The following is a 56,478-nucleotide window of genomic DNA, read 5'->3' on the forward strand; positions in this document are numbered from 1 at the left end:
CGGCAGCGTCCACCGGTCCAAACGCTCGGCGCGCAACCGCGTCAGTTCGGCAAGGGCCGTCCCATAGACGTCGTCGGCAGCGGCGGGCACGCCGTCCCGCCCCGTCCCCTCGCCTGCCCGGGCAAGCGACGCGGCAAGACGGTCCGCGATGCACTCCACCCGGTCCAGCGACGGTGCCAAGCTATCAAACCGCGGCTGCGCTTCGGGCGGCGCATACGAATCGGTGATGGCCGCCGCATCCTTTGCGGCCAGCCGTGCGCGCAGCACCGCTTCCCGCAGGTCGTGCAGGCCGTCCACCACGGTACGGCTGGCCAGCAACTGCCGGTCGACCTCGGCCAGGGAGGCGACGAGCGTGGTGTTGGCGGCGTGCTGCCGCTGGCGCGCCTGTTCGGCCAGGGCGAGCAGCCGAGCTTCCTGTTCCGCCATGCCGCGGGCGCGGGCGTCGCCGAAGGCGATGGCGTCCACCAACTCCTCCAACCGGGCGGCGTGGCGGTCCGAGGCGCGGCGGGCGGTGTCGACCGCGTCGGCCTGGGCACCCCGGTCCGCCAGCCCGCCCAGAGCCTCCAGCGCTTCCCGGGCGCCGTGAGTGGCGCGGCGGAAGGTGACCTCATGGGGCAGGCGGCCTTCGGGAGTGGAGTGGATGAAGTCGTTGCGGGCCGCGGTGGCGGCGATCATCTCACGATAGACGGTGCCGGCCAGGACCGCGGCTTCGCGCGAGCGGCCGGAGCGCTCCAGCAAAATCCAGGCGGACACCGCGATCAGCGCCGCGATGACCACTGGGATTCCACCCACCGTCGCTATGCGATACGAGATCCTCATCACGCTCCGCCGGCTGCCGTTCCTCCGAGCGGCTGCGAAGCAGGCCGGTGGCGGAACACCGCAAAGCTAGCGATAGCACTCTGGAGTTGTCGAGTTCTTTCAATTTTGGCGAAAATTAAAACTAATTTGTGGCATGGCCGGCTATCAGCGGCTGTGGTGATTCCAGGTCGTCAGCGGCCAGCCCCGCTGGGCGCGGGGCTGGTCGAGGTTGGGGCCGCCGTGTCGAGAGCCGGCGCCGCGGCGGGATCCGCCTCAACACGGCGCTTCAGGATCATCAGGCCGAGCGTCGTGACAATGGTCCCGGCGACGATGGCCAGGACATAGGGGCCAAGCGGCGCCACCGCGTTGGGAATAGCCAGCACGAAGACGCCGCCGTGCGGCGCCCGCAGGCCGCAGCCGAACCACATCGACAGGGCGCCGGCCACCGCCGACCCGGCCATGGCCGCGGGGATGACGCGCAGCGGGTCCTTGGCGGCGAAGGGAATCGCCCCTTCCGTGATGAAGGCGAGGCCGAGCACGCCGGCGGCCTTCCCCGCCTCGCGCTCCTGCATTGTGAAGCGGCTGGGCACGACCATGGTGGCGAGCGCCAGCCCGAGCGGCGGCGTCATGCCCGCGGCCATCACCGCGGCCATCGGCGTGTAGGTGTTGGAGGCCAGAAGCCCGACGGCGAAGGTGTAGGCCGCCTTGTTGACCGGCCCGCCCATGTCCAGCGCCATCATGGCGCCGAGCAGCGCACCCAGCGCCACCGCGTTGGCGCCGGTCATGCCCTGCAGGAAGGCGGTCAGCCCGTTCATGATCGCGGCGACCGGCGTGCCGATGACGTAGACCATCAGCAGACCGACCGCCAGCGTGCCCAGAAGCGGGATGATCAGCACCGGCTTCAGCCCCTCCAGGTTCTGCGGCAGCCGGATGGTGTCGCGCAGCCAGCGGGCGATGTAGCCGGCCAGGAAACCCGCCACGATGCCGCCCAGAAAACCGGCACCGATCTTGGCCGCCAGCATCCCGCCGATAAAGCCGGGGGCGAGGCCGGGCCGGTCGGCGATGGAATAGGCGATGTAGCCGGCCAGCACCGGCACCATCAACCCGAAGGCCGCCTCTCCGCCGATCTGCATCAGCGCTGCCGGCAGGGTTCCCGGCTCCTTGAAGGCCTCGATGCCGAAGACGAAGGACAGGGCGATGATCAGGCCACCGGCCACCACGAGGGGCAGCATGAAGGACACGCCGGTCAGCAGATGCTTGTAGGGGCCGGACTGCGCCTCCTTCTGCCGCGCCTTGGCCCCCGACACCGCGTCGGCGTAGGCGGGCGCGGCGGCGCTTCCCGCCGCGGTCGGGGCCGGCAGGGCGAGCGCCTCGTCGATCACGCGGGCGGGCTGTTTCAGCGCCTCCCCCACCGAGGTCTTCAGCAGGCGCTTGCCGGCGAAACGGTCGGTGGCGACGTGGGTGTCGGCGCCGATGATGACGGCCTCGGCCTCGGCGATCTCCTCCTCCGTCAGCGCGTTCTTCGCACCGACCGAGCCCTGGGTTTCGACCTTGATGCGGTAACCCTTGGCCTGGGCGGCCTGTTTCAGCGCCTCCGCCGCCATGAAGGTGTGGGCGATCCCCGTCGGGCAGGCGGTGATGGCGACCAGCAGGCCGGGACTGCGCACCACGGTGGGAGCCGTTTTCGGGGCTGTCTGCGGAGGGGCGGATGTGGGCTGCTGCGGCCCGGGGACATCGGCCAAGGCGTTGCCGATCACCGATTTGGTGTCGCGGATGGCGGCGGCGGTGGAGGTGCGCAGGATCGGCTTGCCGGCGAAGCGGGAATCGTCCACGGCGATGTCGGTGGCCAGGATCACCGCGTCGGCCGCCGCGATGTCGGCGGCGGAAAGCGGCGTCTGCACGCCGTTCGACCCCTGGGTCTCCACCGCGATGGCGTGGCCCATCAGCGCGGCGGTGCGGCGCAGCGCCTCGGCTGCCATGACGGTGTGGGCGATCCCCGTCGGGCAGGCGGTCACAGCCACGAGCTTTGCCATCGCGATCCCTCCGGCGCTGAATGCCTTACAATTCCTCCACCCGAACGGCCCGCATCAGCTCGGCGAGGCGCTCCGGCGGCGGCAGTTCGGGGCCGAGGCGGGACAGCGTGCCGGCGGCGAAAGCGGTGCCGCGCCGCGCGCAGTCCTCAAGCCCCACACCGGCCAGCCGGGCGGCGACGACCCCGGCGACCATGGCGTCCCCGGCGCCGACCGTGCTGGCGACCTCGACGGGCGGCGGCACGGCGAGCAGCGCGCGGCCGCCCTCCACGAAGACGGCGCCCTCGGCGCCCAGCGACACGACGACGAGCGCGATGCCGGACTCCGACAGCTCGCGCGCCGCGCACACCACCTCGGCCCGATCCTTCAGCGGGCGGCCCAGCAGTTCAGCCAGCTCCGCAGCGTTCGGCTTCACCATGTCGGGGTGGGCGGCCACGGCGTGGCGCAACGGCGGGCCGCTGGTGTCCACCACCACGAAGGCGCCACGCCGGTGCAGGGCGGTGACCATCTCGGCGTAAGCGGTGTCCGGCACGCCCGCCGGCACGCTGCCCGACAGAACGAAGATTGGATTGGCGGCGGCGAGATCATCCACCACGGTCAGCAGCCCCTGCCAGCTTTCCGCCGGGACATGCAGACCCGGCAGGTTGATGTCGGTGACGGAGCGGCCCTCGCGGTCCACCAGCTTGATGTTCACCCGGCTGCGGCCGGCCAAGCGCAGGCAGCGGTCGCGGATACCGCGGCGGCGGAACAGCGCGTCGAAGACGGCTGTGTTCTCCTCACCGAGGAAGCCGGTGGCGGTGACGGGTGTGGCGCCGCCGGCCAGGGACGCGCCGGCCAGGAAGGCGGCGACGTTGATGCCCTTGCCGCCCGCGGTCCGCGTCTCGGCGACCGCCCGGTTGACCGCACCGGCGGCGAAGCCCGGCACGTCCAGCGTCTGGTCGATGGCGGCGTTCAGTGTCACGGTAACGACACCGGCACGTAAGTTGGATGGTGGGGTCATGACACGCCTCCGGCGTCGGCGAAACGTTGACGGACCAGAGCCCTCACCTCCGCCGCGTCGGCGCAGTCCAGCGCCTCGCGGGCGGTGCGCTCGGCATCGGCCATGGCGATGGCGCGCAGCCGCGCCTTGACCGAGGGAACGGCGGGAATGGCCACGCTCAACTCCGTGACGCCCAGGCCGGACAGCAGCACCGCTCCCGCCGGGTCGCCGGCCACCCCGCCGCAGGCGCCGACCCAGATTCCGGCGCGGCGGGCGGCGTCCACTGTGCGCTCCACCATGCGCAGGACGGCGGGGTGCAGCCCGTCGGCCTGCGGGGCCAGCACCGGGTGCAGCCGGTCCATCGCCAGTACATACTGCGTCAGGTCGTTGGTGCCGATGGAGAAGAAGGACACCTCCCGGGCCAGCCGGTCGGCCATCATCACGGCGGACGGTACCTCGATCATGATGCCAAGCTCGACCCGCGGCACGTCCAGCTCGCGCCGCACCGCCTCGGTGATCGCCTTGGCGCGCTCCAGCTCCGCCGGGGTGGCGATCATCGGGTACATGATGCGCACCGGCCCCTCCACGGAGGCGCGCAGCATGGCGCGGAGCTGGGTGCGGAACAGGTCCTCCCGCTCGAAGCACAGGCGGATGCCGCGCACGCCCAGGAAGGGGTTGCCCTCCGCCGGCATGCGCAGGTAGGGGACGTTCTTGTCGCCGCCGATGTCCAGCGTGCGCAGGATGATCGGCAGCCCGTTCATCGCCCGCACCATGGTCCGGTAGGCGGCGAACTGCTCCTCCTCGTCCGGCGGCAGGTCGCGCTGGAGGAACAGGAACTCGGTGCGCATCAGCCCGACGCCCTCGCCGCCCGCCTCCACGGCCTGCACCGCCTCCGCCGGGTCGGAGATGTTGGCGGCGACCTCGACGCGCCGTCCGTCCGTGGTGATGGCCGGCTTGTAACGGTCGAGCCGCTCGGCCTCCCGCCGCTCGCCCACCTTGATCCGGGCCTCGGCGGCGCGACCGCGGTCGCGCTCGCTGGGGTCGGCGACCAGAACCCCGCCATCGCCGTCGAGGATCGCCGCGCGCCCGTTCTCCAGGTCCAGCACCGACGGCCCGGCGGCGACGACCGCGGGGATGTCCAGCGAGCGCGCGATGATCGCCGTGTGGGAGGTTGCGCCGCCCCCCGCCGTGCACAGCCCCAGCACCTTGGCCGGGTCGAGCTTCGCCGTGTCGGACGGCTCCAGATCCTCGGCCAGCAGGATGACGGGGTGGTCCGGCAGAGCCGCCATGGTCTCCGTCACCACGGCGAGCAGGCGCAGCACCCGACGCCCGACGTCGCTGAGGTCGGCGGCCCGCCCGGCCAGCAGCGGGTCGGCGAGCTGGGCCAGCGTGCCGGCGCGCTCCTCATAGACCGCACGCCACGCCCAGCCGGCGCTCTTGCCCCGGTCGATCAGGGCGTGGGCTTCGGCAACCATCTCCGGGTCATCGAGAAGCTCCTGATGCGCCTTGAAGATGGCCGCCTTGGCGGCGCCGGCCTTCTTCCAGAACGCCTCGTGCAGGTTGCGCAGATCGGCGGCGGCGGCGGCGAGCGCTTGGTCCAACCGCCGGTGCTGCGCCTCGGGATCGGGGGCGGCCTCGGCGACCGTCAGTTCCTCCCGCTGGAACTTCCAGACCGGGCCGGTGGAGATGCCTGGGGAGGCGGAGATGCCGGCGATCACCCGCCCGTCATAGTCGAGGTCGGCCGGGACCGCCCGTGGGATTGCCTCCTCCGCAGGTGCCGCCGCAGTGACAGGTTCGTCCAACCCCGCGCCGAAGGCGGCGCGGATGGCCTGGAGCGCCGCCCCGGCGTCCTCGCCCGACGCGGTGATGGTCAGCGGTTGGCCGCCCGACGCACCGAGCCGCAGCAAGGAAATCAGGCTCTTGGCGTTGGCCGTGGTGCCGTCGTGCCGGACGGCGATCTCCGCGCGGAAGCGCTTGGCGACCTCGACCAGCGCCGTCGCCGGGCGGGCGTGCAGGCCATGGGGCGATGGGGCGGTGACCGCTATGCTGTCCCCATCGATGGGAACCGCGACCGGCTCACTCACGGGTGCGGCGGGCGCCTCGCCGTTCAGCACGGCCATGATGGCGCGCGGGTCACGGGTGGTGCCCAGCCGCGCGGCCTCCGTGGGGTCGCCCAGCACGCCGGTCAGCCGTTGCAGGACGGCGATGTGCTCGTCCGACTTGGCGGCGATGCCGACGACCAGCCGTGCCGGTTCCCCGCCTCCCCAATCGACGCCCTGGGGGAACTGGACGACCACCACGCCGGTCCGCCGCACCAGATCGCGCGCTTCGGGAAGCCCGTGGGGGATGGCGATGCCGCTGCCGAGATAGGTGCCGGACACCGCCTCGCGGCCCAGCATGCTGTCGATGTAGCCAGGGTCGATCAGGCCGCAGTCAACCATCGCCCGCCCGGCGATGCGGATGGCCTCCGTCTTGTCCGGCGCCGAGAGCCCAAGGTGCACCTGCGATTCGGAGACCTGAAGCATCGCTCGTCCTCCCCCAGCGCAGAAAAGTCCGGGCGCGGGGCCGGACTCATCCTTAGAGGAGGATAACGCGTCAGTCGCAGCGCCGTTCCGGGACAGATTCGCGCAGGGTGCCGCCGTCGCCGCGCGTGTGGGCCAGCATCCCGGTGACGCGGGCGACCAGTGCGGTGGTCTCGAAAGGCTTCTGAAGCACCTCGCAGCCCGGTTCCAGGATGCCGGTGCCGAGCGTGGCGTCGTAAGCGTAGCCGGTCATGAACAGCACCCCCAGCTCGGGCCGCCGCTCATGCACCGCCTCGGCCAGCTGCCGCCCGTTCATGCCGGGAAGCCCCACGTCGGTCACCACCAGATCGGCGCGCAGGCCGCCGTCCAGCAGCTCCAAAGCCTCCGCCCCGTCCGATGCCTCGACCACGTCCAGACCGGCGTCCTCCAGCGCCTGCACCGCGACCATGCGGACCAGCGCCTCGTCCTCCACCAGCAGCACGGTTCCGGCGGTGCCGTCCACCGCGCCGTTTGCGATGGGCGCCGCGGCGGTCCCCGGCGGCAGACCGGCGCCATCCTCCCCGTCGCAGCGCGGCAGGTAGAGGCGCACGGCGGTGCCCCGCCCGGCCTCGCTGTCGATGCGCACCAGCCCGTGGGACTGGCTGACGAAGCCGTAGACCTGCGACAGACCCAGCCCGGTCCCCTGCCCGATCGGCTTGGTGGTGAAGAACGGGTCGAAGGCACGCTTGATGATGTCGGGCGGCATGCCCATGCCGGTGTCGGCGACGGTCAGGACCACATAATCGCCGGGGGCAGCGCCGGAGACGTCGCCCGCCACGTCGGTCGCCGTCAGCTGGGCGTTGGCGGCGGTGATGGTGATGCGCCCGCCGTCCGGCATGGCGTCGCGGGCGTTCACCACCAGATTCAGCAGCGCGATCTCCAGTTGGTTGGAATCGCACCAGGCCGCCCATACGTCCGGCGGGCAGTCGGTCGCGATGGACACCTGCTCGCCCACCGTGCGGCGCAGCAGGTCCTCCATACCCTCGACCAGCACGCAGGGCTCCGTCGCGTCGGGGCGCAGCGGCTGCCGCCGGGCGAAGGCGAGAAGGCGCTGCGTCAGCCCGGCGGCGCGGGTCGCCCCGACCTTGGCATGGGTGGCGTAGTCGCGCAGGTCCGCCCGCTCCGCCGTGTCCAGCCGGGACAGCAGCAGGTCGAGATTGCCGGAGATCGCCGTCAGCAGGTTGTTGAAGTCGTGGGCGATGCCGCCGGTGAGCTGGCCCAGCGCGTCCATCTTCTGGGAATGGCGCAGCGCCTCCTCGGCCCGCTCGCGCTCCGCCTCGGCGCGCAGGCGGGCGGAGACGTCGACCACCGCGGCCATGGTGCGCAGAAAAGCGCCCCACCCGTCCCGCTCGATCCGGGCGGACACCAGCACGTCGGCGACCTCCCCCGACCGCTTGACCAGCCGGTAGGGCATGTCCTGGAAGGCGCCGAGCCGCAGCAGCTCCGGCCAGCGGTTCTCCCGATGCTCCCGCGCGACGTCCGGCGGCATGAACTCCGTGATGTTGCGGCCGAGCACCTGGCCCCGGCTCTCATAGCCCATGAATTCCAGCCAGCGGTCGCTGACGCTCAGCAGCCGTCCCTCGGCGTCCAAGGAGTGCAGCGGCACCGGGGTCTTGGCGTAGAGCGCGCTGAGGTCGGCCTGGGCGCGCTGCCGCTCCGCCACCTCGCCCAGCAGCCGGCGGTTGGCGGCCACCAGCTCCGCCGTGCGCTCGGCCACCTGCCGCTCCAGATCCTCGCGGGCGTCGGCCTGGGCGGCGCGGGCCTTCACCGCGTCGTCGATGTCGGTACAGGTGCCGAACCAGCGGGTGATCCGCCCGTCCCCGTCGCGCAGGGGCACCGCCCGCCCCAGGAACCAGCGGTACCGGCCCCCGGCCTCGCGCAGCCGGTACTCGACCTCGTAGGAGTTGCCCGACCGCACCGCGGCGGTCCACAGGGCGGCGGTCCGCGCCCGGTCGTCCGGATGGACCACATCCATCCAGGCCGCGCCGGTCATCGCCTCCGGCCGGGTGCCGGTGTAGGAGAACCAATGCAGGTTGTAGTAATCGGGGAGTCCGTTCGGTGGGGTTGACCAGACGAGTTGCGGCATGCTTTCCGCGATGGCGCGGAACTTGGCCTCGCTGTCGCGCAGCGCGATTTCCGAGGCGCGGCGGTCGGTGATGTCGCGCACCACCACCGAATAGGCGGCCGGCGCACCCGTGGCATCGCGCGCCACGGTCAGCACGGTGGAACCGAAGAAGCGCCGCCCGTCGCGCGCCGCATGGATCCATTCGCCCTCGCAGCGCTCCTTTTCCGCCACCCCCGCCAGCAGGCCGCGGATGTTCTCCGCGCAGCGCTCCTCCGGTGCGAAGAGCAGGGACAGCGGACGGCCCAGCGCCTCCTCCTCGGTGTGGCCGAACAGGCGGCGGCTGCCCTCGTTCCACGAGGTGATGCGGCCCTCCAGGTCCAACGTGACAATGGCGTAGTCGCGGATGTCGTCGATGGCCTGCCGCAGCCGGTGCAGATTTTCCTCGGCCAGCCGCCGCTCGGCCAGGGTGCGCGCCTCGACGATCGCTCGCTCCACCGCGGCGGGCAGATGGGCCAGCCGCTGCTTCAGCACATAGTCGCGGGCGCCCATCTTCAGGGCCGACACCGCCGTCTCTTCCCCCATCCGCCCGGACAGGAACAGAAAGGGGATTTCCGGAGTGCGGGCCTTGGCGATCTCCAGCGCCTCCAGCCCGTCGAAGTCCGGAAGGAAGAAGTCGGCCAGGATCAGGTCGAAGCGCTGCCCGCCGAGCGCCGCCTCGAAGGTCGCGCGGGTGTCCACGCGGGTCACGTCGCAGGAGATTCCCGCCTTCCTCAGGCGCGCGCAAGCCAGCTCGCAGTCCAGCGGGCTGTCTTCCAGATGCAGGATGGTCACGGCAGCGGGCATTCCGGCGGGCATTCCTTCAGGCGCCTTTTCCCGCGGGCGGGGTTCCCGCCGGGCGGCGGGCGCAGCCGACCGGGGGTTCGTTCAGGATCGCCCAGAAGGCGCCCAGGTCGCGGATCGCCTGGAAGAAGGCCTTGAAGTCCACCGGCTTCACCACGAAGGCGTTCACCCCCAGCTTGTAGCTGCGCACGAGGTCGCTTTCCTCGCGCGACGCGGTGAGCATCACGATGGGGACGTGCCGGGTTTCCGGATCGTTCTTCACCCGCTCCAGCACCTCCAGCCCGTCGATCTTCGGCAGCTTGAGGTCGAGCAGGACGACGGCGGGAAGCTGGGTCGGCTGCCCCGTCTCCGGATCGCGGCGGGTCAGCATCCGCAGCGCCTCCTCGCCGTCGCGGGCGACGATCACGTCGTTGGCGAGCTGGCATTTCTCCAGAGCCGCCAGGGTCAGTTCCAGGTCCCGCGGGTTGTCTTCGACCAGCAGGATGGGTTTCAGGTCACTCATGTTTCAGGTCACTCATCGAGATCGCGCGGATCCGGTTTCGCCATCCCGGCCTTCGGCAGCGTGAAGTAGAAGATGGCTCCCTTGTCGAGCCGCCCGTCGGCCCAGGTCCGTCCACCATGGCGCTCCACGGCGCGGCGCACGTTGGCCAAGCCGATGCCGATGCCTTCGAACTCCTCGTTGCGGTGCAGCCGCTGGAAAACTCCGAACAGCTTCTTCTCGTAAGCCTGATTGAAGCCGACCCCGTTGTCCCTGACGAAGAAGAGGGTTTCGGTGGGCCGGTCTTCGCAACCCACGGCGATGCGCGCCGGTTCCCGGCCGCGGGAGTATTTGATGGCATTTGACAAAAGATTTTGCAGAACCAGCCGCATCATCACGGGATCGCCGCGCACCGTGGGCAACGGGGCGATGTCCCACTCGATGGCCCGCCCGGCGGTGTCGGGGGCCAGCGTCTCCCGCACCTCCGCCACCAGGGCTTTCATATCCACCGAGACGGGGGTCAGCTCGCTGCGCCCCATCTGGGAGAAGTGCAGCAGATTGTCCACCAATGTGCCGGCGCTGTTGGCCGCGTCCACGATGACGTCCAGATAGCGCTTTCCAGTGGCGCTCAACTGGTCCGACTCCAACTCCTGCAACAGCTCGGCGTAGCCGACGATGTGGCGGAACGGCGCGCGCAGGTCGTGGGAGACGGAGTAGGAGAAGGACTCCAGCTCCTTGTTGGAGCGCGCCAGCTCCCGCGACAGGGCGGCCAGTTCCTCCGCCTTGCGCAGGACGATGCCGATGACGGCATGGCGCAGCGCCGCGGCGGTGTCGCGCTCCGCCGCGGTCCAGGGCAGCGCGCGGTGGCGCACCGTCTCCTTCCAGGTTTCGAAGGAGGCGCGCGGGCTCAACCCCCGCCCGTCGCGGTCGAGCGGCTTGCGCGGGTCACCGCCCCAGCGGACGGTGCGCACCACCTCGGGCCGGAACCACAGCACGTAGCTGGCGTGCAGCTTCGACACGGCGACGGCCAGCAGCCCCGCCGCCTTGCCCTCGAAGTCCGCCGCCGCTGGGTAGAGAGCGGGCAGGCTGTCCGTCTCGAACTGCTCCGGCTCGCCCTGGGCGGCCAGCCAGTCCACAAGGCCGCGCACCTGCTCTTCCGTCGGGGTGTCGCCGACCAGCGTGCAGCGCCGTTCGAAGACGACGGCGGCCCCGCTGGCGTTGGCGAAGCGCAGCAGGTCGTCAGGGTGTTCGGTCAGGCCGGCGATGAAGGGATCGGCCTGGGCCATGGCGGCCAGCAGCCGCGCCTGGATGGACTGCAGGGCGATACGGTGTTCGGCGTCGCGCCGGTCCTCCACCGCGGCGATGCGCACCGACAGGATCTGGGCGATCAGGTCGCAGGCCGAGCGCACGGCGTAGGACACCGCCCTCGGCTCCTGATGGTGGCAGGAGACAAGCCCCCACAAGGCCCCGTGCAGCAGGATCGACACCGACATGGACGAGGCGGTTTCCATGTTCCGCATGTACTGCACATGCACCGGCGACACGCTGCGCAGGACGGAGAAGCTGAGGTCCAACGGCGGCGCCCCTTCGGGGACCAGCGACACCGGGGCGTAGCCGGCGTCGGGGATCAGCCGCTGGCGGTTCAGCCGGTACAGCTCGCGCGCCTGGGTGGGGATGTCGGAGGCGGGAAAGCGCAGGTCCATATAGGAGGGCAACCGCCCGTTCCCGTCCTCCGCCACCACCGTGCCGTGCCAGTCGGCGTCGAAGCGGTAGATCAGCACGCGGTCGAAGCCGGTCAGCGCGCGGACCTCCTGCGCGGCGCAGTTCAGGAGGTCCGCCGGCGCGTTCAACGCGTCCAGCCGCTCCAGCGCCTCGCGCATGCGCGGGTAGACGTGGTCGAGGAGGTCGGTTTCCAGCCCGTCCAGCCGCTCCAGCTCCAGGATCACCACGCTGTTGCCCGCCGCGTCATCGACGGCGTGAGCAAGAAGCTGATGACGGCCGGCACCGGGCAGTTCGGTCATGGCGACCGGCACCGGGCGGGAGGGAACCGGACCAGTGGCGAGGAAGGAGCGGACTGCGGCGGCGATCTGCGGGTGCAGCGCCCGTTCCAGCGGCTGACCCAACGCCTGCGCCAGCGGCAGGGACAGCGCCGGCGCGGCATTCGCGCTGGCTTGGATCAGGATGCCATCGGCGTCGCTTCCAGAGAAGGCCAACAGCATGCCGTGGGGTTGGATGCTGCCGGGGCGATGGATCGGTTCCCGGCTGCAGGCGTCGAGGTCCAAGTCACCAACGGTCATGGCGCTGATCCTCGCGGCAGCGTTCACTCCAAAAACAAAGACAATCCAATAGGTCGCTCCTTAATGCCCTGCTCACCGTCCGGTCTATTCGATGATTTCAGATAATGTCGAATGTTTCGACGTGGCAGGCATCTCTTTGGTTATCAACGGCGGAGGACTGAGGCAATACCACTTCAGAACAAGGGCATAAGAGATTGGTCATATAAAATACCTTTCGTTCCGCGCAACATGGGAAAGGGGGTAGGACAGGATACGGGAGATCGCCCGGAGCGGATCCACGCGGTTGGAACTTTTCGACCGGATCGCGTAAAATTCGCCCCAGGGCTTCGGACGGAACCGGAACGGGTCCGGCGGACGGAAGGCGGGCAGGAGTGCATCGGAACGGAATCGACGCCGCGCGGCTGGGCACCGCGCGCTGCAGCAGCTGCGCCATACGGGACCTCGTCCTGTTCGGCGACTTGCGCGACCAGGATTTCGACCTGATCCACATTCCCATCGACGAGCTGCGCTTCCAGCCCGGCGCCACGCTCTACAGCGCGGGGGACGAGGGCGGCTCCCTGTACACGATCCGCAGCGGGCTGGTGAAGCTGGTTCAGTTCCTTCCCGACGGCACGCAGCGCATCGTCCGGCTGCTCCGCCGGGGCGCCGTGGCCGGGCTGGAGGTGCTGGTCGGCAAGCCCTACGAGCATACCGCCGTCGTGCTTCAGGAGGCCGAGACCTGCCGCCTGCCGCGGGCGGTGGTCGAGCGGCTGAGCAAGGAGACGCCGCGCCTGCATGCCCGCCTGATGGAGCGCTGGTACCAATCCCTGCACCAAGCCGACGAGTGGCTGACCGAGCTGTCCACCGGCAGCGCCCGCCGACGGCTGGCCCGGCTGTTCCTGAAGCTCGCTGCCGATGCTCCAAGCGAGCCGGTCCTGCTGTCGGGCCGCGAGGATCTGGGCGCCATGCTCGGAATCGGCATGGAGACGGCCAGCCGCACCATCGCCGAGTTCAAGCGCGCGGGCTTGGTGGTCGAGCAGGCGCCGAACGTCTTCGTCTGCGACCTGTCCGCGCTGGAGACGGTGGTGCTGGACGGGTAGGCGAGGCTCAACCCCTCGGCACCCCCACCCCCCTTCCGACAAATATCGCCACCCAGCCCCCGTCCGTTTGCGGATTCGCAAAGGCGGCGCCGCGCCGTCTCCCTAGCCTGTAGGGATGGCCCGCCCCCTGCCCCGCCCCTGCCCATTTGTCCGCGGGCCGAACCACGGACGAGCATGATGAGCGTTTCCACCACCGAACCGCAAACCGCCTCCCACACCGCGGAATCCGCGCGCAAGGGCGGCCTCTACGCCAAGCACAACAAGATCTACCCGAAGTCGGTCGCCGGCACCTTCCGCCGGCTGAAATGGCTGACGCTGATCCTTCTGCTCGGCCTCTACTACGTCACCCCCTGGATTCGCTGGGACCGCGGCCCCAACGCGCCGGATCAGGCGGTGCTGGTGGATATGCCGGGCCGCCGCCTGTACTTCTTCTTCATCGAGCTGTGGCCGCAGCAGGTCTATTACCTGACCGGCGCGCTGATCCTGGGGGCCATTGGTCTGTTCCTGGCGACCGCGCTCGCCGGCCGCGTCTGGTGCGGCTACGCCTGTCCGCAAACGGTGTGGAGCGACCTGTTCCTGTGGGTGGAGCGCCGGATCGAGGGTGACCGCGGCGACCGCATCCGCCTGGACCACGCCCCCTGGTCACCGGCCAAGCTGGGGAAGAAGGCGGCCAAGCACGCCGCGTGGCTGCTGATCGCACTGCTGACCGGCGGGGCCTGGGTCTTCTATTTCAACGACGCCCCGACCCTGGCGCTGGAGATGCTGCGGTTCGAGGCGTCCTCGTCCGTGCTGCTGTTCATCGGGCTGTTCACCGCGACCACCTATCTGCTGGCCGGCCACGCGCGCGAGCAGGTTTGCATCTATATGTGCCCCTGGCCGCGCTTCCAGGCGGCGATGCAGGACGAGGAGAGCCTGACCGTCACCTATGAGGACTGGCGGGGCGAGGGCCGCGGCCACCTGAAGCGCTCGCAAAGCTGGGAGGAGCGCAAGGCGAAGGGGCTGGGCGATTGCATCGATTGCGGGGCTTGCGTCCATGTCTGCCCGACCGGGGTGGACATCCGCAACGGCCCGCAGCTCGCCTGCATCGGCTGCGGCCTGTGCGTGGACGCCTGCAACGACGTGATGGCAAGGATCGGGCGGCCCGGCGATCTGGTCCGCTTCGATTCCCTGAACGCCCAGATCGCGCGGGCCAACGGCGCCAAGCCGACGTTCAAGCCGATCCGCCCGCGCACCATCATCTACACGCTGCTGCTGACCGTCGTCGGCGGGATGATGGCCGCCGGGCTGGTGCTGAAGCCGAAGGTCGACGTGAACATCCTGCGCGACCGCGCGCCGCTGTTCGTCACCCTGTCCAACGGCGACATCCAGAACGCCTACACGGTCAAGGTCCTGAACATGACGCGGGCGGCCCAGAGTTACCGCCTGTCCTTCACCGGCCTTCCCGGCGCCGTCCTGTCGGTGGCCGGCGGTGAGGGCGAGGCGGCGGCGGGCTCCGTCCTGGTCCAGGCCGATCCCGACAGTGTGGCGACCCACCGCGTGCTGGTGCGCGTGCCAAAGGAGGCGCTGCGCCAGCCCTCAACCCCCACGGCTTTCGTCGTCACCCGCCAGCCGGACGGGCTGACCGTCCAGCACGAGACCGTCTTCCTCGGTCCCTGATCCCATCCTGTCTCGTCAACGATGGAGAGTGCGCCATGAACTTCGACACCACCACCTACATCGCCCTGGTCGGCGCCCTCAGCGTGTTCGTCGTGACCATCGGCGTCTTCGCCTTCCTGCTAACCCGCAAGGGCAAGTGAAGGCGTCCGATTCGAAAGCGGGCGTCCGATCTCCGGGCGCCCGTTTTCCGTCGGAGGGTGAGGTTGCCTGCCGCGCCGGACCTGTTGCATAACGGCGTTCGGCGGGAGATCCCCCAAGAACGGCGTCGTGAAGGGCCCATCGATGGAAGTGCTGACGTTCTCGCCGGAGGATTTCTCCCATGAGCTTCTGGCGCTGGAGGTCGCTAAGCTCATCAAGGACGAAACGCCCCCGCCCGAGCCGCTCATCTTCCACGCCTACTGGGACGGCGTGCTGAACGAGAAGCACCTCATTTCGGTGAAAAGCTGCCATCTGTTCAACGCGCGCGGCAACGGAAACAGGATCATCGTCTGGACCCAGAACGGCGTCGACAACGATTATTTGAGGGAAATCGGAAAATACGCCGAGATACGCGCCTTTTCCGAGCGTGACGAGTGCCGAGGCACCTTTCTTGAGGGAAACGCTTTCGGGCGGTCGATCGATGCGTCCTTCTATTCCGATATCGTCCGCTACATCCTGCTCTACAAATACGGCGGCGTCTGGTTCGACCTCGATTGCCTGTTCCTGAGAAGCGTCACACCGCTCCTGAACCAGTTTCCCGGCAAGATCCTGGCCTACCGATGGGAGCGGCAGAACTATCCCAACGGCGCCGTCTACATCTCCCCCAGGCCGCGCTCCGAAGCGATGAAGGGCAACATCGAGTTCATCCGGAACCGCGGCCGCGGCTGGGGTTTCCAGCAGGCCGGCTTGGTCTATGACACGCCGATGGACATCCTCGTGCTGCCGTGCCCCTGGTTCGACGCCGGGTGGATCGACAACCCGGTGCTTCACTTCAACGACTTCATGAAGGCGTCGCCGGTCAATCACACCCTCGACAGCTTCTTCCCCGGTGCCTTCTGCTTTCACTGGCACAACAAGTGGCGCGACACGATCGAGCCGTCGAGCCCGATGGATCGGCTCGCCCGCGACATCGACCGCCGGCTGTCCATGGAGCGCTGAGCGCCGCCGCAATCATCGCCGCAAGCCTCTGTTGAAGCCGCGACGCCGGACGGAACAGGACAGAGCGGGGCCTCATCATGACCACCACGCTGAAGGGAAGCGCCGACCGCCTGGAGGCGGGCGGCTGGGCGGCCAGCAGCAACGTCTGGAATCCGGGCGGCTACCGCAACGGCAAGGACTTTACCCAATCCATCGCCATCGACGAGGCGGCCTTTCCCAACGGGACGGTGATCAGCTGGAGCTGGCCCTACGACAGCCGGCGCGCCCTGACCTACGAGAATTACCCGGTGCGCGCCTATCCGGAGCTGACCCACGGCGTCAACCCGTGGAACGGCGCGCCGTCCACCAGCGCGGTCCTGCCGGCGCGGATCGCCGACCTGCCGAACTTCGACGTGACCTACAAGGTCGGCCTGACCGGTGCCACGAACCTCTACAACGTCGCGGTCAGCCTGTGGATCGGCGACGACCCGAAAAAGGGGATCGAAGGGGTGACCGACGAGGTGATGGTGTGGCTGCACAGCGGCTACTTCACCCCCGCCGGGGAGCCGGTCGCCACGCTGACCGACGCGCAGGGGGACGCCACCTTGTGGAACAAACCGGTGTTCAGCGGCGGGGTGGACGGCAACCCGATCGACTGGGAGTACACGGTCCTGCAATATGGCGACGACCGGCTGGCCGGGACGCTGGACCTGGACGGATTGCTGGACGCGCTTCAGGAGCGCGGAATCGTCACTGAGACCGACTGGGTTCTCGGCTTCCAGTTCGGCGCCGAGGTGGCGGCGGGCGCCGGATCGATGACGGTCGAGCAATTGGCGGTGGATTTCACCGCACCCCCGGCGCCGCTCCTGACTCCAACCTCGGTCCCGGCGGCAGTCGCGACGCCGCCGGAGCCGGTGATCGGGGTGGTGCCGTCGGCGTAGGGGTGAGCGGCCATGGCGGCCCCCCACCCCCACATCCCGACCGATCAGCCGGCCAGCGACTTGCCGGCGGCGCCCAGATCGGCGAAGGCCTCGTCCAGGCGGCGGACCATGCCCTGCTCGCCCAGGCGCAGCCACTTGCGCGGGTCGTACAGCTTCTTCAGCGGCTTGCCCGACTGCGGGTCGATCTGATGGCGGAAGGCCGCCTCGTTCTCCAGCACGAAGCCGCCGATGGACTCGGCGAAGGCGAACTGGGTGTCGGTGTCGATGTTCATCTTGAACACGCCGAAGCCGACCGCCTGGGCGATCTTCTCCTTCTCCGACCCCGAACCGCCGTGGAACACCAGGGCCAGCGGCTTGGCGCCGCCGCCGTGACGCTCGGCCACCAGGGACTGCGAGGCGCCGAGGATCTCCGGACGCAGCTTCACGTTGCCCGGGGCGTAGACGCCGTGCACGTTGCCGAAGGAGGCCGCGACCGAGAAATGGCCGATGGGCGACAGCTCCTCATAGGCGCGCAACACGTCTTCCGGCTGGGTGTAGAGGTGGGCGTTGTTGGCGGCGTCCAGGTCCTCCGACCCGATGCCGTCCTCCTCGCCGCCGGTCACGCCCAGCTCGATCTCCAGGCTCATGCCCAGCGGGGCGAGGCGCTTGAGGACGCGGGCGCATTCCGACAGGTTGAAGTCCAGCGACTCCTCCGACAGGTCGAGCATGTGCGAGCTGAACAGCGGCCGGCCGGTGCGGCGGAAATGCTCCTCGCCATGGCCGATCATGCCCTCGACCCAGGGGATCAGGCCCTTGTTGGCGTGGTCGGTGTGCAGGACGACGCAGACGCCGTACTGCTCGGCCAGCAGATGGACGTGCTGGGCCGCCGACACGGCGCCGAGGATGCGCGCCTGGAGCGCGTCCTTCATGCCCTCGCCGGCGTAGAAGCGGGCGCCGCCGTTGGAGAGCTGCACGATCACGTCGGAGCGGTTCTTCGCCGCCGCCTCGAGGACGGCGTTGATGCCGTTGGTGCCGACCACGTTGACCGCCGGCAGAGCGTAACCGCCGTCCTGGCAGGCGGCGATCAGCGCGCGGTAGTCCTCTCCGGTCACGACGCCGGGCTTCAGTCGGGTCGGGGCAGACATGGGTGAATTCCTCCCTCGGAAAAATACTGCCTTGAAACGTCGGCTCAAAGGTTGGTTCGATCGTTCGGCCAAGCCCCATATGGGCATGGGACCGGCGAACGCCACGCGCTCTTTTTGCCACTTCCCGCGCCGGAACGCTGCAAAAGACTTGCCGCGAAAGTCACACTGGACCTGTGACGAAAAGACCCGCGGCATCCGACAGGACAGCCAGAGAAGGAGACCGGGACCATGGACGCTCACTGTGTCTGGGAGGCCGGCGCACAGCTCGGCGAAGGGCCGGTCTGGTCGCCGTCGCGCGCCGCCCTGTTCGCCGTGGACATCCGCGGGTCGCGCCTGCTGCGCTACAGCCCCGCCGACGGGCAGGGCCGCTCCTGGCCGCTGGAGGAGGCCGCCTGCTGGCTGGTCGAGCGGGCGGGCGGCGCCGGCTTCGTCGCCGGGCTGCGCTCGCGCCGGCTCGTCGGCCTGACGCTCGACGGCGACCGGCTTTCGGTGGGGGCCGAGCTGCTGCGGCTGGAGGAGGACAGGCCCGGCAACCGGCTGAACGACGCCGTGGCCGACGCCGCGGGCCGGCTGTGGGTGGGCAGCATGGACGACGCGGAACAGGAGGCCTCCGGCGCTTTGTACCGCATCGGGCCGGACGGTTCCGTGGCGCGGGCGGACGAGGGCTACACGGTCAGCAACGGCCCCGCCCTGTCCCCGGACGGGCGGACGCTCTACCACACCGACAGCCCGTCCCGGACCATCTTCGCCTTTGCCCTGGGCGCGGACGGTGCACTGTCCGGCAAGCGCGTCCATCTCCGCTTCGGCGAGGAGGACGGCTATCCCGACGGCATGACCTGCGACGCCGAGGGCCATCTCTGGGTCGCCCACTGGAGCGGCGGGCGGGTCAGCCGCTTCCGGCCCGACGGGACGCTGGACCGGGTGGTGCGTCTGCCGGTGTCCAACGTCACCTCCTGCGCCTTCGGCGGGCCGGGCCTGGACCGGCTCTTCATCACCACCGCCGCTCAGGAGGCGCCGGCCGGGAAGCCGCTGGCCGGCGGGCTGTTCGCCTGCACGCCCGGCGTCGTCGGGCTGCCGCCGGGACGGTTCGGCGGGTCATGAAGCGGCCGGAAGCCTTGTCAGGGAACTTGATATACTAGTATAAAAGCATCGCTGACCAGCAGCCGTCACCGCATGGCGGAAGGATCGCGTACCGCCGTGGCGGGCCCTTCCGCCAAGTGATAGATCTGTGCGTACGCCGCAGCGCAACCGGCGCCACCGGGGCGGCGGCGGCCGCAACCGTGCCGAAGCCGTTCTCCCACAAGGGAAAAAGGGCTTTAGCGGGTGCAGCAAACTGCTTTACAGTTGCACGCATATCCTTTTCCGACGGTTCCACCTTCGCACAGCCGGAGCGACCCACGATGACCACCCACGCCGCCCGCCATTCCACCGCTCCGGCCAACGACACTGAAACCGGCACCGACGACAAGGATTTCCCGCTGCGCGAGGACATCCGCCTGCTCGGCCGCCTGCTCGGCGACACCGTGCGCGAGCAGGAGGGCGACGGCGTCTACGGCGTCATCGAGAGCGTGCGCCAGGCCTCGGTCCGCTTCAACCGCGACGACGACGACTCCGCCCGCCGCGAGATGGCCGAGATCCTGAACGGCCTGCCGCGCGACACGATGATGTCGGTGGTGCGCGCCTTTTCCTACTTCCTGCACCTCGCCAACATCGCCGAGGACCAGCACCACATCCGGCGCACCCGCGACCACGCCATCGCCGGCTCGCCGGCGCGCGAGGGCACGCTGCCCTACGCGCTGGAGCGGCTGGAGGCCGCCGGCGTCGCGCCGGACCGGCTGGCCGGCGTGCTGGACATCGCCCAGGTCAGCCCGGTGCTGACCGCCCACCCGACCGAGGTCCAGCGCAAGAGCATCCTGGCGCTGGAGCACAAGGTGGCGTCCCTGCTCGACACCCGCGACCGCTCCCGCCTGACGCCGGAGGAGGCGGAGGCCAACATGGACGCGCTGCAGGAGGCCATCCTGACCCTGTGGCGCACCCGCATGCTGCGCCCGCAGCGCCTCGCCGTGATCGACGAGGTGAAGAACGGCATCTCCTATTACACCGACACCTTCTTCTCCGAGCTGCCGAAGCTGTTCTGCCGCTTCGAGGATCTGCTGGCCAAGCGCTTCCCCGAGCGGGAGTGGTCGCTGCCGCCCTATTTCCGCATCGGTTCCTGGATCGGCGGCGACCGCGACGGCAACCCGTTCGTCACGGCACCGATCCTGCGCGAGGCGATGCGCCTGCAATCGACCGCCGCGCTCGACCACTATCTGACCGAGATCCACGAGCTGGGCGGCGAGCTGCCGCTGTCCGAACTGCTGCTCGGCACCTCGCCGGAGCTGGAGGAGCTGGCCAAGCGCTCCCCCGACCATTCGCCGCACCGCGCCGACGAGCCGTTCCGCCGCGCCCTGACCGGCATCTACGCCCGCCTGGCGGCGACCTCGCGCACGCTCGACCAGCATGAGGCGCTGCGCAACGCGGTCGGCAAGGGCGATCCCTACCCCACCAGCGCCGAGCTGCTCGCCGATCTGGAGGTGCTGGCCGCCTCGCTGAAGGCCCACGGGGCGGGCCGTCTGGCCGCCGGGCGGCTGCGCCGCCTGATCATCGCGGTGAAGACCTTCGGCTTCCATCTGGCGCCGATCGACCTGCGCCAGAACTCCGACGTGCACCAGCGCACGGTGGCGGAGCTGCTGGCCGTCGCCGGCCGCTGCGCCGACTACGCCGCCCTGTCGGAGGACGAGCGCATCGCCCTGCTGGCCGAGGAAATCCAGAGCCCGCGCCCACTCCACTCGCCCTACCACGCCTATTCGGAGGAGACGGCGGGCGAGCTGGCGATCTTCTTCGCCGCCCGCCAGCTGCGCGAGACCTACGGACCCGCCGCCCTGCCGAACAGCATCATCTCCAAGACGGACGGCGCGTCCGACCTGCTGGAGGTGGCGCTTCTTCTCAAGGAATCCGGCCTGCTGCGCCCGGGTGCGGGCGGTGAACCGGGCCTCGGCCTCAACATCGTCCCGCTGTTCGAGACCATCGAGGATCTGCGGCAGGCCCCGGCGACCATGGAGCGGCTGTTCACCCTGCCCGCCTACCGCGCCCTGGTCACCTCGCGCGGGGATGAGCAGGAGGTGATGCTCGGCTATTCGGACAGCAACAAGGACGGCGGTTTCCTGACCTCCGGCTGGGAGCTGTACAAGGCGGAGATCGAGCTGGCGAAGCTGTTCGACCGGCACGGCGTGCGCATGCGGCTGTTCCACGGCCGCGGCGGCTCGGTCGGCCGCGGCGGCGGCCCCAGCTATCAGGCCATCCTGGCCCAGCCGACCGGCGCGGTGTCCGGCCAGATCCGCATCACCGAGCAGGGCGAGGTCATCGCGTCGAAGTACGGCCGCCCCGAGGTCGGGCAGCGCAACCTGGAGGTCCTGACCGCGGCGACGCTGGAGGCCACCCTGCTCGACCTGGAGAACCGCGTCGAGCCGGCGGAGTCCTTCTACGCGGCGATGGAGCGGCTGTCGGAGCTGGCCTTCGGCGCCTACCGCGGGCTGGTCTACGAGACGCCGGGCTTCACCCAGTATTTCCGCACGGCCACGCCGATCTCGGAAATCGCCACGCTGAACATCGGCAGCCGCCCGGCCTCGCGCACCAAGTCGGACCGCATCGAGGACCTGCGCGCCATTCCCTGGGTCTTCTCCTGGGCGCAGTGCCGCCTGATGCTGCCGGGCTGGTACGGCTTCGGCAGCGCCGTGGAGGCGTGGCTGAAGGAGGAGCCGGACGGGCTGGCCCTGCTCCAGCGCATGAACCGCGCCTGGCCCTTCTTCAAGTCGCTGCTGTCCAACATGGACATGGTGCTGGCCAAGAGCGACCTCGCCATCGCCTCGCGCTACGCGGAGCTGGTGGAGGACGTCGAGCTGCGCGAGCGCATCTTCGGCCGCATCCGCGAGGAGTGGCAGCGCACCCGCCGCCATCTGCTGGCCATCGCCGGGCATGACGAGCTGCTGGGCGAGAATCCGCTGCTGGCACGGTCGATCCGCAACCGCTTCCCCTACATGGACCCGCTGAACCATGTGCAGGTCGAGCTTCTGCGACGTCACCGCGCCGGCAGCAGCGACGAGCGGGTGCGGCGCGGCATCCTGATGTCGATCAATGGCGTCGCCGCCGGCCTGCGCAACAGCGGCTGATCCGCCTCAGCCACCCTGTCCCGTCGCTCTGGCGGGACGGGAGCGGAAGCGGCGAAACCGTGGGCCGGCAGCGAAAATGGATTGCCACCCCCGATTTCCCGCTTGCTTTCATATTAATATATTAGTATGCTTCTTCTTGTGTTCAAGCGTTGTGGGCCGCCGTTGCGGCGGCTGGTGCGACGTCCTGGACGTTTCCTCCCTAGACTCGAAGGCCATCGGGGTCCACCCCGGTGGCCTTTTTTCTGCGCACGCTTTGGCAGTGGAGCGTGTTGTCCCCGATGGGAGGAAAGGAGCAAGCCGCTGCGGTGATGAGCCAGCCGGCCGAACTTTCCCGACACGCACATTGACAATCCATACAATGCCAGGCCTAATGTCTGGAAGGGAGCGCCCCGCCTCCCTGCAAGGATCACCATGCCGCCGCTTCCCACTCCCCAAATCGCCGCGCACCCCATCGACTGGGCGCCCTCCCTGGAGGACCGCAGCCGCCCCGTCTACATCGCCATCGCGGACGCCATCGCGGCGGACATCGGGGCGGGGCGGCTGAGGCCCGGTGACCGCCTGCCGCCGCAGCGGATCCTGGCCGACCGGCTGGGCATCGACTTCACCACCGTCAGCCGCGCCTATGGAGAGGCCCGCCACCGCGGGCTGGTCGACGCGCGGGTCGGACAGGGAACCTTCGTGCGCAAGACGGGCCATGTTCCCCCGCCCTTCGCCGCGGAGCCGCACACCACCGTTGCGACGGTGCCGCTGGCCGTCAGCATGGCGATGAACCAGCCGCCGCAGCCGGAGGATTCCACCGCCCTGACCGCCCGCATGAACCGCGGCGTCGCCGCGGCCACCGCGGCTCTGGGATTGCCGGACCTGCTGCGCTATCCGGACGGGGCCGACAGCCCGGACGACCGCGAGGCGGCGGTCCATTGGCTGCGCCATCGCCTGCCCGGCCTGACGGCGGAGCGGGTGCTGGTGGCGCCCGGCACGCAGGCCGCCCTGCTCGCTTTGCTGTCCGCCCTGGCCCGCCCCGGCGACACGGTCTGCGCGGAGGCGCTGACCTATCCCGGCTTCCGCGCCGCGGCGGCCCAGCTCGGGCTGCGGGTGGTCGGCGTTCCGATGGACGCGGACGGCATCGACCCCGACGCCCTGCGCGCCGCGCTCGCCGAGCACCGGCCCAAGGCGCTCTACTGCATCCCGACCTTTCACAACCCGACCACCGCGACCATGCCGGAGGAGCGGCGGCAGGCGGTCGCGGCGGCGCTGCGCGAGCACGGCGTTCCGGTCATCGAGGACGACATCTACGGCCCGCTGCCGGAAACGGCACCGCCGCCGCTGGCCGCCTTCGCGCCGGAACTGACCTACCACGTCGCCGGTCTTGCCAAATGCGTGTCCCCGGCCCTGCGCATCGCCTATGTGGCGGCGCCCGACGCCCGGCAGGCCCGCCGTGTGGCGGTGGCGCAGCGGGCGACCACGCTGATCGCCGCCCCGCTGTCCGCCGCCATCGCCCGGCTGTGGATCGCCGACGGCACCGCCGAGGCCGTGCGTGATGCCATCCGGGCGGAGGCCATGGCCCGCCGGGCGCTTGCCGAATCGCTCCTGCCGGCGGAACGGATCGTCACCAAGCGGGAGGCCTTCCATCTCTGGCTCACCCTGCCGGACGGCTGGACCGGCGGGGAGTTCACTGCCCACCTGCGCAGCCGGGGCATCTCAGCGGTGGCCGCGGAGGCCTTCGCCACCACCCCGGACGTGCCCGCGGCCCTGCGCTTCTGCCTGGGCGCCCCGCTGGACCGTGACGAGACCCGCCGCGCGCTGGAGATCCTGGCCGACGCCCTGGTCCTGCCCCCCGCCACCGCGGGCGTCATCATCTAAGGCCCATCAAAGCCTGCTTCAGAGTGTCGCATTGCTGGGATCGACCCCCGAAGAATCAGGATTTTCCATACACAGCCTCCATTGAATGCATTCAATCACGCTTGCGAAGACGGTGATTGAAGGCATACAGTCGGCGCCATGCCGCAGGCCACCGCTCGGGTGGTGCGGATGTTTGCGCAGAGGCACGCCATGCAGAATCTCGCCCGCTCGTCCAGCCTTCCCCCGCCGCCCTCCGCTCCGGCCCCGTCCACCCCGACTTCTTCCACCCCGGCTCCGTTCTACGCCCCGCACCAGAAGATCTACCCGAAGGCGGCGCGCGGCCGGTTCCGGCGGATCAAGTCGGCGCTGATGGTGGGCCTGCTGGCGCTGTTCATGCTGCTTCCCTGGCTGCGCTGGGACCGGGGCGCCGGCCTGCCGAACCAGGCGATCCTGTTCGATCTGGACAGCCAGCGCTTCTATCTGTTCGCCCTCGAACTCTGGCCGCAGCACATCTACTACCTGACGGGCGCGATGATCCTGGCGGCGGTCGGCCTGTTCCTGGCAACCGCGCTCGCCGGCCGCGTCTGGTGCGGCTACACCTGTCCGCAGACGGTGTGGACGGACCTCTATGTGAAGGTGGAGGAGTGGATTGAGGGCGACCGCGGCGCCCGCATCCGGCTGGACAAGGGTCCGCGCAATGCCGGCTGGCTGGCCAAGAAGACGGCCAAGCACGCGGTCTGGCTGCTGATCGCCCTGGCGACCGGGGCCTCCGCCCTCTTCTACTTCGTGGACGCGCCGGGCTACGTCGCCGATCTGCTGCGCTTCCAGCCCGGACCGGTGGCGACCGGCTGGATCCTGTTCATGACCGCCTGCACCTACGCCATGGCCGGTTTCATGCGGGAGCAGATGTGCGTCTATGTCTGCCCCTGGCCGCGCATCCAGGCCGCCCTGCTGGACGATGAGAGCCTCACCGTCACCTATCAGGACTGGCGCGGCGACGGCCGCGCGCCGCTGCGCAAGGAGCAGAGCTGGGCGGAGCGCTCCGCCGAGGGGCTGGGCGACTGCATTGACTGCAAGGCTTGCGTCCAGGTCTGCCCGACCGGCATCGACATCCGCGACGGCCTGCAGATGGACTGCATCAGCTGCGGCCTGTGCATCGACGCCTGCGACGACGTGATGGGCCGCATCGGGCGCCCTGGCGGGCTGATCCGCTACGACACCCAGTCCGCCCAGGAGGCCAAGGCGGTGGCCCGCAAGCCTGCGCCCTACCGGCTGGTCCGCCCGCGCACCATCATCTATTCGCTGGTGATGCTGGTGGTCGGCGGGATGATGACGCTGGGCGTGCTGCTGGAGCCGACGGTGGACGTCTCCGTCCTGCGCGACCGGGCGCCGCTCTACGTCACTCTGTCCGACGGCGCGATCCAGAACAGCTACACGGTCAAGATCTCCAACATGACCCGCGCCCCGCAGGGCTACCGCCTGACCGTCTCCGGCCCCCGCGGCGCCACGGTGACGGCGGCCGGCGGGAATGCCGATGGCGCGGCGCCGGTGCTGGGTGCCGAACCCGACACGGTGCAGACCCACCGCGTCCATGTCCGCGCCCCGTCGGGTGCGGCGGTGGCCGGCTCCACGCCGCTGACCCTCACATTGACCCGCCTGTCGGACGGGGTGGTCCATCAGGCCGAGACGGTGTTCCTGGCTCCCTGATGCGGCTCAGAGGGGACCGTCGCGGTCGCGGCGGTCCCGCGGGGCGGCGTGGCCGATGATGGCGCTGAAGCCGAACAGCAGGAGCAGGACGCCCATCACGATCTCGATCCCGCAGATCAGCCGCACCGCCCCCGTCACCGGGTGGATGTCGCCGTAGCCGACCGTGGCGAAGGTGACCAGCGAGAAGTACAGCCCCTCTGGAAAGGTCAGGTCGCGGCGCACGCCGTCGATGATGAAGTTCGGCTCCACCATGAAGCGGTCGAGGATGGTGTAGAAGGCGCCGAACATGATGATGCACAGCGAATAGAAGGTCAGGAAGGCGAAGGCCGGCAGCACCAGCCGGGCCGCCTGCTGGAAGAAGCCTTCGAACAGCAGCCCGGCGTCGAGCAGGAAGATGGCGATGTCGCGGGCGACGAGGGCGACGACGACTCCGATGGCGGTCATCGACAGCAGGAAGATCGCCGTCAGCATCTCCGGCGACACGTCCCGCCCCGGCAGCAGGAAGGTCAACGCGCCGATTCCCCAGACCGGGGCCATCCACAGGAAGATGCGGTCGAAATGCCCGCCATCGCGCAGGCGCCGCGACATCACAATGCTGCGGATCGTGTCGGCCCGCCACCACGCGCCCCCCAGGAAGGCGATCAGCGGGATCGCGAAGGCGGCGGCCTGGATATGCGACGGGATGCTGTGGAAGTTGCTTTCCAGAAAGAAGACGAAGACGCAGGCGTAGACGCCGATGAAGTTCGCCAGCGCCAGGCTGAAGAACTGGCTTCCCGGAAACAGATAGTGAAAGGCCCCGACGACGAGGCCGACCGACCCCAGCAAGGCGAAAGCGAGATCGCCCGACACCGAGCGGATGGACAGGGCGATCATCCCCTGCATCAGCGCGGTCAACACCGCGCCGGTCAGCCAGGACCGGCGGGCGCGCGGCCGGGACGTATGGGCGGGGCCGGCGGCCTTGCTGGAGCGGCGGTCGGGGAGGATCTGGTCCATGCGCGAACCGGTTGTCGGTGGTGCCCACCTTATAGCGCCATGGCCGGTCCCGATGGCAGGACTTTCAACCGCCCTCCCCCAACGGGATCACCAGCCGCCCGTGCTCAGCCAGCGCTCCACCATGTCCAGCCGATCCCAGCCCCAGAAGGGCTCGTCGTCGACGATGACGAAGGGGGAGCCGAAGACACCGCGGTCCACCGCCGCGTCGTTCTCGGCGCGCAGGCGGTCCTTGACGGTCTGGTCCTGAAGGGCCGCGGCCACCGCCGCCCGGTCGTGGCCGAGCGTGCCGGCGATCTCCACCACCGTTTCGGCGGGGCCGATGTCGCGCCCCTCCCCCCAATGGGCGTGGTAGAGGGTGCGGGCCAGCAGCTTCGCCTGCTCGGGGTGCTCGTCGGTCAGCCAGTAGAAGGCACGCGACGCGGCGACGCTGTTGGCGGGGGCCGAGTCGGGGTAGGTGAAGGGCGCGTTGGTCAGCCGGGCGATCCGGCCCACGTCATGGACCAGATACTCGCCGCGCAACGGCTGCTGAAGGTTCGGTTTCATCCCCGTCACCTTGAAGATGGCGCCGAGCAGGATCGGGCGCCAGGTGACAGTGCGGCCATGCGCCGCAGCCAGCTCCTCGATGCGGCGGCTGGCGAAATAGCCGTAGGGCGATGCGAAGTCGAAATAGAAATCGATGGGGTCGGCCATCCGCGGTTCCTCCCGGTTCTGCTTTTCCGGAAAGGCTAGCGCGCGCCGAAGGTTCCGTCCAGCCGCCGACGGCTGGACGGGATTCAGACGGCCGGCGCATGAACAGTCCCATGATCGGCCGGCCGTATGACCCTTTCGCACATGGCTGCGCCATGTGCTGTCGGGTTTGAACCGAAAGCGTTTGATGGAAGCCATCAAACGCCTTCGGTATCAGACCGTCTTCACCTTGGCGTCGAAGACATAACCGGCGCCGCGCTCGGTCTTGATGATCCGCGGCTCCTTCGGATTCGCCTCGATCTTGCGGCGCAGGCGCAGGATCAGCACGTCGATGGAGCGGTCGAACACCTCCGCCCCGTCGGCGCGGGTCAGGTCCAGCAGCTGGTCGCGGGTCAGCACGCGCTGCGGGCGCTTCACGAAGGCGGCGAGCAGGCCGAACTCCGCCTTGGTCAGCTCCACCTCGCGCCCCTCCTGGCTGCGCAGGCGCTGGGCGGTCAGGTCCAGCTCCCAATTGGCGAACTGCACCACGGCGCGCAGGTCGTCGGGGCTGCGCGGCGGGCGCCCCTCGCCGGAGACGCGGCGCAGCACGGCCTTGATGCGGGCCAATAATTCGCGCGGGTTGAACGGCTTGGTCAGATAATCGTCGGCACCCAGCTCCAGACCGACGATGCGGTCCACATCCTGGTCCTTCGACGACAGGATGATGACGGGAATATGCGATTCGGTGCGGATCTGGCGGACCAGCCCCAGCCCGTCGCCGTCGGGAAGCCGCAGGTCGCAGACCACCAGATCGACGGGGTCGCTCTCCAACGCCTTCTTCGCCGCGGCCGTGTCCGGTGCGGTGGTCACACGATAGCCTTCCGAAGCCAGATAGGACTCCAGAAGTTCGCGCACCGGCTCATCATCATCGACCGCGAGAATGTGCATGGCCGTTACCTCCCGTCCTCTTCATAGCTCACCGCCATGGGTGCACGCAATCGGTTACAAGCCCGTAACAGGCTCCCGTTGCACGACCGATGGGTGAATCAGCTGAAACATCCTACCGTGCGATCGAAACGAAAAAGCCGATTTCCTGAAATCACGCGGTCATCACAGGTTGGTTTATTCCTCTCAGCCGCGAGGCGAAAGGCAAAAGCCCGCACCGAAGGGGAACAACGATGCTCGTGCTCGACCACTGCCTGGAACGGATGGCTCATCTCGACCGCGCCGACCGCCTGCTGAACGAGGTGCGCGTCTACAACAGCCGCCTGCCGATCCGCGAAGCGCTGGCCCAGCACCGTGCGCTGCTGAGCGAGGCCCGCCGCCATATCGAATCAGCGCGCACGCTGATCGGAGAGGCATGAGCCGGAGACGCACGACGCTCAGCAGCGGGCGGTGACCTCGATCTCGATCCTCATGCGCGGGTCGGCCAACGGGCAGACCATGGTCGTGCCGATGGGCGGCCGGTCGTGGAACTCCTCCGCCAGGACCGGCTGAACCCGAGAAAAATCAGCGGCATCGGCCAGATAGACCCGCATCCGCACCACATCCGACAAATCCGCCTTCGACCGCCTCAGGGTCCGGCGGATGTTGCGCAGGGTCTGGCGCGCCTGCTCCTCCACATCGCCGGCCATAGTCCGGCGCTCCGCATCGAAACCGGAAGTGCCGGACACGAACACCCATCGCCGTTCCGGAGCGTCCGCGGCTCCGGTCACACTGCCGGCCATGACGGTACGCGCGCCGCCCCCCCACCAGCCGCTGGCCGCCCCTTCAGCTCCGCTCCCGCCAAGATCCATGGCGTTACCATCCCTTATTGTTTGTGTACTTTATAGTCAGCAGAACCGACTTGGCACCTTTATGTCACAGAGGGCCGAACCCGCACAAACTCTGCCCCGCGGCGGCTCCGCGGCATGTCGGCGCGGTTTGCGTCTTTTCGCCTGCCCAAATCTTTCCCAAATCCAAGCGTAAGCCGGGCCAAGAAGCCGGGTCCGGTCAATCGGGTCCTGTCAGGCCAAGAACGCCCAATCGTCCATAACGGGAGAAACCCGCATGTCCGGGATCACGAAAGCCGCTCTCTTCACCCTTGCCGTGCCGCTGCTGGCCGCGCCCGCCCTGGCGGCGGACCAGCCGCCGGGAGCGCTGGCGCTGAAGCGGGTGCTGCTGTCCACCGGCGGCGTCGGCTATTTCGAGCATGAGGCGCGCGTCTCCGGCGATGCCGCGCTGACCCTGGAGGTGCGCCGCGATCAAGTGGACGACGTGCTGAAGAGCATCGTGGTCTACGACGACCGCGGCGGAATCGGCACGGTGGACCTGCCGGGTCAGGAACCGCTGGAGACCGCCTTCCGCGAACTGCCCTTCACGCCGCAGGATCTCGCCTCCCCCACCGCTCTGCTGAACGCCATGAAGGGGGCGGAGGTGCAGACCAGCGGCTCTCGCGCGGTGTCGGGCCGGCTGCTCTCGGTGACCGAGGAATACACCCAGCTTCCCAACGGCGGCGGCACCGTCACCCGCAACCGCGTCAGCCTGATGACCGCGGAGGGGCTGCGCCAGCTCGTCCTGGAGGAGACCGATTCCCTGCGCTTCGCCGACCCGCGGGTGCAGGCGCAGCTCGACTCCGCTCTGGCTGCCGTCGCCGGTGCGGCGGGCAAGGAGCGGCGGCGCCTGACCATCCGCACCACCGCCCCGCAGGCGGACCCGGGCACCGAGCGGACCGTGCGCGTCGCCTATGTGGTCGCCGCCCCGCTGTGGAAGGCGACCTACCGCCTGACCCTGCCCGAATCGGCGCCCGGATCGGCGAAGGGGACCGAGGGCGGCACCGGCGACCTGCAGGGCTGGGCCGTGCTGGAGAATCTCAGCGGCGACGATTGGAAGGGGGTGGAGCTGTCGGTGGCGTCGGGCAACCCGGTCACCTTCCGGCAGGCGCTCTACTCCGCCTATTTCGTGAACCGCCCGGAGGTGCCGGTGGAGGTGCTGGGCCGCGTCCTGCCGCCCCCCGACGAGGGCGCCGTGGCCGCCGACGTGATGGCGAAGGCGCAGGATTCGGCCGTCCGCTCGCGCGCCGCCGCCGAGTCCGGCGCCCCGACCGCCATGGCCGCCCCGCCGCCGCCGGCCCCCGCACCGGCCATGAGCGCGCCCTTCGCCGGGGCGATGCCCCAGCGCGCTGCGGAGACCACCCCCGCCGAGAGCACGGAGGCGACGGCGCAGGTGCTGTTCCGCTACCCGCAGCCGGTGACCCTGGCCAACGGCGGCACGATGATGATGCCGATCACCGCCCGCGCCATTCCGGCGGAGCGGCTGTCGCTCTACCAGCCCAACACCCAGCCGCGCCATCCGCTGGCCGCGCTGCGCCTCAGCAACGGCGACTCGGGCGAGACCGGCCTGCCGCCGGGCGTGCTGACGCTCTATGAGCGGCTGGGCGGGGCCGCCGCCTATGTGGGTGACGCGCGGCTGGCCACCCTTCCGGCGGGCGAAAGCCGGATCCTCAGCTTCGCGGTGGATCAGGCGGTGACGGTGGACCGCTCCGAACAGCCGAGCCGCACCCTGTCCCGAGCCACCCTGGCCGACGGGGTGCTGCAACTGACCGTGACCGACCGCCAGACCACCACCTACCGGATCGCCGGCGCGGCGGGCGAAGACCGCACCGTCATCGTCGAGCATCCGCGGCGGTCCGGCTGGGAGCTGGTGCAGCCTTCGGATGGGGCCGCTCCCGACCTGACGGCCGACGCCTACCGTCTGCCGGTGGCGGTGCCCGCCGGCCAGACGGTGACCCTGTCGGTTGCGCTGGAACGGCCGCGGATCGAGCGGTTCGGCATCTCCGAGATGTCGCCGGAGCAGGTGCGGGCCTATGCCTCCTCCACGGAGCTGCCGCCCGCGGCGCGCGAAGCTCTGACGAAGGTCGCGACCCTGCGCGGCGCCGTCGCCGACAAGGAGCGCCGTGTCGGCGAGTTGGAGCGTGAACAGGCGGAAATCGGCAAGGAGCAGGAGCGGCTGCGCCAGAACCTCGCCACGCTGCCGCGCGACAGCGACCTGTTCAAGCGGACCATCGCCAAGATGGGCGAGCAGGAAACCCGCCTGGACGGACTGTCCCGCGAACTGGCCACCGCCCGCAAGGAGGCCGACACCGCCCGCAACACGCTGCGCGATCAGGTGCGCGGCATGACGTTCTGAGCATGACGGCGGAGCATCACCAGGGCAGCGGCGACACGCCGAACAGCATCCGGTGCAGGTGCAGCAGCCCGCCGTAAAGCAGCAGAGCCAGCGCCGGGCGCCACCAGCCGATCTCTCGCCAGACGAGGCTCTGGCGCCCGGCCAGGATCGCCGCGAAGGGCAGGTTGGAGGTGTTGGCGGCGTAGCGGTCCCACGCCGCCCCCAGCCGCCGCGCCAGCTTCGCGTCGATCAAAACGCTGCCGCCCAGCGCCAGCAAGGCGAGCGTGCCGAACAGGATCAGCGAGGCGAGGTCCCCGTTCGGCACCATATGGGCGACCGCCCACAACCCGACGCCCCACAGGAACGGGTTGCGCGTCACCCGCAGGATGCCGCGGACCGGCTCCCGGTCGCCGGTCAGCAGCTTCTCCTGCCCGACCGAAGTCGGGTTCGGGGTGGAGAGGCCGGCGACGAGAAGGAACAGCGCGACCGGCACCAGCAGGACCGGCACCCAGGCCAGCCCGCCGGCGGGCGGCCACACCGGCACATGGGGTGCCGCCTTGTAGGCCGCCACCAGCCACCAGAAGGCCAGCGCCGAGACCAGCGAATAGAGGCCGAGATAGGGCTTCTCGCCCAGCCGTCCGACCAGCGCCGCGCGCAGCGGTGTGCTGGAAATGCCGAAATGCGTCAGCAGCAGGAACAGCCCCGCGGCGGACAGATGGGCGATGGTCCCGGTCATGCGCTGTCTCCCGGTCGCGTCCCGAAGCCTCTCGTCAGGCGCCCTTTTCCAGCGTGGCGCCGCTGCAATAGGCCCAGTCGTCGCCGTGCAGGCCGAAGAACAGGGCCACCGGCTGCTTGCCGGATCGGTCGATCACCACGCGGAAGCGGTTGCCGGTGCAGGCGCCCGCCGCCTGCTTCTGATAGGGCAGCTTGACGCTCTTGGACTTCAGGCAGGAATCGGCGGCCTTGGGCGGGTTGGCCGAGGCGTCGACGCGCTTGCCGTTCAGCACCATGTAGTAGTTGGTGGCCTGCCCGCCCTTCACCTCGGCCTTCACCTCGATCTTGCCGAATCGGGACTTGTAGAGGCCGGCGTCGGTTTCGCCGTCCGGTGCGCCGGGGGCGATGGGCCGGAAGGACACGGCGGCACAGGCCGGCGGCTCTTTCTTCTGGGCAAGGGCCGGCTGGGCCAGGGCGACGGTGGCGGCGCCCGCAATCAGCGCGGCACTGAAAAGACGCGACAGCGGCATGCGAACCTCCTGGATCGGATGGACAGGGTTGGGGCGGGTCAGGCGGGGGCTTGGCAGAACAGGGTCTGCTGCATGATGGCGCAGTCCTTCTCCACCCCGCCGTCGAGCATCGAGATCTCGACACTGGTGACGGTCAGGGTGCGGCCCGGTTTCAACACGCGGGCGCGGGCGATCATCACCTCGCCCTTGGCCGGCGCCATCAGATTGACCTTGAACTCCACCGCCAGGACCTCGCTGCCCGCCGGCATCAGCGTGTAGCCGGCGTATCCCCCGGCGTTGTCGGCCAGCGTGCTGACCATGCCCGCGTGGAAGAAGCCGTGCTGCTGCGTCAGGTCGGCGCGGAACGGCAGGCGCATCTCGCAGAATCCCGGCTCCAGCCGCGTCAGTTCGATCCCCAGCGTCTTGCAGATCGGCTGAAGCGCGAAGCTGGCGCGGCAGCGCGCCTCCCAGTCCGGATCGCGCGGTTCGAAGGTCTTGGGCACGTCTCGGGTCTCTCTGATTGTGTTCGGGCGACCCTTACCCTGCGCCAGCCTTACGTTCCGATCAAGCCGAGCTGCGGGCTCGACGCCTCCGCGAAGGCGCGTTTCGGCATGCGCCCGGCCAGACGGGCCGCCCGCCCCGCCGCCACCGCGTCGCGCATCGCCGCCGCCATGCGCACCGGATCGCGCGCCTTCGACACCGCGGTGTTCAACAGGACGGCGGCGCAGCCCAGCTCCATCGCCAATGCGGCGTCCGACGCCGTGCCGATTCCGGCGTCCAGGACCACCGGCACCGGGCTGCGCGCGCAGATCGTCTCGATGGCGTGGGGGTTGCGGATGCCCAGCCCCGAACCGATGAAGGCGCCCAGCGGCATCACCGCCGCCGCGCCCAGGTCGGCCAGCTTGCGGCAGGTCACCGGATCGTCGTTGCAATAGGGCAGAACGGTGAAGCCGTCGGCCACCAGCTCCTCGGTCGCGCGCAGCAGTTCCTCGACGTCGGGATAGAGCAGTTCGCGGTCGCCGATGACCTCCAGCTTGACCCAGTCCACGCCCAGCGCCTCGCGGGCGAGCTGCGCGGTCAGCACCGCCTCCTTGGCGGTCAGGCAGCCGGCGGTGTTGGGCAGCAGCCCGGCGCGGTCGCCGATGACGTCGACGAGGCTTTCCGAATAGCCGTCCAGGCTGATGCGCCGGATGGCGAGCGTGACCAGTTCGCTGCCGCTGGCCGTCAGCGCGTCGAGCATCACCTGCTGATTCGGGTAGCCGGCGGTGCCGAGGAACAGGCGCGAGCGGAACTCACGGCCCGCTATGGTGAGCGTGTCGTTCATGGATGTTTCCTTGGATGTCGGACCCGCGCTTCGGCGGGCGAGAAGTTCAGCCGCCCTGCACGGGACGGATGATCTCCAGGGCGTCGCCCGCGGACAGGGGTGTCTCGTCCCAGCGGCGGGACGGCAGAACGGCGCCGTTCAGGGCGACGGCGACTCCGCGCGTGCCCGCGGCGATGCCCCGCCCGGCCAGCAGGGCGGCGACGGTGGGGGCGGCGAGATCCTCTTCCCGCCCGTTGACGCGGATGCGGGCGCTCATGCCGCGGCTCCCTTCGGCTGGGCGAAGCGGTCGAGCGCGAAGGGGCGGATCACCGGATCGCTTTCCCCGGTCAGGACCAGCCGCGCCACCGAATCCGCGGTGACCGGGGTCAGCAGGATGCCGTTGCGGTGGTGCCCGGTGGCGTAGACCAGCCCCTCCACCTCCGAGAGGCCGAGGATCGGGGCGTCGTCGCGGGTGCCGGGGCGGAAACCGGCCCACGCCTCCTCGATGGGCAGCTCGGCGATGCCCGGCAGGGCGCGCCACGCCCCCTCCAGCAGGGCGAACTGGCCCCCGGCGGTCAGCCGGTCGTCGAACCCGCGCTCCTCCGTGGTGGCGCCGACCAGCAGCCGCCCATCCAGCCGCGGGATCAGGTAGGTGCCGGGAGTCCACACCACATGGCGCAGCAGCGGCAGGCGGGCGTCCATGCGCAGGCAGAGCATCTGCCCCTTCACCGGGCGCACCGGCGGCCGCACCGCCGGGGACAGCCCGTCGATCCAGCCCGACCACGCCCCGGCGGCCAGAACCACCCGGTCGGCCTCGAAAAGCCGGTCGCCGACCTGGACGCCGACAGCCCGACCGCCGCGGATCTCGATGCGGCCGACCTCGGCATACTCGTGCACCGCAGCGCCGGCCCGCAGGGCGGCGGTGTGCAGGGCGGCGGCGACCTTGCGGTTGTCCACCTGATGGTCGCCGGCGCAGAACAGCGCGCCGGCGACGCCGGGCTGGAGATAGGGCTCGCGCCGCCGCACCTCCGCCCCGCTCAGCCATTCAACGGGCAAGCCGAGCTTGGTTTGAAAGTCGTGCAGAAAGCGCACCTTGGCCGCATCGTCGGCGTTCAGCGCGATGACCATCGTGCCTTCGGTGCGCAGGTCAACCGCCATGCCGGACGCGGCCTCCAGCGCCGCCGCGAAGGCGGGCCACAGGTCCTGGGAAGCGCGGGTCAGCGGCAGGAGACTCTCTTCGCCGGGCTCGGTTTCCACGCAGGCGGCGAGCATGCCGCCCGCGGCGTGGCTGGCGCCCCGGCCGGCGGCGCCACGGTCGAAAACCTCGACCCGGCAGCCGGCGGCGGCCAGCCTCCAGGCGATGGACAGGCCGATCACCCCGGCGCCGATCACGGCGACGGTGGGTTTTGCGGAATCGGAATGAAATGAGGGCGCGGATACCATGCGGCGGCTCCCTTCGCTGGCATTATCCAGACAGGTTCGATGGGTGTGATCTCAGCCGCGCGAGCGCATCCCGCACGGCACCCCAGCCAATGCCCGGATCATCCGGAAGAGAGCCGCCTTTGGCAAGCCCCTTTTCGTTGGTCACAACAACAAAAGCGACGCCAGCCCCAGGAAGGACAGGAATCCGATGACGTCGGTCATGGTGGTCAGGAAGACCGAACTCGCCACCGCCGGATCGACGCCCAGCCGGTCGAGTCCGATGGGAATCAGCACCCCGCACAGCCCGGCGACGAACAGGTTGATGACCATGGCGCAGCCGATGACCAGGCCGATCATCGGCTCGAACCAGGTCGCGGCGATGGCCCCCACCAGCGTGGCGAAGACGGCGCCGTTGAGCAGCCCGACCAGAACCTCCTTGCCCACCACGCGGGGGGCGTTGGAGGACGACAGCTCGCGCGTCGCCAGGGCGCGCACCGCCACGGTCAGCGTCTGGGTCCCGGCGTTGCCGCCCATCGAGGCGGTGATCGGCATCAGCACGGCCAGCGCCACGATCTGCTCAATGGTCGCCTCGAACAGCGAGATGACGCCCGCCGCCGCGAAGGCGGTGAACAGGTTCAGACCCAGCCACGAAATGCGCGAGCGCGAGGTTTCCAGAACCGAGCGGTAGATGGAGGTGTCGCCGACGCCGCCCAGCTTGCCGATGTCGTCCTCGGCCTCCTCGTCGATGATGTGCACAACGTCGTCGACGGTGATGACGCCGATCAACCGCCCGCCGGCGTCCACCACGGGGGCGGAGACCAGGGCGTACTGGCGGAACAGGTTCGCCACCTCTTCCTGGTCCATGGTGGCGGGGATGGTGTCGACCTCCTCCGTCACCAGATCGGCGATGCGGACCGACCGCTTCTGGCGCAGCAGGCGCGATAGCGGCACCGCCCCGACCACCCGGTGCATCGGATCGACGACGAAAATGTCGTAGAAGTCCTCCGGCAGCTCGTCGGTGGCGGCGCGGACGTAGTCGATGGTCTTGCCCACCGTCCAGAATTGCGGCACCGCCACCAGATCGCGCTGCATCAGGCGGCCGGCGGTGTCTTCGTCGTAGGTCAGGTTCTCCTGGACCAGCGCGCGGTCGGCGGCCGGCAGATTCTCCAGCACCTCCCGCCGTGTGTCCTCATCCAGGCCCTCGATAACGTCGACGGCGTCGTCGGTGTCCAGCTCCGCGACGGCGGCGGCCAGTTCCTTGGGCTCGAACAGCTCGACGATCTCCTCGCGGAGATCGGGGTTGAGGTAGCTCAGCACCTCGCCGTCGAAGTCGGGGCGCAGGACGCCGACCAGAGCCTCCCGGTCGTCGTGGCCGAGTTGCTCGATCAGGTCGGCGATGTCGGCGGGGTGAAGCTTGTCCACCTCCGCGCGCAGATCGTCGCGCCGTCCGGCGTGCAGCCGTTCGACGATCTCCTCCACGAATTCCGGCTCGACGCCATAGGCGCGCTCCTCCTCGCCGTCCTCGCGGGGCGGGGCGGGGCGTTCGGCCGGGTGCGGCTCATCGTCCTGGATACGATCCGGTTCCTGGCGGTCGGTGTGCATGGCGGCACCCTCCCTGTACGATGGCAATGCGGCGTGACGGCATGGTCCTGCGATCGGCCGACCATGGCGCACCGGCGTTTGCGGGTTGGTGGGGAGCCCTTGCGGGTTTCCGCCGAGGCGCCCACCGAATATAGGTGTGACACCGCTTTGTCCAGCGCGGCGGGCCATTCCCGGACCTCCGGCCTCTCGCGCAATGCTTGCGTGGACTGCGCAATTCGTGCACCCATACTGCCAACGGGGCTTTTCACCCCGCGCAGGCAGCGAAAAACAGACACCACCGGCCAACGGATGTGACGATGGAGTACGCCTACACCGACATCGACGGTCAGGAAGGGATCATGCTGTCGGGGCGTTTCACCTACGACGACAGCCGCAAATTCCATGATCTGCTGGCGGACTGGGACATCGGCGCGCGGCCCGAGGTGAGGTTGGACCTGCGTTACATGACCTTCCTGGATTCCGCGGCGATCGGCATGCTGTTCGTGCTGGCCAACCGCTGCCGCGACGCAAAGGGGCTGGTGACGGTGCACAACGCGCAACCTTACATTGTGCAGACCATGCGCCGTGTTGCGCTCGACCAATATGTGGAGTTTCGCTGAGGAAGAAAACTCTGAAAGGACGGCCTCGATCGGGGGCGGCCTGGAAATGAAGGCCCTGAAACGAAAAAGCCCGCTGTGGTCCGATGGACCGGCGGGCTTTTCGTTTGTTTGCCTGACCCCCCATTTCTGGGGGATGGTGCGGTCGAGAAGACTCGAACTTCCACGACATTTCTGCCACAGCGACCTCAACGCTGCGCGTCTACCAATTCCGCCACGACCGCACAAGGCTGGTAGAACCGAGGAGGGAAGTGCTCCCCTCATCGGGTGGAGCGGGGGAATAGCAGATCCCCGATGACCGATCAAGCGGCGTCTCGCGTTTTTGCCAAAGAAAGTTCATAACGTCGGCATGACCGACCTCACCGCCCCCGTTCCGCCGTTTGCCGATGCCCGTGACGATGCCGTTCCCGCCGCCGCCCCGGCGCGGGCGGTGGAGTGGCGCATCAGCGACACGCCCGTCCCCTACCCCGACGCGCTGGCCGAGATGGAGGCGCGCGTCGAAGCCATCCGCGCCGGCACCGCGCCGGAGTTGGTCTGGCTGCTCGAACATCCGCCCCTCTACACCGCCGGAACCAGCGCGCGGGAGGAGGACCTGCTGGAGCCGGGCCGCTTTCCCGTCTATCAGGCCGGGCGCGGCGGGCAGTTCACCTATCACGGGCCGGGGCAGCGTGTGGCCTATGTTATGCTCGACCTGAAGACGCGCGGTGCCGACATCCGCGCCTTCGTCCAGGATCTGGAGGAATGGCTGATCCGCACGCTGGCCGCCTTCAACATCCGCGGCGAACGGCGGGAGGGCCGCGTCGGCATCTGGGTGGACAAGCAGCCCTACGGCGGCGCCCCCGGCCAGGAAGACAAGATCGCCGCGATCGGCGTGCGCGTGCGCCGCTGGGTCAGTTTCCACGGCGTCGCCCTGAACGTGGAGCCGGACCTGTCGCACTTCGCCGGCATCGTCCCCTGCGGCATCAGCGAGCATGGGGTGACCTCCATCGTGGCGCTCGGCCATCTCGTCGCCATGGAGGATGTGGACGCCGCCCTGATCGCCAGCTTCGGGGACGTCTTCGGCGGCGGGTCGGAAGGGGAATGATCCCTACCGCTTCGGCGCTCCGGCGGACTGCGCGTCGTTCAGGACGCGCACGTCCTCGTTGGTGATCGAGACGATGGTGCAGCCGGTGCTGTCGCCGTTGCGGAAGAGATAGATCAGCCGGCGGTTCGCCTGCTTCTTCGGATCGTGCAGATTCAGGCCATGGCCGAAGGCGACCCCCAGCACCTCGCCCTTGAAGATAGCGCGATAGCGCAGGGGCGTCTGCTCCCGGAACTGGCGGGCCGCGCAGGCTTTGCTCAGCTCCTTCTCAAAGGTCCCGGCGTGCCGCCAGTCCTGGGTGGAGCGGATCATCACCCATTGCGGCGGCAACGGGAATTGGACCACCGGCGGAGACAGCGGCAGGTCATAGCCGCCGGGCGGCACCGGCGGCATGTGCCCCGGCTCCGTCCGGTCGAGCGGCCCCTTGGCCCAGGCTGCCCCGGCGCCCAGCGCGCCGAGAATAAAAAAAAGGCTTCGGGCTGCGCCGCACAGAAGCCGGAGCGCTGGTTTTGGCCTTCTGCCGCTCATTCCAATCTGTTTGCCTCTTCCATCCCAAGCTGTTCGCCTCCTCCCCCGAAAACCGGGAGAGGAGGCATCGAGCATCAGGCGGCCTACGCCGCCGGTTCGCTGCCGTAAACGGACTTGGTCTCCAGGAACTCCTCGAAACCGACCTCGCCCCACTCGCGCCCGATACCGGACTGCTTGTAGCCGCCGAAGGGGGCGGCAAGGTCGATGGAGGCGCCGTTCAGATGCACCATGCCGGTGCGCAGACGCTTCGCCACCGCCCGCGCCTCGTCCACCGTGCCGGCGTAGACGTAGCCGGACAGGCCGTAGAGCGAGTCGTTGGCGCTGTGGATCGCCTCCTCGATATCCTCGTAGGGGCGGATGGTGAGGACCGGGCCGAAGATCTCCTCGCGCATGATTGTCATGGTGTCGGTGGCGCGGCTGAAGACGGTGGGCTTGGCGTAGAAGCCGCGCTCCAGCCCCTCCGGACGGCCCGGACCGCCGCACAGCAGGGACGCCCCCTCCTCGATGCCGGCCTGGATCAGGCGCTGCACCCGCTCGTACTGGCGTTGGTTGGCGATCGGGCCGACGCCGGTGCGGTCGCCGCGCGGGTCGCCGACCACCAGACGGGCGCAGACCTGGGCGGCGATCTTCTCCGCCTCGTCCAGGCGGGAGGCCGGGACATACATGCGCGACGGCGCGTTGCAGCTCTGCCCGGTGTTGGACATCATCGACCGCACGCCGTGGGTCACCGCCTTGGTCAGGTCGGCGCTCTCGCAGATGATGTTGGCGGACTTGCCGCCCAGTTCCAGCGACACGCGCTTGATGCTGTCGGCGGCGTTGTGGGACACCGACGCCCCGGCGCGGGTGGAGCCGGTCAGCGACACCATGTCGACCAGCGGGTGCGAGGCCAGCACCGGGCCGACCACCGCGCCGTCCCCGTAGAACATGTTGAAAACGCCCGCCGGCACGCCGGCCTCGTGCAGGATCTCGGCGAAGATCCAGGCCGAATAGGGGGCGAACTCGCTGGGCTTCAGCACCATCGTGCAACCGGTGGCCAGCGCCGGGGCGACCTTGCAGGCGATCTGGTTGATCGGCCAGTTCCATGGCGTGATCATGGCGCAGACGCCGACCGGCTCGCGCAGGATGCGGGTGGTGCCGCGGGTCCGCTCGAACGGGTACTCGCGGGCCGCCTCCAGGGCCGTCTTGAAATGGGCCAGCCCCATGAAGGCCTGCGCCGGCTTGGACAGCGCCGCCAGGGGCGCGCCCATCTCCTCGGTGATGGCGTCGGCCACCTCGTCCATGCGCTTTTCGAAGAGCGCGCAGACGGCGGCCAGCAGTTCCAGCCGCTCGTTCAGGGGGGTGCGGGAAAAGCCGTCGAAGGCGGCATGGGCCGCGGCCACCGCGCGCTGCGCGTCCTCCGGCCCGCCGAGCGCCACGGTGCCCGACACCTGCTCCGTCGCCGGGTTCAACACCTCCATCACGGTGGCGCCCGCAGCGGGTTCGATCCAGGCGCCGCCGATGTAGAAGGATTGGCAGGTCTTCATCTCTAATCCCCTTGCTCTCTTCGTTGGCATTTTCGGGTGAAACGATCCTGCCCCCTCAGGCGCCGTTTGCCAAAGCTTTCCATCGGGAAAATCCGGATAGGTCAGAAGACCGGACCCTGTTGACAGATCAATGGTTTCACGGTCTGATCGTTGAACACATACGTGCCGCCGCAACAATCACGGTGAGCCGAACGACAAGAATCGGGCCGCAACAACCGCGGTCCAAGGGCTGGGAGCCTGCTTCACGGGTACAAATCAATCGTACAATCAGGGGGACGAGGGATGGCCTTACGTGATCGGCATTGGCGTCTTGCGGATGCGTTGCGCTCAGGAACCTTGAAACACACCCTGCCGGCGGTGGCCGCCCTGGCCCTGCTGGCCGCGGCCCCAACGCCTTCGCAGGCCGCCACCCTGACAGTGGGAACCTCGGCGGAACCCAGCGCGCTCGACCCGCACTACCACAACCTCGGCCCCAACACGCGCGCCCGCAAGCATGTGTTCGAATCGCTTGTCAGCATGGACGCCAAGATGCGGCTCCAGCCCGAACTGGCGGAAAGCTGGCGCGCCGTCGATGAAACCACTTGGGAATTCAAGCTGCGCAAGGGCGTGAAGTTCCACGACGGCACCGAGTTCACGGCGCAGGACTTCGTCTACACGGTCTGCCGCATCCCGAACGTCGCCAACAGCCCGTCCTCCTTCACCGTCTACACCAAGGGCATCGCGGGGATCGAGGCGCCGGACCCTCACACCCTCCTCATCAAGACCGGCAAGCCCTACCCGCTGCTGCCGGTGGAGCTGTCGACCTTCGGCATCATCTCCGCCAAGGCGGCGGGCGGCGAGGCGGTGACCTTCGACAAGGCGGGCTGCAAGGCCGAGTCCTGGCCGACCACGCAGGCCTTCAACGACGGCTCGCTGATGATCGGCACCGGGCCGTTCAAGCACAAGTCCTACACCAAGGGCGACCGGCAAATCCTGGAGCGCAACCCCGACTACTGGGGACCGCAGCCGGCCTGGGACACGGTGGTCTTCCGCCCGATCACCAGCGACGGGCCGCGCGTCGCCGCCCTGCTCGCCGGCGACGTGGACATGATCGAATCGCCTCCGGTGCAGGACATCGAGCGGCTGAAGTCCGCCCCCAACGTCTCCCTGGCCCAGGCCCAGTCGAACCGCGTGATCTATCTGGCGCTTGGCGTCCAGGACACCCCGCCGACCATCACCGGCACCGAAGGCAAGAATCCGCTGAAGGACCCGAAGGTGCGCAAGGCGCTGTCGCTGGCGGTGGACCGCGACGCCATCGTGAAGCGCATCATGATGGGCGTGGCGGAGCCGGCGAACCAGTATCTCCCCGCCGGCTTCTACGGCAACAACCCGGAGGTCACGGTCGCCACCGACGCCAACAAGGCCAAGCAGCTCCTGGCCGAGGCCGGCTACCCGAAGGGCTTCCAGCTCACGCTCGGCACGCCGAACGACCGCTACATCAACGACGACAAGGTGGCCCAGGCGGTCGCCCAGATGTTCACCCGCATCGGCGTGCAGACCCAGGTTGACGCGACCACCGCCAACGTCTTCTTCTCCAAGCGCAACAAGCAGGAATACAGCGTCTTCCTGGCCGGCTGGGGTGCCGATTCGGGTGAGATGTCGTCGCCGCTGAAGGCGCTGATCGCCACGCCGATCAAGGAGAAGGGCTACGGCACCACCAACTACACCAGCTACTCCGACCCGGAGCTGGACGGCATGCTGGACACAGCGCTGGCGACCGTGGACGACGCCAAGCGGGAGAAGCTGCTCCAGGCCGCGGTGAAGCGGGCGGTGGACGCCGACATCATCATCCCGTTGCATTACGAGGTGACGGTCTGGGCGATGAAGAAAGGGCTGAGCTACGAACCGCGCGCCGACCAGTACACGCTGGCGCAGAAGGTGACCCCCGCGAAGTGATCGTGGTTTGGGCGCGGCCCTCTTCCCCTCTCCCCTCTGGGGAGAGGGTTAGGGTGAGGGGGATGCGCTTTTGCCGGACGTACCGCCGCGCGCAACCCCCTCACCCTCCCCTCTCCCCAGAGGGGAGAGGGTTAGACAGTAGCGGAGCGCCATGCTTGTCTTCATCCTCCGGCGGCTGGCGCAGAGCGCGGTCGTCGTGGTGGCGATGTCGGTGCTGGTCTTCGCCGGCATCTTCGCCATCGGCAACCCCATCGACGTGCTCATCAGCCCCGAGGCCGACGCGTTCGAACGCGCCGCCGCCATCGCCCGGCTGGGGCTCGACAAGCCCATGCACGAGCAGTTCCTGCGCTTCGTGGACAGCGCGCTCGGCGGCGACCTCGGCACCAGCTTCGTGCATGGGGTGCCGGCGCTCGGCCTCGTGCTGCAGCGATTCCCGGCGACGCTGGAGCTGGCGCTCTGCGCCATGCTGGTGGCGGTGGTGCTGGGCATCCCTCTGGGGCTGTGGGCCGGGCTGAAGCCGGATTCCCTGGCCGGGCGGGTCATCATGACCGGCTCGATCCTCGGCTTCTCGCTGCCCACCTTCTGGGTGGGCATGATGCTCATCATGGCCTTCGCGGTGACTCTGGGCTGGCTGCCGGCGGGGGGGCGCGGCGAGACGGCGAGCCTGTTCGGCGTGCAATGGAGCTTCCTGACCGCCGACGGGCTGGCCCATCTGATCCTGCCCGCCGTCAATCTGGCCCTGTTCAAGCTGTCGCTGGTCATCCGGCTGGCCCGCGCCGGCACGCGGGAGGTCGCCTTGCAGGACTATGTGAAGTTCGCCCGCGCCAAGGGGCTGGCGCCCGCGCGGGTGGTCGGGGTGCACATCCTGAAGAACATCATGATCCCGGTGGTCACCGTCCTGGGGCTGGAGCTGGGCAGCGTCATCGCCTTCTCGGTGGTCACGGAATCGGTCTTCGCCTGGCCGGGCATGGGCAAGCTGCTGATCGACAGCATCCTCCAGCTCGACCGGCCGGTGGTGATCGCCTATCTGCTGGTGACGGTGCTGCTGTTCGTCGTCATCAACCTGATCGTCGATCTGGTCTATTCGCTGCTCGATCCGCGAATCCGGCTGGGCGGAGGGCGGGCATGAGCAGCATCACGGCCAAGGCCCCGGCGGTCGAGACGCCCTTCCTGCGGCTGGCGCGGGACTTCGCGCGGTCGCGCACGGCGCTGGCCGGGCTGGCGGCGCTGGTGGTGATCGTGCTCGCCGCCCTGCTCGCCCGCTGGGTGGTGCCGCAGGACCCCTACGACCTCGCCCAGCTCGACATCCTCGACGGCATGATGGCGCCGGGATCGCTGGGCGGCGGCGGCTGGACCTATTGGCTGGGCACCGACGACCAGGGGCGCGACATGCTGTCGGCCATCGTCTTCGGCCTGCGCACCAGCCTGCTGGTCGGGGTGGTCGCCACACTGGCCGCGCTCGCCGTCGGGGTGGCGGTCGGTCTGCTCGCCGCCTATGCGGGGGACCGGGTGGACGGGCTGGTCATGCGGCTGGTCGACATCCAGCTCTCCTTCCCGGCCATCCTGATCGCGCTGATCCTGCTGGCCCTGCTGGGCAAGGGGGTGGACAAGGTGATCGTCGCGCTGGCCGCCGTGCAGTGGGCCTACTACGCCCGCACCATCCGCGGCTCCGCCCTGGTCGAGCGGCGCAAGGAGTACATCGAGGCCGCGCAATGCCTTGCCCTGCCCCACCGGCGGATCATGATGCGCCACCTGCTGCCCAACTGCCTGCCGCCGCTGATCGTGGTGGCGACGGTGCAGGTCGCCCATGCCATCGCGCTGGAGGCGACGCTGAGCTTCCTCGGCGTCGGCGTGCCGGTGACCCAGCCGTCGCTGGGGATGCTGATCGCGTCCGGCTACCAGTACATGCTCTCGGGCGATTACTGGGTCAGCCTGTTCCCCGGCCTCGCCCTGCTGGTCACCATTGTGGCGATCAATCTGGTTGGGGACCGGCTGCGCGACGTCCTCAACCCGCGGCTCAATCATTGAAAGGGGGCACGCGATGACCGAACCCCTGCTGCGCGTGGATGGTCTGAAGACCCATTTCCTCACCCGCGCCGGCACCGTGAAGGCGGTGGACGGGGTGAGCCTGCGGCTCGACCGCGGCGAGATCCTCGGGCTGGTCGGCGAGTCCGGCTCCGGCAAGTCGGTGACCGGGCAATCCATCCTCGGCCTTGTCGATCCACCGGGTCGGGTGGTCGGCGGCCGGGTGCTGTTCCGGGGCGAGGATCTGGTGGGCGCCGGGGAGAAGCGGCTACGCGCCATCCGCGGGCGGCGCATCGCCATGATCTTCCAGGACCCGATGATGACGCTGAACCCGGTGCTGAGCATTGGCACGCAGATGGTCGAGGCCGTGCAGGCCCACGAAAAGGTCAGTCGGGCCGAGGCGTGGGAGCGCTCGCGCCGGGCGCTGGCCCGCGTCGGCATCGCCTCGCCCGACGAGCGGCTGGCCGCCTACCCGCACCAGTTCTCCGGCGGGATGCGCCAGCGCGTGGCCATCGCCATCGCCCTCCTCCACTCCCCCGACCTTATCATCGCCGACGAGCCGACCACCGCGCTCGACGTGACCATCCAAGCGCAGATCCTGTTCGAGGTGCAAAAACTCTGCCGCGAGACAGGGACGGCGCTGATCTGGGTGACCCACGACCTCGCCGTCGTGTCGGCGCTGGCCGACCGGGTGGCGGTGATGTACGCGGGCCGGGTGGTGGAGACCGGGACGGTGGCCGAGATCATCGGCACCCCGCGCCACCCCTACACCCGCGGCCTTCTGGAGTCGGTGCCCAGCCGCAACCGGCGCGGCGTGCCGTTGCGCTCCATCCCCGGCATGACGCCCTCCATCCTCGACCTGCCGGAGGGCTGCGCCTTCCGCCCGCGCTGCGACCGGTCCACCGGAGCCTGCGCCGTGATGCCGGAGTTGAGCGGCGAGCGGGAGGACCGCGCCTGGCGCTGCTGGAATCCCGTCGGGGCGGAAGCGCGGGGAGACGCCGCATGACCGCCGCTCCCATCATCGAACTGGATGGGCTGACCAAGCGCTTCTCGCGCAAGCTGGACGTGGTGGAGCGCTTCGCCCGCCGGCTGGGCGCGGCCATCGACGACCGGGCGGTGCAGGCGGTCAGCGGCGTGGACCTGTCCATCGCGGAAGGCGAGGTGGTCGGGCTGGTCGGCGAATCCGGCTGCGGCAAGAGCACGCTGGGCCGCATGGTCGCCGGCATCCTGCCGCCGAGCGCCGGCACCCTGCGCTGGCGCGGCCGCGACCTGCGGGAGCTGTCGCCAACCGACCGCTACCACGCCAACCTGAAGATCCAGATGGTCTTCCAGGACCCCATGGCCTCGCTCAACCCGCGCCTGCGCGTGGCGGACATCGTCGGCGAGGCGCCAGTGGTCCACGGGCTGGTGCCGCGGCGGCAGGCGGAGGATTATGTGGCCGCGACGCTGCGGCAGGTCGGGCTGGACCCCGCCTATCTGCGGCGCTACCCGCACCAGTTCTCCGGCGGGCAGCGGCAGCGCATCGGCATCGCCCGCGCGCTGGCGGTGCAGCCGGACGTGCTGGTCTGCGACGAGTCCGTCGCGGCGCTCGACGTGTCGATCCAGGCGCAGATCATCAATCTCTTCATGCGCCTGCGCGAAGAACTGTCGCTGACCTATCTCTTCATCAGCCACGACCTGGGCGTCGTGGAACACATTTCCGACCGCACCGCGATCATGTATCTTGGACGGATCGTGGAGTTGGCCCCGACACCGGAGCTGTTCGACAAACCCAATCATCCCTATGCCAAGGCGCTGTTGGACGAGGCGCCGCGCGTGTCCGTGGAGAAGCGGCGGTTCGCGCCGATCCGCGGAGAGATTCCATCGCCCCTCGACCCGCCGTCGGGCTGCGCCTTTCATCCGCGCTGCCCGCACGCGATGCCACGCTGTTCGGCGGAACGCCCGGCCCTGCGCGCGATCGCGCCCCGGCGCTGGTCCGCCTGCCATCTGAACGAAACCACAGGTCCATGATGCCCTCACCCGATCCCGCCGGCCCATCCGCGTGCAGCCCGCGCACGCTGGAGCTGCTGCGCGACCTGATCGCCTTCGACACGACCAGCCGCAACTCCAACCTCGACCTGATCCACTACATCCGCGACCATCTCGCGGCGCTGGGCGTGTCCAGCACGCTGGTGTTCAACGAGGAACGGACCAAGGCCAACCTCTACGCCACCATCGGTCCGATGGATCGCGGCGGCGTCTGCCTGTCGGGCCACACCGACGTGGTGCCGGTGGACGACCAGGACTGGTCCAGCGATCCCTTCACCCTGACGGAGCGCGACGGCAAGCTGTTCGGGCGCGGCACCGCGGACATGAAGGGCTTCATCGCGGCGGCGCTGGCCATGGCGCCGGACTTCCTGGCCGCCAACCTGACGACGCCGGTCCATTACGCTTTCTCCTACGACGAGGAGTTGGGTTGCCTCGGCGTGCCCGGCCTGCTGACCCAGCTCGCCGGGATGGCGGTGAAGCCGCGCCTGTGCGTCGTCGGCGAGCCGACGCGGATGCGGGTGATCGTCGGCCACAAGGGCAAGGTGGCGCTGCGTTGCCGCGTCCACGGCCACGCCTGCCACTCCTCGCTCGCCCCGCAGGGGGTGAACGCCGTGGAGTACGCGGCGGAGCTGGTGTCCTTCCTGCGCGGCATGGGCCGCCGCTTCGCCGAGCAGGGGCCGTTCGATTACGATTACGACGTGCCCTACACCACGGTGCACACCGGGGTGATGGAGGGCGGCACGGCCCGCAACATCGTCCCCTCCGACGCCTCCTTCGAGTTCGAGATCCGGCATCTCGCCGACCACCCGGTGGCGCCGATGCTGAAGGAGCTGCGGGACTTCGCCAAGACGCTGGAGCCGGAGATGCGCGCCGTCCGTCCGGACGCGGGATTCTCCTGGGAAACCCTGTCGGACAGCCCGGCGCTCGACACCCCGCCGGAGTCGGAGGAGGTGACGCTGGTCAAGAACCTCGCGGAGCAGAACGGCCATGGCAAGGTGGCCTTCGGCACGGAGGGCGCGCTGTTCACCAGCATCGCCAACATCCCCGCCGTGGTCTGCGGCCCCGGCGACATCGAGCAGGCCCACAAGCCCGACGAGTATGTGGAGCTGAGCGAACTCGCCCGCGCCGAGCGCTTCCTGCACCGTCTGAGGGATGCCGCGAAAAAGGGCCTGTAACGCAGAAGGGCCGGAGCGTTGCCGCTCCGGCCCCCTTTTCAATTGTCCCTGGACCGTTGCGCTTCGCCGGTCAGTGGACCTCCACGCTGACGATGGCCGGCAGGGTGCGCAGGAAATCGACACCCGTGTCGGTCGCCTCGACGACGAGGTGGCCGCAGCGGTCGTGCCCGCGCAGGCGGGCCTCCGCGCCCATGCCGGCGGTGCGCAGCGCCTCCGACAGAACGGACACCGCGGTGCGGACCCAGGCCCGATGCTCGGCCAGACTCTTGTACGCCGTTGCTTCCGAGTGATTCAGGGTAACGGTAAAGGTGTGCAGCTCGATGGTCATAAGAGCTCCGGAATGAACCGATTGTTCTGGGACAAGCTCAGTGTTTGACGCTGTTCGAGCATCCGCTCCGCCCCAACCGGACGGTGTGTGAAAACAAGCTGGAAAGGGACGTGCGGACACTTGCCGGTTGGCGGATTGAATCCGGGGATCAGCCGATCGGCGAAAAGGGTCCCTTTCGATTTGGGGAGCAAACAAACCGCAGTGTAATCGAAACCGGCGGCCAATGCTTGTGATATCGTGGGAACGCTGCTCTGCGCCAAGAGCGTTCACGGGACGCAAAAGGGGTAGCCACGGCCCGGCCACCCCGCAGCACGTCACGGCCCCGCCGGACCGCCCTCAATCCAGGAAGATGTCCGGCGCCAGCGGGGCGCCCGGCTTGACCGCGTAGGGCTCCAGGTCGGTGACGCCCTCCTCCGCCAGCACCTCGTCGTCGATGAAGAAGTGTCCGGTGCAGGTCCTGGCGTCGCGGGTCAGGATGGCGTGGGCGGCGTCGGCCAGGATCTCCGGCTTGCGGCAGTTGTCGAACTCGGCGGCGCCCTTCAGCATGGCGATGGCCGCCGTGCCGATGATCGTGCGCGGCCACAGGGAGTTCACCCCCACCTTGCCGCGGAACTCCGCGCTCATGCCCAGCGTGCACAGGCTCATCGCGTATTTGGCGATGGTATAAGCGGTGTGGTGCTGGAACCAGCGCGGATTCAGGTTCAGCGGCGGCGACAGGGTCAGGATGTGCGGGTTCTCGGCCTTCAGCAGATGCGGCAGGCAGGCCTGGGAGCAGGCGAAGGTGCCCCGCCCGTTGACCCCCATCATCAGGTCCCAGCGCTTCAGCGGCGTGTCCAGCGTGCCGGTCAGGCTGATTGCGCTGGCGTTGTTGACCAGGATGTCGATGCCGCCGAAGGTGTCCACCGTGCGGGCCACCGCCTCGGCCACCTGCGCGTCGTCGCGGATGTCGCAGAGGATCGGCAGAGCCTTGCCACCGGCGGCCTCGACCTCCTCCGCGGCGGAGAAGATGGTGCCGGGCAGCTTTGGGTGCGGCTCCGACGTCTTGGCGGCGATGACGACGTTGGCGCCGTCGCGGGCGGCGCGCAGCGCGATGGCCTTGCCGATGCCCCGGCTGGCGCCGGTGATGAACAGGGTCTTGCCCTTCAGCGTGCGCGTGTCCGTCATGTCGCTTCCCTCCCCATGGTTCTTCCGCCGCAGTTGGCCGGTTGCCGGCGATGCTATCACACATTCCCCGCGGCCCGTCCAGACGCGCGCGTCATTCAATTGACCTATGCGTCAATACACCATCCCGTCTAGACTGCGCTTGCCCCTCTCGTTCGGGAGTTCCGGCCGGTGCGCCGTCACATCCTCGCCCTCGCGCTGATCCTCGGCGCCTCGCCCGCCTTCGCGCAGGTGGTGGCGCAGCACCTGTTCTTCGAGGCCGTGCCTGCGGCCTCCCCGCCCAACACGTCCTACGAGGCGCGGCAACGCCTGACCGAGCGCGCCCGGACCGACCTGCTGCCCGCCATTCTGGATTCCACCGGCCTGGATGGAGCGGGCGCGGTCACCGACCTGCGAATGGGCGGTTACCGGCTCCGGACCAACCCGTCGCTCCACCTGACCTTGCGGCTGGAGGACGGCCCCGCCGATCGGCTGGCCGGGGCCATCGCCTGGAGCCTCGAACAGGACAGCGTCCTGGTGGCCGATTTCGACAGCGCCGACGGCGCCACCGGCTATGCCCTGGTCCGCTTTCCCGCTGGCAGCCTGACGCCGGACCGCGCCCAGCGCTTCTTCCTCGCCGCCGCGGCGGAGCATGAGGGGCTCGGCGGCGGCTACACCGCCTTCGGCGACACGCTGCTGTTCCTGAATCTACGCGGCGACGACGGAACGCCCTACAGCGGTCTCCCCGACGAGGCCTTCGCGGAGTTTCTGAGCCGTGCCGTCGCGGCCTTCCCCGGTGCGGCCCTGACCGCGACCGGACGCGCCGACGCGCGGCTCATCCTCCAGCCGCCCCAGCCCGACAGCCCTGCCCTCGCCCCGCTGCGGGCACGTCACGCGGCGCTGGTGTCCGAAATCCTGACCGCCGAGCCCGCCCGATGACGACCCATCTCTCCCGCCGTTGCGTCCTGGCGTTGGGCGCCGCCGGCCTCGCCACGCTGGCCGCTCCGGCGCGGGCGCAGGACTTCGCGCCCGGGCTGCTCTATGCGGTCGGGCAGAAGTTCGACAAGAGCTTCAACGAGGGCGCCTTCACCGGGGCGGAGCGGTTCAAGGAGGCCACCGGGGTCGCCTACCGCGACTATCTGCCCGCCAGCACGGCGCAGTTCGATCAGGCGGTGGCCGCCCTGCTGCGCCGCGGTGTGACCGACCTCGCGCTGATCGGCTTCTACTACGCCGCTCCGCTGGCCAGCCTCGCGCCGAGGCACCCCGCCGTCCGCTTCACCCTGGTCGATGCGGTGGTGGAAGCGCCGAACGTCCAGTCCGTGACCTTCAAGGAGCAGGAGGGGTCCTTCCTCGTCGGCATGCTGGCGGCCATGGCCTCGCGGACGGGCACCGTCGGCTTCATCGGGGCGCTGGACATCCCGCTGATCCGCAAATTCATCGCCGGCTTCCAGCAGGGCGCCCGCCACGCCCGCCCGGACATCGGCCTGCTGGTCAATTTCGTCGGCACCACCCCCGCCGCCTTCAACGACCCGACCACCGGGGCCGAGGTGGCGAAGGCCCAGTTCCAGCGCGGCGCCGATGTGGTGTTCGCCGGGGCCGGCGTGTCCAACTTCGGCATCTTCGCGGCGGCCAAGGACGGCGGGCGCCTCGCCATCGGGGTGGACAGCAACCAGAATCACCTCTACCCCGGCACCATCCTGACCTCGATGCTGAAACGGGTGGATCTGGCGGTGGAGCGCGCCTTCGGGGAGGGGCGCAGCGGCGCCTGGGCCCCCGGCCCGCGCGCCCTGGGATTGGCCGAGCGCGGCGTCGATTACGCGCTGGACGACAACAACCGCGCGCTGGTCACCCCCGCCATGAGGGACCGGTTGGAGGAGGCGCGCGAGGGCATCATCCGGGGCCGCATCCGGGTGGCGGACGCCTCGTAGCCACCCTCAAGCGTATTGCGGTTCGACTCCGACGGCGAAGCTCAGGTCGGCGCCGCGCAGGGTCTCCGTGGTGGCGCGGATGCGCGTCAGGTCGGTGCCGTGCAGGATCGCGCGGGCGAGGCTGGTGTCGCGCAGATCGGCGCCGGTCAGGCTGGCCTCGGCGAGGTTGGTCGGCCACAGGCGGCTGCCGTCCCCGGCCAGATCCACCGGGCGCAGCCGCGCCCGCCACAGCTTGGCCCCCGCCAGATTGGCGCCGCGCAGGTTGCAGCCGGACAGGTCGGCGCTGGTGAAGTCCGCCTCGCGCAGGTCGCAGTAGGACAGGTCCGCCATCACCAGCTTCGCCCCGGAGAAATCCGCCCCGCGCAGCCCGCAGAAGCGCATCACGCTACCGGCCAGGAGCTGGTTGGCGAAGTTGTAGCCGCGCAGGTCGACGCGCTGCATTTCCAGCCGCTGCCCGGCGGCGGCGTTGCGCTCGACCCAGAGCTGGTGGGCGGAAATGCTGTCGGCCATCCGCCCGGCGAGGCTGACCAGCCCGGTGCCGTCGACGTCGATGCCGCGCCGCTCCAGCGTCTGACGCAGTTCGTCGTCCAGCCGGGCGCCGCACAGGAGGGCGCCTTGCATTTCCACCCGCTCCATCACCGCGCCGATCAGATTGGCGCCGATCAGGATCGTTCCGGTCATGTCACTGCCGGAAAAGGTCGCGCCGCAGAGATCGCAGCCGGAAAAGTCGCATTGCGCCAGACGCGCGTCGGACAGGATGGCGCGGGCCATCTTGGACCCGATGAAGGTGGTGCTGCCGTCGGCGTTGCCCGCCGGCTTGCGTTCGTCCGCGCCCAGCATCATGCCCTTGCGCAGGTCGGCGCCGCGCAGGTTTGCCTCCTCCATCAAGGCGCCCTCCACCCGCGCGCCGCGCAGGTCGGCACCCTCCAGCGACGCGCCGGTGAGATCAGCCTTGGACAGATCGGCGCCGAACAGGTCGGTGCGCGACAGAACGGCCCCCGACAGCCGGGCGCTGTTCAGGTTCGCCCCGCTGAGCTTGGCGCCGCTGAGGTTGATGCGGCGCAGCCCAAGGCCCGACAGGTTGTGGAAGCTGAGGTCGGCGCAGCGCCCCTTCATGCTGGGGTCACGCGTCAGCCATTGCTGATGCTTGACCAGCGCGTTGCGGATCGCCCTCAGATATCGCTCTTCCACGTGCGACGCCTCCGCGCCGTCCAGCCGTTTCCGCCGGCACCACACGCCGGTTGAACGATCGGGACCCTTGCCACGCTGGGATGTTACCAGAGCCGCCTGGAAAAAGCGAAAGCGCTGATTTGTTTCGCCTCAGCGCAGCGTGTCGGACAGCAGTGCGCCGCGCGAGGCCATCATGTAAAGCCCCATGTGGTGCGCCGGCTCCTGCGGGTGGGCCGCCGTCTCCGGAAGGCCGAGGCCCCGCGCCGTCTCCTCCGGCAGGTCGTAGGTGGCGCAGCCCGGCTCGTAGACCACCACGTCCTTCAGCGTCGGCATCATGCCGTGGTTGCGCGCGGACAGCAGGGTCAGGACGAAGTCCATCACGCACACGTCGGTGCAGATGCCGACGGTGACGACCGACACCAGACGGTTGCCGTTGACCCAGTCCACCAGCCGGTTGCGCCCGGCCTTGCCATCCGCGCCCAGTTCGGTCGCGCCGATGAAGAAGTTGATGCAATCCTTGGCGATCAGGGTCGCCGACGGCTCCGACTCGAGCCAGGCCAGTTCGGACACCAGCTCGTCATGGCCGGTGCCGATCAGGCAGTGCGGGGGATAGGGCGGTTCCGGGTTGTCCGGGTCGTGGCGGTCCAGCGAGACGCAGATCGGCCAGCCGGCCCCGGCGAAGCGGCGGGCCAGACGGTCCGTCTCGGCGATCATGCGGTCGACCTGGGCGTTCGGCACCGCCGGGGCGAGCGGACCGCAACCGACGGCGGCGAACCCCTTCACCTCGTCGATGATCACCAGCCCGGTGCCTCCGGCGGGCATCGCGTAATCGCCGAGCGCCACCGGAAAGGTGCGGCGGATGGTGTCCAGCGCCTCGTCGCTGCGAGTCATCAGGTCCAGCATGGGTCCTCCCTTCAATCGGTGGAAATGTCAGTCCTGTGACCAGGGGTGCGCAACATTTCAGGACTGTGTCCAAGCACTGCGACATTCTGGCCGAACGCTTGCGCATGGGTCCGAAAAGATCAATGGAATTCAGCCTGATCGACCGTTTGTTGCAACCGCGCGACATATTCCTGTCTGCATGCGGCGGGCCGTGCGACGGAATACCGCGGTGCCAAGTCGTGGCTCCCGGTCCTCAATAAAGGAGACGCGAAGCTTCCGCCGCAACCATAAGGTACACCAATGGTTCTATCGGCCGAGTTCCTGGGCATGCTTCTGCTGGTCACCAGCGCCGCGGCGCTCGGCCTGTCCATCGTCATCGACGTCGGGCAGATCACGTCGGAGAAGGCGCGCCAGACCATGATGATGCGCCAGCACGACCGGAAGAAAACGGCGCTGGGTGAATGGACCCGCAAGCTGGAGCAGCGGCGGGAGGAAATGACCGCCTTCCAGGCCCGCACCACCGAATGCAACGGGCGACGGCAGAAGGCGCTGTCGGAGATCCGGGCGCTGGAACTGACCAAGGTGGAGTTCGTCCATGAGCTGGGCGACGGTGAGGAGGCCGGTTGTTTCTGGGCCCGGCTGACCGTTCAGGACGAGTTCCCCGCCATCGAACGGCGCGACGTGATCTTCGCCCGCCAGATCTGGAGCTACCCCAACGTGGCCCATGTCTGGACCTATTCCGTCGAGCAGGCGGCGGCGATGGCGCGCGTCTCCTTCACTGTGAAGAACGGCGTCCTGCCGACCATGGTCGTCCCGCTCGCCCAAGCGCCCGACCCCGACGCGGAAGGAGCGGCGGCATGACCGGCATGATGCTCTATCTCAGCCTTGGGCTGATGGTGCTGACGGTGCTGTCCAACCGCTACTGGCGGCGGCAGCTGGAAGGTCTGCGGCAGGGCCAGCTGCGCATCCGCGAGAAGATGGAGGAGGTTGGGAAGGACGTGGAGGACATCGCCACCGCCTATTCCCAGGCCACCCAGAAGCACGCCGAGGCCGAGAAGCGCGCCCAGAAGGCGGAGCAGGACATGCAGGCCGCCCTGAACGAACTGGAGGCGAGGCAGACCGCGCCGGTCGTGCGCTATCACGTGTTCGACCGCTCCGAACCCCGCCCGGGCCGGTTCTGGGAAGCCGCGGTGCGTCATGTGCCGAGCGACGCCACCGTGATGACCGGCCAACGCGGCTGGCTGGGCATCCGCCGCTGTCTCCTGACCGCCGAAACGGAACGGGAGGTGCGCGAGCGCGTCAGCGCCCGCTACCCGCGCAAGGCCGGATTCCAGGTGTTGGAGGTGGTGCCCTGCCGGGTTGCCGGCCTGTCGGTGAACCGCATCCCCGAACTCAGCACCTTCCGCCGCTCCGCCCCGCCGGAGGAAGCCGCACGGCCTCCCCGTCGGGCCGCCGGCGGCCGCTGACGAGCTTCCGGCCCGCGGGAAAAGGACGGCGCCCCTCCCCGCGGGCCGTCCGCGTCAGCAGTATTTGCGCAGCATGTCGCGAACCTTGTCCGCCATGTCCGGACGACGCAGCGCGTGGGCGAGCGTGGCTTCGATGAAGCCGACCTTGTCGCCGCAGTCGTAGCGGGTGCCTTCGAAACGCAGGCCATGGAAGGGCTGCGTGCCGATCAGCTTGGCCATGGCGTCGGTCAGCTGAATCTCGTTGCCGGCGCCGCGCTGCTGCTTCTCCAGATGGTCGAACACCTCCGGCTGCAGGATGTAGCGGCCGATGATTGACAGGGTGGAGGGCGCCTCTTCCGGCTTCGGCTTCTCGACGAGGCCGCGCACGGTGGCCAGACGGCCGTCGTCCTTCTCCACGTCCAGGATGCCGTAGCTGCTGGTCCGCTCGCGCGGGACGTCCACGACGGCGACGACGTTGCCGCCCACCTCGTTGTAGGCGTCGACCATCTGCTTCAGGCAGGGGGTGTCGCCCTGGACGAAGTCGTCGGGCAGGACGATGGCGAAGGGATCGTTGCCGATCACCGCCCGCGCGCACCACACCGCGTGGCCGAGGCCCAGCGGGACCTGCTGGCGCGTGTAGAAGCAGCGGCCCGGGGCGATCTCGCTGTCGCGCACCACCTCGAGGGCGTCCAGCTTGCCGCGCTCCTCAAGGGTGCGGTTCAGTTCCGTGTCGGCGTCGAAATGGTCTTCGATGGCGCGTTTGCTGCGGCCCGTGACGAACACGAAATCCTCGATGCCGGCGGCCCGCGCCTCTTCCACGGCATGCTGAAGCAGAGGCCGGTCGACCAAAGGCAGCATTTCCTTCGGAATCGCCTTGGTGGCCGGCAGAAAGCGCGTACCGAGACCGGCGACGGGGAACACCACCTTGCGCACAGGCTTTCGCATTGGGGTTCTCTTGTGGTTGCTTGAGGAAATACTTCGAATATGGAGACGATTCGCAGGTTTGCAAAACGCTCGTCCAGCTTTCTGCCACAGGCGATTCGGTGACGCAACTCCCCTTCCGTAACCCGGCAAAAGGTTAGTTGCGCAGCAGCAAATCCTTCGCTTGGTTGATCTTGGCCGCCAAATAGGTGGACCCCCCATGATCTGGGTGCACTTTCATCATCAGCCGTCGGTGGGCGTCCTTTACCTGTTCGGGTGTGGCGCCGGGCGACAACCCCAAAATATCATAGGCCTCGTCGCGGGTCATAGAACCGCCGCCACGACCACCGCCACTGTCCTTCGAACCGGAATTGTTCGCGCTTCCAGCGGATTGATCTTCGGCGGTTTGCCAGCCGGGATGGGAACGCTCCAGCCACGCTTCCAGGACGGAGGCCGATTGCGGATCGTCGCGTCGGCACTCGTCCAGCAGCGCCAGCAATTGCCCCAGGGTCAGCGACTCCAGCGTCCGCCCGCGCCACGGCCCGTGCAGCACCTCCCCCGCCATCGCCCCGGTGTCGTGCTGCAGCGTCATCCGCAGATAGAGCGTCTCGATCTGCGAGGTCTGCCCGCCGCTCGCTGTTCCGTAGGACGAGGGGCGGAAGGCGTCGCGCAGCGTCCGCCAGCGCGTCAGCAGCGGAAA

At 69.3% G+C, this 56,478-nt stretch carries 49 protein-coding genes, 1 tRNA gene and 1 riboswitch (2 of these 51 cut by a window edge); of the genes, 22 read left to right on the forward strand and 28 right to left on the reverse strand.

What is annotated here, in order from left to right; all coding sequences use genetic code 11:
• From AMK58_RS26995 to AMK58_RS27025, 7 genes are all read right to left on the reverse strand, one after another.
• Positions 1–819, reverse strand: the start of a protein-coding gene (locus AMK58_RS26995; protein WP_236778357.1) for a sensor histidine kinase. It extends 1,560 nt beyond the left edge of the window; the window shows 819 of its 2,379 coding nt (coding positions 1–819); its start codon is at positions 817–819; its stop codon lies beyond the left edge, outside the window.
• 170 nt (positions 820–989) lie between these two features.
• A complete protein-coding gene (locus AMK58_RS27000) occupies positions 990–2,831 on the reverse strand; it encodes a PTS fructose-like transporter subunit IIB (RefSeq protein WP_035682479.1) in 1,842 nt (613 codons plus the stop codon).
• 25 nt (positions 2,832–2,856) lie between these two features.
• A complete protein-coding gene (gene pfkB, locus AMK58_RS30725) occupies positions 2,857–3,789 on the reverse strand; it encodes a 1-phosphofructokinase (RefSeq protein WP_236778358.1) in 933 nt (310 codons plus the stop codon).
• A 35-nt stretch (positions 3,790–3,824) separates the two neighbouring features.
• Complete coding sequence (gene ptsP, locus AMK58_RS27010; RefSeq protein ID WP_059399682.1) at positions 3,825–6,332, reverse strand: phosphoenolpyruvate--protein phosphotransferase; 2,508 nt, start codon at positions 6,330–6,332, stop codon at positions 3,825–3,827.
• A 70-nt stretch (positions 6,333–6,402) separates the two neighbouring features.
• The gene (locus AMK58_RS27015; RefSeq protein WP_051140939.1) at positions 6,403–9,276 is read right to left on the reverse strand and encodes a PAS domain S-box protein; all 2,874 of its coding nucleotides are present in this window, start codon (positions 9,274–9,276) and stop codon (positions 6,403–6,405) included.
• Between the two features lie 16 nt (positions 9,277–9,292).
• Positions 9,293–9,775 carry a response regulator gene (locus AMK58_RS27020; RefSeq protein ID WP_035682490.1) on the reverse strand — a complete coding sequence of 161 codons (483 nt, stop codon included), beginning with the start codon at positions 9,773–9,775 and terminating at the stop codon, positions 9,293–9,295.
• A gap of 8 nt (positions 9,776–9,783) precedes the next feature.
• Positions 9,784–12,048: an ATP-binding protein gene (locus AMK58_RS27025; RefSeq protein ID WP_035682491.1), complete on the reverse strand. Its 2,265-nt coding sequence runs from the start codon at positions 12,046–12,048 to the stop codon at positions 9,784–9,786.
• Positions 12,049–12,419: 371 nt separating this feature from the next.
• On the opposite strand from AMK58_RS27025, the gene AMK58_RS27030 reads away from it, so the two are divergent.
• The 4 genes from AMK58_RS27030 (at position 12,420) to AMK58_RS27045 (ending at position 16,840) form a co-directional block, all read left to right on the forward strand.
• Positions 12,420–13,127 (forward strand): Crp/Fnr family transcriptional regulator, encoded by a 708-nt coding sequence (locus AMK58_RS27030; RefSeq protein ID WP_035682493.1) that lies wholly within the window; start codon positions 12,420–12,422, stop codon positions 13,125–13,127.
• 177 nt (positions 13,128–13,304) lie between these two features.
• Positions 13,305–14,783 carry a cytochrome c oxidase accessory protein CcoG gene (gene ccoG / locus AMK58_RS27035; protein ID WP_059399683.1) on the forward strand — a complete coding sequence of 493 codons (1,479 nt, stop codon included), beginning with the start codon at positions 13,305–13,307 and terminating at the stop codon, positions 14,781–14,783.
• Positions 14,784–15,065: 282 nt separating this feature from the next.
• Positions 15,066–15,920: a glycosyltransferase gene (locus AMK58_RS27040; RefSeq protein WP_035682497.1), complete on the forward strand. Its 855-nt coding sequence runs from the start codon at positions 15,066–15,068 to the stop codon at positions 15,918–15,920.
• 77 nt (positions 15,921–15,997) lie between these two features.
• On the forward strand, positions 15,998–16,840 hold the full coding sequence (locus tag AMK58_RS27045; RefSeq protein ID WP_035682499.1) for a GH12 family glycosyl hydrolase domain-containing protein: 843 nt from the start codon (positions 15,998–16,000) through the stop codon (positions 16,838–16,840).
• Between the two features lie 44 nt (positions 16,841–16,884).
• Here the strand turns inward: AMK58_RS27045 and fbaA are convergent, their stop codons facing one another.
• Positions 16,885–17,964, reverse strand: a complete 1,080-nt coding sequence (gene fbaA, locus AMK58_RS27050; protein WP_035682507.1) for a class II fructose-bisphosphate aldolase — start codon at positions 17,962–17,964, stop codon at positions 16,885–16,887.
• A 228-nt stretch (positions 17,965–18,192) separates the two neighbouring features.
• Between fbaA and AMK58_RS27055 the strand changes: the two genes are divergently transcribed.
• The 4 genes from AMK58_RS27055 (at position 18,193) to ccoG (AMK58_RS27070) (ending at position 25,718) form a co-directional block, all read left to right on the forward strand.
• The gene (locus AMK58_RS27055; protein ID WP_059399684.1) at positions 18,193–19,065 is read left to right on the forward strand and encodes an SMP-30/gluconolactonase/LRE family protein; all 873 of its coding nucleotides are present in this window, start codon (positions 18,193–18,195) and stop codon (positions 19,063–19,065) included.
• A gap of 299 nt (positions 19,066–19,364) precedes the next feature.
• Positions 19,365–22,172 carry a phosphoenolpyruvate carboxylase gene (ppc, locus tag AMK58_RS27060; protein ID WP_059399685.1) on the forward strand — a complete coding sequence of 936 codons (2,808 nt, stop codon included), beginning with the start codon at positions 19,365–19,367 and terminating at the stop codon, positions 22,170–22,172.
• Positions 22,173–22,583: 411 nt separating this feature from the next.
• Complete coding sequence (locus AMK58_RS27065) at positions 22,584–24,032, forward strand: aminotransferase-like domain-containing protein (protein WP_079285638.1); 1,449 nt, start codon at positions 22,584–22,586, stop codon at positions 24,030–24,032.
• A 189-nt stretch (positions 24,033–24,221) separates the two neighbouring features.
• Complete coding sequence (gene ccoG / locus AMK58_RS27070) at positions 24,222–25,718, forward strand: cytochrome c oxidase accessory protein CcoG (RefSeq protein WP_059399686.1); 1,497 nt, start codon at positions 24,222–24,224, stop codon at positions 25,716–25,718.
• A gap of 6 nt (positions 25,719–25,724) precedes the next feature.
• On the opposite strand, the gene AMK58_RS27075 is transcribed toward ccoG (AMK58_RS27070), so the two are convergent.
• From AMK58_RS27075 to AMK58_RS27085, 3 genes are all read right to left on the reverse strand, one after another.
• Complete coding sequence (locus AMK58_RS27075) at positions 25,725–26,711, reverse strand: potassium channel family protein (RefSeq protein WP_035682513.1); 987 nt, start codon at positions 26,709–26,711, stop codon at positions 25,725–25,727.
• Between the two features lie 87 nt (positions 26,712–26,798).
• On the reverse strand, positions 26,799–27,401 hold the full coding sequence (locus AMK58_RS27080; RefSeq protein ID WP_014199879.1) for a 2-hydroxychromene-2-carboxylate isomerase: 603 nt from the start codon (positions 27,399–27,401) through the stop codon (positions 26,799–26,801).
• A 210-nt stretch (positions 27,402–27,611) separates the two neighbouring features.
• Entirely contained in the window at positions 27,612–28,325 is a 714-nt protein-coding gene (locus AMK58_RS27085; RefSeq protein WP_014199880.1) for a response regulator, read from the reverse strand.
• Between the two features lie 230 nt (positions 28,326–28,555).
• Here AMK58_RS27085 and AMK58_RS27090 point away from each other — a divergent pair, with 230 nt between their 5' ends.
• Positions 28,556–28,741: a hypothetical protein gene (locus AMK58_RS27090; RefSeq protein WP_035682515.1), complete on the forward strand. Its 186-nt coding sequence runs from the start codon at positions 28,556–28,558 to the stop codon at positions 28,739–28,741.
• A gap of 18 nt (positions 28,742–28,759) precedes the next feature.
• Here AMK58_RS27090 and AMK58_RS27095 read toward each other — a convergent pair whose 3' ends face one another.
• Positions 28,760–29,173, reverse strand: a complete 414-nt coding sequence (locus AMK58_RS27095) for a Rid family hydrolase (RefSeq protein WP_059399687.1) — start codon at positions 29,171–29,173, stop codon at positions 28,760–28,762.
• A gap of 253 nt (positions 29,174–29,426) precedes the next feature.
• Here AMK58_RS27095 and AMK58_RS27100 point away from each other — a divergent pair, with 253 nt between their 5' ends.
• Positions 29,427–31,544 carry a hypothetical protein gene (locus AMK58_RS27100; RefSeq protein ID WP_059399688.1) on the forward strand — a complete coding sequence of 706 codons (2,118 nt, stop codon included), beginning with the start codon at positions 29,427–29,429 and terminating at the stop codon, positions 31,542–31,544.
• 16 nt (positions 31,545–31,560) lie between these two features.
• On the opposite strand, the gene AMK58_RS27105 is transcribed toward AMK58_RS27100, so the two are convergent.
• From AMK58_RS27105 to mgtE, 7 genes are all read right to left on the reverse strand, one after another.
• Positions 31,561–32,259 (reverse strand): NnrU family protein, encoded by a 699-nt coding sequence (locus tag AMK58_RS27105; RefSeq protein ID WP_035682530.1) that lies wholly within the window; start codon positions 32,257–32,259, stop codon positions 31,561–31,563.
• Between the two features lie 34 nt (positions 32,260–32,293).
• Positions 32,294–32,767, reverse strand: coding sequence for a hypothetical protein (locus tag AMK58_RS27110; RefSeq protein ID WP_035682532.1), 474 nt, complete (start codon positions 32,765–32,767; stop codon positions 32,294–32,296).
• Between the two features lie 38 nt (positions 32,768–32,805).
• Positions 32,806–33,249, reverse strand: a complete 444-nt coding sequence (locus tag AMK58_RS27115) for a PaaI family thioesterase (RefSeq protein WP_035682534.1) — start codon at positions 33,247–33,249, stop codon at positions 32,806–32,808.
• A 50-nt stretch (positions 33,250–33,299) separates the two neighbouring features.
• Positions 33,300–34,070, reverse strand: a complete 771-nt coding sequence (thiG, locus tag AMK58_RS27120) for a thiazole synthase (RefSeq protein ID WP_051140941.1) — start codon at positions 34,068–34,070, stop codon at positions 33,300–33,302.
• Between the two features lie 46 nt (positions 34,071–34,116).
• The gene (thiS, locus tag AMK58_RS27125) at positions 34,117–34,326 is read right to left on the reverse strand and encodes a sulfur carrier protein ThiS (protein ID WP_014199889.1); all 210 of its coding nucleotides are present in this window, start codon (positions 34,324–34,326) and stop codon (positions 34,117–34,119) included.
• Positions 34,323–35,492, reverse strand: coding sequence for a glycine oxidase ThiO (thiO, locus tag AMK58_RS27130; RefSeq protein ID WP_059399736.1), 1,170 nt, complete (start codon positions 35,490–35,492; stop codon positions 34,323–34,325). Before thiO ends, thiS begins: the two co-directional genes overlap by 4 nt.
• Positions 35,484–35,587: riboswitch (TPP riboswitch) on the reverse strand. (Overlaps the previous gene by 9 nt.)
• A gap of 46 nt (positions 35,588–35,633) precedes the next feature.
• Positions 35,634–37,073 (reverse strand): magnesium transporter, encoded by a 1,440-nt coding sequence (gene mgtE, locus AMK58_RS27135; protein ID WP_035682537.1) that lies wholly within the window; start codon positions 37,071–37,073, stop codon positions 35,634–35,636.
• A gap of 296 nt (positions 37,074–37,369) precedes the next feature.
• On the opposite strand from mgtE, the gene AMK58_RS27140 reads away from it, so the two are divergent.
• Positions 37,370–37,672 (forward strand): STAS domain-containing protein, encoded by a 303-nt coding sequence (locus AMK58_RS27140; RefSeq protein WP_014199893.1) that lies wholly within the window; start codon positions 37,370–37,372, stop codon positions 37,670–37,672.
• A gap of 134 nt (positions 37,673–37,806) precedes the next feature.
• On the opposite strand, the gene AMK58_RS27145 is transcribed toward AMK58_RS27140, so the two are convergent.
• Positions 37,807–37,893 (reverse strand) — tRNA-Leu (locus AMK58_RS27145).
• A gap of 125 nt (positions 37,894–38,018) precedes the next feature.
• Between AMK58_RS27145 and lipB the strand changes: the two genes are divergently transcribed.
• Positions 38,019–38,753, forward strand: a complete 735-nt coding sequence (gene lipB, locus AMK58_RS27150) for a lipoyl(octanoyl) transferase LipB (RefSeq protein ID WP_035682539.1) — start codon at positions 38,019–38,021, stop codon at positions 38,751–38,753.
• A 3-nt stretch (positions 38,754–38,756) separates the two neighbouring features.
• On the opposite strand, the gene AMK58_RS27155 is transcribed toward lipB, so the two are convergent.
• On the reverse strand, positions 38,757–39,143 hold the full coding sequence (locus AMK58_RS27155) for a hypothetical protein (protein WP_079285636.1): 387 nt from the start codon (positions 39,141–39,143) through the stop codon (positions 38,757–38,759).
• A gap of 218 nt (positions 39,144–39,361) precedes the next feature.
• Positions 39,362–40,801 carry an aldehyde dehydrogenase family protein gene (locus AMK58_RS27160; RefSeq protein ID WP_035682541.1) on the reverse strand — a complete coding sequence of 480 codons (1,440 nt, stop codon included), beginning with the start codon at positions 40,799–40,801 and terminating at the stop codon, positions 39,362–39,364.
• A 336-nt stretch (positions 40,802–41,137) separates the two neighbouring features.
• Here AMK58_RS27160 and AMK58_RS27165 point away from each other — a divergent pair, with 336 nt between their 5' ends.
• The 6 genes from AMK58_RS27165 to argE all read left to right on the forward strand — a co-directional run bounded on the left by AMK58_RS27165 (position 41,138) and on the right by argE (position 47,964).
• Complete coding sequence (locus tag AMK58_RS27165; protein ID WP_035682544.1) at positions 41,138–42,736, forward strand: ABC transporter substrate-binding protein; 1,599 nt, start codon at positions 41,138–41,140, stop codon at positions 42,734–42,736.
• 151 nt (positions 42,737–42,887) lie between these two features.
• Positions 42,888–43,865 carry an ABC transporter permease gene (locus tag AMK58_RS27170; protein WP_035682547.1) on the forward strand — a complete coding sequence of 326 codons (978 nt, stop codon included), beginning with the start codon at positions 42,888–42,890 and terminating at the stop codon, positions 43,863–43,865.
• Positions 43,862–44,764, forward strand: coding sequence for an ABC transporter permease (locus AMK58_RS27175; RefSeq protein WP_035682548.1), 903 nt, complete (start codon positions 43,862–43,864; stop codon positions 44,762–44,764). The genes AMK58_RS27170 and AMK58_RS27175 overlap by 4 nt, the downstream gene beginning before the upstream one ends.
• Positions 44,765–44,777: 13 nt before the next feature.
• Positions 44,778–45,767, forward strand: a complete 990-nt coding sequence (locus AMK58_RS27180) for an ABC transporter ATP-binding protein (RefSeq protein WP_035682550.1) — start codon at positions 44,778–44,780, stop codon at positions 45,765–45,767.
• Positions 45,764–46,771, forward strand: coding sequence for an ABC transporter ATP-binding protein (locus AMK58_RS27185; protein ID WP_059399689.1), 1,008 nt, complete (start codon positions 45,764–45,766; stop codon positions 46,769–46,771). The genes AMK58_RS27180 and AMK58_RS27185 overlap by 4 nt, the downstream gene beginning before the upstream one ends.
• Positions 46,768–47,964: an acetylornithine deacetylase gene (argE, locus tag AMK58_RS27190; RefSeq protein ID WP_035680891.1), complete on the forward strand. Its 1,197-nt coding sequence runs from the start codon at positions 46,768–46,770 to the stop codon at positions 47,962–47,964. The genes AMK58_RS27185 and argE overlap by 4 nt, the downstream gene beginning before the upstream one ends.
• Positions 47,965–48,034: 70 nt before the next feature.
• Here the strand turns inward: argE and AMK58_RS27195 are convergent, their stop codons facing one another.
• Complete coding sequence (locus AMK58_RS27195) at positions 48,035–48,292, reverse strand: hypothetical protein (RefSeq protein ID WP_035680889.1); 258 nt, start codon at positions 48,290–48,292, stop codon at positions 48,035–48,037.
• Positions 48,293–48,628: 336 nt separating this feature from the next.
• The gene (locus AMK58_RS27200; protein ID WP_035680888.1) at positions 48,629–49,456 is read right to left on the reverse strand and encodes an SDR family oxidoreductase; all 828 of its coding nucleotides are present in this window, start codon (positions 49,454–49,456) and stop codon (positions 48,629–48,631) included.
• 168 nt (positions 49,457–49,624) lie between these two features.
• Here AMK58_RS27200 and AMK58_RS27205 point away from each other — a divergent pair, with 168 nt between their 5' ends.
• Positions 49,625–50,371 (forward strand): hypothetical protein, encoded by a 747-nt coding sequence (locus AMK58_RS27205; RefSeq protein ID WP_051140803.1) that lies wholly within the window; start codon positions 49,625–49,627, stop codon positions 50,369–50,371.
• A complete protein-coding gene (locus AMK58_RS27210) occupies positions 50,368–51,360 on the forward strand; it encodes a BMP family lipoprotein (protein WP_035680885.1) in 993 nt (330 codons plus the stop codon). The genes AMK58_RS27205 and AMK58_RS27210 overlap by 4 nt, the downstream gene beginning before the upstream one ends.
• 6 nt (positions 51,361–51,366) lie before the next feature.
• On the opposite strand, the gene AMK58_RS27215 is transcribed toward AMK58_RS27210, so the two are convergent.
• Together AMK58_RS27215 and AMK58_RS27220 are read right to left on the reverse strand one after the other, a co-directional pair.
• On the reverse strand, positions 51,367–52,551 hold the full coding sequence (locus tag AMK58_RS27215; protein WP_035680883.1) for a pentapeptide repeat-containing protein: 1,185 nt from the start codon (positions 52,549–52,551) through the stop codon (positions 51,367–51,369).
• A 129-nt stretch (positions 52,552–52,680) separates the two neighbouring features.
• The gene (locus AMK58_RS27220; RefSeq protein ID WP_035680881.1) at positions 52,681–53,433 is read right to left on the reverse strand and encodes an isochorismatase family protein; all 753 of its coding nucleotides are present in this window, start codon (positions 53,431–53,433) and stop codon (positions 52,681–52,683) included.
• A 279-nt stretch (positions 53,434–53,712) separates the two neighbouring features.
• Between AMK58_RS27220 and AMK58_RS27225 the strand changes: the two genes are divergently transcribed.
• Together AMK58_RS27225 and AMK58_RS27230 are read left to right on the forward strand one after the other, a co-directional pair.
• Positions 53,713–54,273, forward strand: a complete 561-nt coding sequence (locus AMK58_RS27225; protein ID WP_035680880.1) for a hypothetical protein — start codon at positions 53,713–53,715, stop codon at positions 54,271–54,273.
• Positions 54,270–54,878 carry a hypothetical protein gene (locus tag AMK58_RS27230; RefSeq protein WP_059399690.1) on the forward strand — a complete coding sequence of 203 codons (609 nt, stop codon included), beginning with the start codon at positions 54,270–54,272 and terminating at the stop codon, positions 54,876–54,878. Before AMK58_RS27225 ends, AMK58_RS27230 begins: the two co-directional genes overlap by 4 nt.
• 54 nt (positions 54,879–54,932) lie before the next feature.
• On the opposite strand, the gene galU is transcribed toward AMK58_RS27230, so the two are convergent.
• On the reverse strand, positions 54,933–55,802 hold the full coding sequence (gene galU / locus AMK58_RS27235) for a UTP--glucose-1-phosphate uridylyltransferase GalU (RefSeq protein WP_035680877.1): 870 nt from the start codon (positions 55,800–55,802) through the stop codon (positions 54,933–54,935).
• A 133-nt stretch (positions 55,803–55,935) separates the two neighbouring features.
• On the reverse strand, positions 55,936–56,478 hold the 3' portion of the coding sequence (locus tag AMK58_RS27240; protein WP_035681008.1) for a DnaJ domain-containing protein. The gene runs 195 nt beyond the window's last position; only the last 543 of its 738 coding nucleotides appear in the window; its start codon lies off the right edge, out of view; its stop codon occupies positions 55,936–55,938.

The sequence above is a fragment of the Azospirillum brasilense genome, assembly GCF_001315015.1.
GTDB classification, from domain to species: Bacteria; Pseudomonadota; Alphaproteobacteria; order Azospirillales; family Azospirillaceae; genus Azospirillum; species Azospirillum brasilense.

Bases quoted from the DNA above. Each gene is read 5' to 3' on its own strand.
- AMK58_RS27000 (WP_035682479.1), bottom strand. From the start codon at position 2,831: ATGGCAAAGCTCGTGGCTGTGACCGCCTGCCCGACGGGGATCGCCCAC.
- ptsP (WP_059399682.1), bottom strand. From the start codon at position 6,332: ATGCTTCAGGTCTCCGAATCGCAGGTGCACCTTGGGCTCTCGGCGCCG.
- AMK58_RS27015 (WP_051140939.1), bottom strand. From the start codon at position 9,276: ATGCCCGCTGCCGTGACCATCCTGCATCTGGAAGACAGCCCGCTGGAC.
- AMK58_RS27020 (WP_035682490.1), bottom strand. From the start codon at position 9,775: ATGAGTGACCTGAAACCCATCCTGCTGGTCGAAGACAACCCGCGGGAC.
- AMK58_RS27025 (WP_035682491.1), bottom strand. From the start codon at position 12,048: ATGACCGTTGGTGACTTGGACCTCGACGCCTGCAGCCGGGAACCGATC.
- ccoG (WP_059399683.1), top strand. From the start codon at position 13,305: ATGAGCGTTTCCACCACCGAACCGCAAACCGCCTCCCACACCGCGGAA.
- AMK58_RS27040 (WP_035682497.1), top strand. From the start codon at position 15,066: ATGGAAGTGCTGACGTTCTCGCCGGAGGATTTCTCCCATGAGCTTCTG.
- AMK58_RS27045 (WP_035682499.1), top strand. From the start codon at position 15,998: ATGACCACCACGCTGAAGGGAAGCGCCGACCGCCTGGAGGCGGGCGGC.
- fbaA (WP_035682507.1), bottom strand. From the start codon at position 17,964: ATGTCTGCCCCGACCCGACTGAAGCCCGGCGTCGTGACCGGAGAGGAC.
- AMK58_RS27055 (WP_059399684.1), top strand. From the start codon at position 18,193: ATGGACGCTCACTGTGTCTGGGAGGCCGGCGCACAGCTCGGCGAAGGG.
- ppc (WP_059399685.1), top strand. From the start codon at position 19,365: ATGACCACCCACGCCGCCCGCCATTCCACCGCTCCGGCCAACGACACT.
- AMK58_RS27065 (WP_079285638.1), top strand. From the start codon at position 22,584: ATGCCGCCGCTTCCCACTCCCCAAATCGCCGCGCACCCCATCGACTGG.
- ccoG (WP_059399686.1), top strand. From the start codon at position 24,222: ATGCAGAATCTCGCCCGCTCGTCCAGCCTTCCCCCGCCGCCCTCCGCT.
- AMK58_RS27075 (WP_035682513.1), bottom strand. From the start codon at position 26,711: ATGGACCAGATCCTCCCCGACCGCCGCTCCAGCAAGGCCGCCGGCCCC.
- AMK58_RS27080 (WP_014199879.1), bottom strand. From the start codon at position 27,401: ATGGCCGACCCCATCGATTTCTATTTCGACTTCGCATCGCCCTACGGC.
- AMK58_RS27085 (WP_014199880.1), bottom strand. From the start codon at position 28,325: ATGCACATTCTCGCGGTCGATGATGATGAGCCGGTGCGCGAACTTCTG.
- AMK58_RS27090 (WP_035682515.1), top strand. From the start codon at position 28,556: ATGCTCGTGCTCGACCACTGCCTGGAACGGATGGCTCATCTCGACCGC.
- AMK58_RS27095 (WP_059399687.1), bottom strand. From the start codon at position 29,173: ATGGATCTTGGCGGGAGCGGAGCTGAAGGGGCGGCCAGCGGCTGGTGG.
- AMK58_RS27100 (WP_059399688.1), top strand. From the start codon at position 29,427: ATGTCCGGGATCACGAAAGCCGCTCTCTTCACCCTTGCCGTGCCGCTG.
- AMK58_RS27105 (WP_035682530.1), bottom strand. From the start codon at position 32,259: ATGACCGGGACCATCGCCCATCTGTCCGCCGCGGGGCTGTTCCTGCTG.
- AMK58_RS27110 (WP_035682532.1), bottom strand. From the start codon at position 32,767: ATGCCGCTGTCGCGTCTTTTCAGTGCCGCGCTGATTGCGGGCGCCGCC.
- thiG (WP_051140941.1), bottom strand. From the start codon at position 34,070: ATGAACGACACGCTCACCATAGCGGGCCGTGAGTTCCGCTCGCGCCTG.
- thiS (WP_014199889.1), bottom strand. From the start codon at position 34,326: ATGAGCGCCCGCATCCGCGTCAACGGGCGGGAAGAGGATCTCGCCGCC.
- thiO (WP_059399736.1), bottom strand. From the start codon at position 35,492: ATGGTATCCGCGCCCTCATTTCATTCCGATTCCGCAAAACCCACCGTC.
- mgtE (WP_035682537.1), bottom strand. From the start codon at position 37,073: ATGCACACCGACCGCCAGGAACCGGATCGTATCCAGGACGATGAGCCG.
- AMK58_RS27140 (WP_014199893.1), top strand. From the start codon at position 37,370: ATGGAGTACGCCTACACCGACATCGACGGTCAGGAAGGGATCATGCTG.
- lipB (WP_035682539.1), top strand. From the start codon at position 38,019: ATGACCGACCTCACCGCCCCCGTTCCGCCGTTTGCCGATGCCCGTGAC.
- AMK58_RS27155 (WP_079285636.1), bottom strand. From the start codon at position 39,143: ATGCCGCCGGTGCCGCCCGGCGGCTATGACCTGCCGCTGTCTCCGCCG.
- AMK58_RS27160 (WP_035682541.1), bottom strand. From the start codon at position 40,801: ATGAAGACCTGCCAATCCTTCTACATCGGCGGCGCCTGGATCGAACCC.
- AMK58_RS27170 (WP_035682547.1), top strand. From the start codon at position 42,888: ATGCTTGTCTTCATCCTCCGGCGGCTGGCGCAGAGCGCGGTCGTCGTG.
- AMK58_RS27175 (WP_035682548.1), top strand. From the start codon at position 43,862: ATGAGCAGCATCACGGCCAAGGCCCCGGCGGTCGAGACGCCCTTCCTG.
- AMK58_RS27180 (WP_035682550.1), top strand. From the start codon at position 44,778: ATGACCGAACCCCTGCTGCGCGTGGATGGTCTGAAGACCCATTTCCTC.
- AMK58_RS27185 (WP_059399689.1), top strand. From the start codon at position 45,764: ATGACCGCCGCTCCCATCATCGAACTGGATGGGCTGACCAAGCGCTTC.
- argE (WP_035680891.1), top strand. From the start codon at position 46,768: ATGATGCCCTCACCCGATCCCGCCGGCCCATCCGCGTGCAGCCCGCGC.
- AMK58_RS27195 (WP_035680889.1), bottom strand. From the start codon at position 48,292: ATGACCATCGAGCTGCACACCTTTACCGTTACCCTGAATCACTCGGAA.
- AMK58_RS27200 (WP_035680888.1), bottom strand. From the start codon at position 49,456: ATGACGGACACGCGCACGCTGAAGGGCAAGACCCTGTTCATCACCGGC.
- AMK58_RS27210 (WP_035680885.1), top strand. From the start codon at position 50,368: ATGACGACCCATCTCTCCCGCCGTTGCGTCCTGGCGTTGGGCGCCGCC.
- AMK58_RS27220 (WP_035680881.1), bottom strand. From the start codon at position 53,433: ATGCTGGACCTGATGACTCGCAGCGACGAGGCGCTGGACACCATCCGC.
- AMK58_RS27225 (WP_035680880.1), top strand. From the start codon at position 53,713: ATGGTTCTATCGGCCGAGTTCCTGGGCATGCTTCTGCTGGTCACCAGC.
- AMK58_RS27230 (WP_059399690.1), top strand. From the start codon at position 54,270: ATGACCGGCATGATGCTCTATCTCAGCCTTGGGCTGATGGTGCTGACG.
- galU (WP_035680877.1), bottom strand. From the start codon at position 55,802: ATGCGAAAGCCTGTGCGCAAGGTGGTGTTCCCCGTCGCCGGTCTCGGT.